The 56,810-nt window shown below is 41.1% G+C and carries 63 protein-coding genes, 3 tRNA genes and 1 other RNA gene (1 of these 67 running past the window's edge); 33 read left to right on the top strand and 34 right to left on the bottom strand.

The features are described from left to right. Positions 1-592: the 3' end of a two-component sensor histidine kinase BarA gene (gene barA, locus C9I86_RS14515; RefSeq protein WP_107276740.1), read on the top strand. Its footprint begins 2,195 nt before the window's first position; 592 of the gene's 2,787 nt are visible here — the last part of the coding sequence; its start codon lies off the left edge, out of view; it ends in the stop codon at positions 590-592. A 105-nt stretch (positions 593-697) separates the two neighbouring features. Here barA and acpS read toward each other — a convergent pair whose 3' ends face one another. From acpS to rpoE, 11 genes are all read right to left on the bottom strand, one after another. Next, positions 698-1,078, bottom strand: a complete 381-nt coding sequence (gene acpS / locus C9I86_RS14510) for a holo-ACP synthase (protein WP_080158215.1) — start codon at positions 1,076-1,078, stop codon at positions 698-700. Next, complete coding sequence (gene pdxJ, locus C9I86_RS14505; RefSeq protein ID WP_080158216.1) at positions 1,078-1,809, bottom strand: pyridoxine 5'-phosphate synthase; 732 nt, start codon at positions 1,807-1,809, stop codon at positions 1,078-1,080. The genes acpS and pdxJ overlap by 1 nt, the downstream gene beginning before the upstream one ends. Then, entirely contained in the window at positions 1,806-2,516 is a 711-nt protein-coding gene (recO, locus tag C9I86_RS14500; protein ID WP_080158217.1) for a DNA repair protein RecO, read from the bottom strand. Before recO ends, pdxJ begins: the two co-directional genes overlap by 4 nt. An 8-nt stretch (positions 2,517-2,524) precedes the next feature. After that, positions 2,525-3,430, bottom strand: coding sequence for a GTPase Era (gene era / locus C9I86_RS14495; protein ID WP_080158218.1), 906 nt, complete (start codon positions 3,428-3,430; stop codon positions 2,525-2,527). After that, positions 3,427-4,101: a ribonuclease III gene (gene rnc / locus C9I86_RS14490; protein ID WP_080158219.1), complete on the bottom strand. Its 675-nt coding sequence runs from the start codon at positions 4,099-4,101 to the stop codon at positions 3,427-3,429. Before rnc ends, era begins: the two co-directional genes overlap by 4 nt. Positions 4,102-4,111: 10 nt before the next feature. Then, positions 4,112-5,011: a signal peptidase I gene (gene lepB / locus C9I86_RS14485; protein WP_107276739.1), complete on the bottom strand. Its 900-nt coding sequence runs from the start codon at positions 5,009-5,011 to the stop codon at positions 4,112-4,114. A gap of 146 nt (positions 5,012-5,157) precedes the next feature. Then, the gene (gene lepA, locus C9I86_RS14480; RefSeq protein ID WP_107276738.1) at positions 5,158-6,954 is read right to left on the bottom strand and encodes a translation elongation factor 4; all 1,797 of its coding nucleotides are present in this window, start codon (positions 6,952-6,954) and stop codon (positions 5,158-5,160) included. Between the two features lie 75 nt (positions 6,955-7,029). Further along, positions 7,030-7,527, bottom strand: coding sequence for a SoxR reducing system RseC family protein (locus C9I86_RS14475; protein WP_080158222.1), 498 nt, complete (start codon positions 7,525-7,527; stop codon positions 7,030-7,032). A gap of 2 nt (positions 7,528-7,529) precedes the next feature. Continuing rightward, complete coding sequence (gene rseB / locus C9I86_RS14470; RefSeq protein ID WP_080158223.1) at positions 7,530-8,516, bottom strand: sigma-E factor regulatory protein RseB; 987 nt, start codon at positions 8,514-8,516, stop codon at positions 7,530-7,532. Next, on the bottom strand, positions 8,516-9,163 hold the full coding sequence (locus C9I86_RS14465) for an RseA family anti-sigma factor (protein WP_158258951.1): 648 nt from the start codon (positions 9,161-9,163) through the stop codon (positions 8,516-8,518). The genes rseB and C9I86_RS14465 overlap by 1 nt, the downstream gene beginning before the upstream one ends. 26 nt (positions 9,164-9,189) lie before the next feature. After that, positions 9,190-9,768 (bottom strand): RNA polymerase sigma factor RpoE, encoded by a 579-nt coding sequence (gene rpoE, locus C9I86_RS14460; protein WP_080158225.1) that lies wholly within the window; start codon positions 9,766-9,768, stop codon positions 9,190-9,192. 520 nt (positions 9,769-10,288) lie between these two features. On the opposite strand from rpoE, the gene nadB reads away from it, so the two are divergent. Further along, on the top strand, positions 10,289-11,905 hold the full coding sequence (nadB, locus tag C9I86_RS14455; RefSeq protein ID WP_080158226.1) for an L-aspartate oxidase: 1,617 nt from the start codon (positions 10,289-10,291) through the stop codon (positions 11,903-11,905). Positions 11,906-11,964: 59 nt separating this feature from the next. Here the strand turns inward: nadB and C9I86_RS14450 are convergent, their stop codons facing one another. Beyond that, entirely contained in the window at positions 11,965-12,399 is a 435-nt protein-coding gene (locus C9I86_RS14450) for a protein YgfX (RefSeq protein ID WP_158258950.1), read from the bottom strand. Then, the gene (locus C9I86_RS14445) at positions 12,368-12,628 is read right to left on the bottom strand and encodes a succinate dehydrogenase assembly factor 2 (RefSeq protein ID WP_080158228.1); all 261 of its coding nucleotides are present in this window, start codon (positions 12,626-12,628) and stop codon (positions 12,368-12,370) included. The genes C9I86_RS14450 and C9I86_RS14445 overlap by 32 nt, the downstream gene beginning before the upstream one ends. 251 nt (positions 12,629-12,879) lie before the next feature. On the opposite strand from C9I86_RS14445, the gene ygfZ reads away from it, so the two are divergent. From ygfZ to C9I86_RS14430, 3 genes are all read left to right on the top strand, one after another. Further along, positions 12,880-13,860 (top strand): tRNA-modifying protein YgfZ, encoded by a 981-nt coding sequence (ygfZ, locus tag C9I86_RS14440; protein WP_080158229.1) that lies wholly within the window; start codon positions 12,880-12,882, stop codon positions 13,858-13,860. Continuing rightward, positions 13,850-14,335, top strand: coding sequence for an aminoacyl-tRNA deacylase (locus C9I86_RS14435; protein WP_199190803.1), 486 nt, complete (start codon positions 13,850-13,852; stop codon positions 14,333-14,335). Before ygfZ ends, C9I86_RS14435 begins: the two co-directional genes overlap by 11 nt. 70 nt (positions 14,336-14,405) lie before the next feature. After that, entirely contained in the window at positions 14,406-15,368 is a 963-nt protein-coding gene (locus C9I86_RS14430; protein WP_107276736.1) for a LysR family transcriptional regulator, read from the top strand. 63 nt (positions 15,369-15,431) lie between these two features. Here the strand turns inward: C9I86_RS14430 and nqrM are convergent, their stop codons facing one another. Genes nqrM through C9I86_RS14415 form a run of 3 tightly spaced genes read right to left on the bottom strand, consistent with a single transcriptional unit; the run spans position 15,432 to position 16,405 of the window. Further along, complete coding sequence (gene nqrM, locus C9I86_RS14425) at positions 15,432-15,635, bottom strand: (Na+)-NQR maturation NqrM (protein ID WP_107276748.1); 204 nt, start codon at positions 15,633-15,635, stop codon at positions 15,432-15,434. Next, the gene (locus C9I86_RS14420) at positions 15,635-16,102 is read right to left on the bottom strand and encodes a NifB/NifX family molybdenum-iron cluster-binding protein (RefSeq protein WP_107276735.1); all 468 of its coding nucleotides are present in this window, start codon (positions 16,100-16,102) and stop codon (positions 15,635-15,637) included. The genes nqrM and C9I86_RS14420 overlap by 1 nt, the downstream gene beginning before the upstream one ends. A 3-nt stretch (positions 16,103-16,105) precedes the next feature. Beyond that, positions 16,106-16,405, bottom strand: coding sequence for a DUF134 domain-containing protein (locus C9I86_RS14415; RefSeq protein WP_080158232.1), 300 nt, complete (start codon positions 16,403-16,405; stop codon positions 16,106-16,108). Positions 16,406-16,901: 496 nt separating this feature from the next. Here C9I86_RS14415 and C9I86_RS14410 point away from each other — a divergent pair, with 496 nt between their 5' ends. Further along, positions 16,902-17,105, top strand: a complete 204-nt coding sequence (locus C9I86_RS14410; protein ID WP_080158233.1) for a DUF1107 domain-containing protein — start codon at positions 16,902-16,904, stop codon at positions 17,103-17,105. A gap of 69 nt (positions 17,106-17,174) precedes the next feature. On the opposite strand, the gene gcvH is transcribed toward C9I86_RS14410, so the two are convergent. From gcvH to C9I86_RS14390, 4 genes are all read right to left on the bottom strand, one after another. Next, positions 17,175-17,567 carry a glycine cleavage system protein GcvH gene (gene gcvH / locus C9I86_RS14405; protein ID WP_107276734.1) on the bottom strand — a complete coding sequence of 131 codons (393 nt, stop codon included), beginning with the start codon at positions 17,565-17,567 and terminating at the stop codon, positions 17,175-17,177. A gap of 159 nt (positions 17,568-17,726) precedes the next feature. Next, positions 17,727-18,938: an FAD-dependent 2-octaprenylphenol hydroxylase gene (locus C9I86_RS14400; RefSeq protein ID WP_162841606.1), complete on the bottom strand. Its 1,212-nt coding sequence runs from the start codon at positions 18,936-18,938 to the stop codon at positions 17,727-17,729. A gap of 2 nt (positions 18,939-18,940) precedes the next feature. Further along, positions 18,941-20,128: a 2-octaprenyl-6-methoxyphenyl hydroxylase gene (gene ubiH, locus C9I86_RS14395; RefSeq protein ID WP_107276733.1), complete on the bottom strand. Its 1,188-nt coding sequence runs from the start codon at positions 20,126-20,128 to the stop codon at positions 18,941-18,943. A 27-nt stretch (positions 20,129-20,155) separates the two neighbouring features. Then, entirely contained in the window at positions 20,156-20,737 is a 582-nt protein-coding gene (locus tag C9I86_RS14390; RefSeq protein ID WP_080158236.1) for a YecA family protein, read from the bottom strand. A gap of 393 nt (positions 20,738-21,130) precedes the next feature. On the opposite strand from C9I86_RS14390, the gene zapA reads away from it, so the two are divergent. The 5 genes from zapA to serA all read left to right on the top strand — a co-directional run bounded on the left by zapA (position 21,131) and on the right by serA (position 24,628). Then, positions 21,131-21,430 (top strand): cell division protein ZapA, encoded by a 300-nt coding sequence (zapA, locus tag C9I86_RS14385; RefSeq protein WP_080158237.1) that lies wholly within the window; start codon positions 21,131-21,133, stop codon positions 21,428-21,430. 7 nt (positions 21,431-21,437) lie between these two features. Next, positions 21,438-21,621, top strand: a non-coding RNA gene (ssrS, locus tag C9I86_RS14380) — 6S RNA. An 85-nt stretch (positions 21,622-21,706) separates the two neighbouring features. Then, entirely contained in the window at positions 21,707-22,312 is a 606-nt protein-coding gene (locus tag C9I86_RS14375; RefSeq protein ID WP_369925879.1) for a 5-formyltetrahydrofolate cyclo-ligase, read from the top strand. A gap of 185 nt (positions 22,313-22,497) precedes the next feature. Continuing rightward, on the top strand, positions 22,498-23,157 hold the full coding sequence (gene rpiA, locus C9I86_RS14370; protein ID WP_107276732.1) for a ribose-5-phosphate isomerase RpiA: 660 nt from the start codon (positions 22,498-22,500) through the stop codon (positions 23,155-23,157). Between the two features lie 238 nt (positions 23,158-23,395). Next, on the top strand, positions 23,396-24,628 hold the full coding sequence (gene serA, locus C9I86_RS14365) for a phosphoglycerate dehydrogenase (RefSeq protein ID WP_080158239.1): 1,233 nt from the start codon (positions 23,396-23,398) through the stop codon (positions 24,626-24,628). Positions 24,629-24,709: 81 nt separating this feature from the next. Here the strand turns inward: serA and C9I86_RS14360 are convergent, their stop codons facing one another. The 5 genes from C9I86_RS14360 to epd all read right to left on the bottom strand — a co-directional run bounded on the left by C9I86_RS14360 (position 24,710) and on the right by epd (position 30,463). Then, entirely contained in the window at positions 24,710-25,429 is a 720-nt protein-coding gene (locus C9I86_RS14360; protein ID WP_080158240.1) for an oxidative stress defense protein, read from the bottom strand. 266 nt (positions 25,430-25,695) lie between these two features. Next, a complete protein-coding gene (mscS, locus tag C9I86_RS14355; RefSeq protein WP_107276731.1) occupies positions 25,696-26,580 on the bottom strand; it encodes a small-conductance mechanosensitive channel MscS in 885 nt (294 codons plus the stop codon). A gap of 343 nt (positions 26,581-26,923) precedes the next feature. Beyond that, positions 26,924-28,000, bottom strand: a complete 1,077-nt coding sequence (gene fbaA / locus C9I86_RS14350; protein WP_107276730.1) for a class II fructose-bisphosphate aldolase — start codon at positions 27,998-28,000, stop codon at positions 26,924-26,926. Between the two features lie 161 nt (positions 28,001-28,161). Continuing rightward, positions 28,162-29,325, bottom strand: coding sequence for a phosphoglycerate kinase (locus C9I86_RS14345; protein ID WP_080158243.1), 1,164 nt, complete (start codon positions 29,323-29,325; stop codon positions 28,162-28,164). Positions 29,326-29,410: 85 nt separating this feature from the next. Further along, entirely contained in the window at positions 29,411-30,463 is a 1,053-nt protein-coding gene (gene epd, locus C9I86_RS14340; protein ID WP_080158244.1) for an erythrose-4-phosphate dehydrogenase, read from the bottom strand. 732 nt (positions 30,464-31,195) lie between these two features. Here epd and C9I86_RS14335 point away from each other — a divergent pair. From C9I86_RS14335 to C9I86_RS14320, 4 genes are all read left to right on the top strand, one after another. Beyond that, positions 31,196-31,408 (top strand): cold-shock protein, encoded by a 213-nt coding sequence (locus tag C9I86_RS14335; protein ID WP_107276729.1) that lies wholly within the window; start codon positions 31,196-31,198, stop codon positions 31,406-31,408. Between the two features lie 230 nt (positions 31,409-31,638). After that, positions 31,639-32,052 carry a NirD/YgiW/YdeI family stress tolerance protein gene (locus C9I86_RS14330; RefSeq protein WP_241956903.1) on the top strand — a complete coding sequence of 138 codons (414 nt, stop codon included), beginning with the start codon at positions 31,639-31,641 and terminating at the stop codon, positions 32,050-32,052. Positions 32,053-32,339: 287 nt separating this feature from the next. Beyond that, positions 32,340-33,035 carry a response regulator transcription factor gene (locus C9I86_RS14325; protein WP_107276728.1) on the top strand — a complete coding sequence of 232 codons (696 nt, stop codon included), beginning with the start codon at positions 32,340-32,342 and terminating at the stop codon, positions 33,033-33,035. Beyond that, complete coding sequence (locus C9I86_RS14320) at positions 33,035-34,207, top strand: cell wall metabolism sensor histidine kinase WalK (RefSeq protein ID WP_107276727.1); 1,173 nt, start codon at positions 33,035-33,037, stop codon at positions 34,205-34,207. Before C9I86_RS14325 ends, C9I86_RS14320 begins: the two co-directional genes overlap by 1 nt. Positions 34,208-34,711: 504 nt before the next feature. Here the strand turns inward: C9I86_RS14320 and C9I86_RS14315 are convergent. From C9I86_RS14315 to tkt, 4 genes are all read right to left on the bottom strand, one after another. Further along, a complete protein-coding gene (locus C9I86_RS14315; protein WP_107276726.1) occupies positions 34,712-35,365 on the bottom strand; it encodes a hypothetical protein in 654 nt (217 codons plus the stop codon). 190 nt (positions 35,366-35,555) lie between these two features. Further along, complete coding sequence (locus C9I86_RS14310) at positions 35,556-35,816, bottom strand: hypothetical protein (RefSeq protein WP_107276725.1); 261 nt, start codon at positions 35,814-35,816, stop codon at positions 35,556-35,558. Between the two features lie 426 nt (positions 35,817-36,242). Continuing rightward, entirely contained in the window at positions 36,243-36,587 is a 345-nt protein-coding gene (locus C9I86_RS14305; protein ID WP_107276724.1) for a hypothetical protein, read from the bottom strand. Positions 36,588-37,221: 634 nt separating this feature from the next. Next, the gene (gene tkt, locus C9I86_RS14300; protein ID WP_107276723.1) at positions 37,222-39,234 is read right to left on the bottom strand and encodes a transketolase; all 2,013 of its coding nucleotides are present in this window, start codon (positions 39,232-39,234) and stop codon (positions 37,222-37,224) included. Between the two features lie 392 nt (positions 39,235-39,626). Here tkt and metK point away from each other — a divergent pair, with 392 nt between their 5' ends. From metK to ruvX, 6 genes are all read left to right on the top strand, one after another. Next, entirely contained in the window at positions 39,627-40,781 is a 1,155-nt protein-coding gene (gene metK, locus C9I86_RS14295) for a methionine adenosyltransferase (RefSeq protein WP_107276722.1), read from the top strand. Positions 40,782-40,934: 153 nt separating this feature from the next. After that, positions 40,935-41,420, top strand: coding sequence for a SprT family zinc-dependent metalloprotease (locus C9I86_RS14290; RefSeq protein ID WP_107276721.1), 486 nt, complete (start codon positions 40,935-40,937; stop codon positions 41,418-41,420). A 132-nt stretch (positions 41,421-41,552) separates the two neighbouring features. After that, positions 41,553-42,284, top strand: coding sequence for a 16S rRNA (uracil(1498)-N(3))-methyltransferase (gene rsmE / locus C9I86_RS14285; RefSeq protein WP_080158255.1), 732 nt, complete (start codon positions 41,553-41,555; stop codon positions 42,282-42,284). Between the two features lie 17 nt (positions 42,285-42,301). Next, on the top strand, positions 42,302-43,252 hold the full coding sequence (gene gshB / locus C9I86_RS14280) for a glutathione synthase (protein ID WP_080158256.1): 951 nt from the start codon (positions 42,302-42,304) through the stop codon (positions 43,250-43,252). A 120-nt stretch (positions 43,253-43,372) separates the two neighbouring features. Beyond that, positions 43,373-43,936 carry a YqgE/AlgH family protein gene (locus C9I86_RS14275; protein ID WP_080158257.1) on the top strand — a complete coding sequence of 188 codons (564 nt, stop codon included), beginning with the start codon at positions 43,373-43,375 and terminating at the stop codon, positions 43,934-43,936. Further along, a complete protein-coding gene (ruvX, locus tag C9I86_RS14270) occupies positions 43,933-44,364 on the top strand; it encodes a Holliday junction resolvase RuvX (RefSeq protein ID WP_036793273.1) in 432 nt (143 codons plus the stop codon). Before C9I86_RS14275 ends, ruvX begins: the two co-directional genes overlap by 4 nt. 358 nt (positions 44,365-44,722) lie before the next feature. On the opposite strand, the gene C9I86_RS14265 is transcribed toward ruvX, so the two are convergent. Both C9I86_RS14265 and C9I86_RS14260 read right to left on the bottom strand, forming a co-directional pair. After that, positions 44,723-45,826, bottom strand: coding sequence for a PilT/PilU family type 4a pilus ATPase (locus tag C9I86_RS14265; RefSeq protein ID WP_080158258.1), 1,104 nt, complete (start codon positions 45,824-45,826; stop codon positions 44,723-44,725). A 21-nt stretch (positions 45,827-45,847) separates the two neighbouring features. Next, entirely contained in the window at positions 45,848-46,885 is a 1,038-nt protein-coding gene (locus C9I86_RS14260; protein WP_080158259.1) for a type IV pilus twitching motility protein PilT, read from the bottom strand. A gap of 25 nt (positions 46,886-46,910) precedes the next feature. On the opposite strand from C9I86_RS14260, the gene C9I86_RS14255 reads away from it, so the two are divergent. The 6 genes from C9I86_RS14255 (at position 46,911) to hemW (ending at position 51,319) form a co-directional block, all read left to right on the top strand. Further along, positions 46,911-47,621 carry a YggS family pyridoxal phosphate-dependent enzyme gene (locus C9I86_RS14255; protein WP_080158260.1) on the top strand — a complete coding sequence of 237 codons (711 nt, stop codon included), beginning with the start codon at positions 46,911-46,913 and terminating at the stop codon, positions 47,619-47,621. Positions 47,622-47,713: 92 nt separating this feature from the next. Then, positions 47,714-48,532: a pyrroline-5-carboxylate reductase gene (gene proC, locus C9I86_RS14250; protein ID WP_107276720.1), complete on the top strand. Its 819-nt coding sequence runs from the start codon at positions 47,714-47,716 to the stop codon at positions 48,530-48,532. Between the two features lie 9 nt (positions 48,533-48,541). Further along, on the top strand, positions 48,542-49,099 hold the full coding sequence (locus C9I86_RS14245) for a YggT family protein (RefSeq protein ID WP_080158262.1): 558 nt from the start codon (positions 48,542-48,544) through the stop codon (positions 49,097-49,099). Continuing rightward, entirely contained in the window at positions 49,096-49,392 is a 297-nt protein-coding gene (gene yggU, locus C9I86_RS14240) for a DUF167 family protein YggU (RefSeq protein ID WP_107276719.1), read from the top strand. Before C9I86_RS14245 ends, yggU begins: the two co-directional genes overlap by 4 nt. A gap of 172 nt (positions 49,393-49,564) precedes the next feature. Beyond that, the gene (locus tag C9I86_RS14235) at positions 49,565-50,155 is read left to right on the top strand and encodes an XTP/dITP diphosphatase (RefSeq protein ID WP_107276718.1); all 591 of its coding nucleotides are present in this window, start codon (positions 49,565-49,567) and stop codon (positions 50,153-50,155) included. Between the two features lie 3 nt (positions 50,156-50,158). Continuing rightward, on the top strand, positions 50,159-51,319 hold the full coding sequence (hemW, locus tag C9I86_RS14230; RefSeq protein ID WP_107276717.1) for a radical SAM family heme chaperone HemW: 1,161 nt from the start codon (positions 50,159-50,161) through the stop codon (positions 51,317-51,319). Between the two features lie 116 nt (positions 51,320-51,435). Here hemW and C9I86_RS14225 read toward each other — a convergent pair whose 3' ends face one another. The 3 genes from C9I86_RS14225 to trmB form a co-directional block, all read right to left on the bottom strand. Then, positions 51,436-51,834 (bottom strand): DUF2884 family protein, encoded by a 399-nt coding sequence (locus C9I86_RS14225; RefSeq protein WP_158258949.1) that lies wholly within the window; start codon positions 51,832-51,834, stop codon positions 51,436-51,438. A 59-nt stretch (positions 51,835-51,893) separates the two neighbouring features. Continuing rightward, positions 51,894-52,814 carry a glutaminase B gene (gene glsB, locus C9I86_RS14220; RefSeq protein ID WP_080158266.1) on the bottom strand — a complete coding sequence of 307 codons (921 nt, stop codon included), beginning with the start codon at positions 52,812-52,814 and terminating at the stop codon, positions 51,894-51,896. Positions 52,815-52,918: 104 nt separating this feature from the next. After that, a complete protein-coding gene (gene trmB, locus C9I86_RS14215; RefSeq protein WP_080158267.1) occupies positions 52,919-53,656 on the bottom strand; it encodes a tRNA (guanosine(46)-N7)-methyltransferase TrmB in 738 nt (245 codons plus the stop codon). A 250-nt stretch (positions 53,657-53,906) separates the two neighbouring features. Here trmB and mutY point away from each other — a divergent pair, with 250 nt between their 5' ends. The 6 genes from mutY (at position 53,907) to C9I86_RS14185 (ending at position 56,770) form a co-directional block, all read left to right on the top strand. Beyond that, a complete protein-coding gene (gene mutY, locus C9I86_RS14210) occupies positions 53,907-54,956 on the top strand; it encodes an A/G-specific adenine glycosylase (protein WP_107276715.1) in 1,050 nt (349 codons plus the stop codon). 120 nt (positions 54,957-55,076) lie between these two features. After that, positions 55,077-55,838, top strand: a complete 762-nt coding sequence (locus C9I86_RS14205; protein WP_107276714.1) for a 5'-methylthioadenosine/adenosylhomocysteine nucleosidase — start codon at positions 55,077-55,079, stop codon at positions 55,836-55,838. A 170-nt stretch (positions 55,839-56,008) separates the two neighbouring features. Beyond that, complete coding sequence (locus tag C9I86_RS14200; RefSeq protein ID WP_080158270.1) at positions 56,009-56,281, top strand: oxidative damage protection protein; 273 nt, start codon at positions 56,009-56,011, stop codon at positions 56,279-56,281. Between the two features lie 168 nt (positions 56,282-56,449). Next, positions 56,450-56,525 (top strand) — tRNA-Phe (locus C9I86_RS14195). Positions 56,526-56,570: 45 nt separating this feature from the next. Then, positions 56,571-56,646 (top strand) — tRNA-Asn (locus C9I86_RS14190). A 48-nt stretch (positions 56,647-56,694) separates the two neighbouring features. Next, positions 56,695-56,770: transfer RNA gene (locus C9I86_RS14185), tRNA-Thr, on the top strand. Positions 56,771-56,810 lie beyond the last annotated feature (40 nt).

The raw sequence follows: 56,810 nt of genomic DNA, 5'->3' as shown, positions 1-56,810 counted from the left end.
ACATAAAACTAACCTCAACCACAATACGCCGATTATTGCCGTCACAGCCCATGCAATGGCTGGTGAACGAGAGCGATTAATCAATGCGGGAATGGATGATTATCTTACCAAGCCTATTGAAGAGCATATTTTGCAGCAAATTTTGGCGAAGTGGATCTCACCAAGTGATCATCAAGGTGTGGCATCAATATCCTCCTCCAATACCACCATTGATATTATTCAAGCGCAGCAAGATACACCATTAACCATTGATAATAGTATTAGTTTTGATTGGTCACTGGCACTTAAACAAGCGGCAGGCAAAGAAGATTTAGCCCGTGACATGCTGCAAATGCTATTGGATTATATGCCTGAGGTGGAATTATTAGTCAATGAAGCGCTGGATGGTAAACAAGTCGAGTTATGGCCTTCAATCCATAAACTTCACGGTAGCTGTGCTTACAGTGGCGTACCACGCTTAAAATACCTCTGCCATACTATTGAGACCGAGCTAAAAGCAAATGCAGCCATGGTAGATATTGAGCCAGAACTATTAGAGCTTATTGATGAAATGGACAATGTGGTTAAAGCTTCTAAGCAATATCGGCATTAATACTACGCTTATCTGATACCATTATATGATCATCAATAAGATGATAACAAAAAAGCGCTAGCTGATAAGGCTAGCGCTTTTTTATCAGCCATCATTACGATGAGATCAACTTTCAATGATCACGGTTGCTACTGCATAACGACGCTCATCGGCAATAGTCAGATGCACGTGTTGTCCTCCCATTGCGGTCAGTAATAATAATGCCTGACCTGAGAAAGTAACCAATGGCTTACCACGCTCATCGTTAGTCACGCTAAAATCTTGAAAAGATACGCCACACGCAATCCCAGTTCCTAATGCTTTAGAGGCCGCTTCTTTAACCGCAAACCGCTTTGCTACAAACCGAGCGCGTAGCTTTAATCGATAGTATTGTTCAAGTTCAGAGGCTGATAACACCCGCTCAGCAAACCCATCGCCAGTGCGAGTGAGCACTTTTTCAATCCGTTCAATTTCAACGATATCAGTCCCTAAACCTAAAATAGCCATTAACCACGCGCTTCCTGCATTAATGAACGCATATCTGTGACCGCTTTTTCAAGGCCATCAAACATTGCACGTCCCATAATAGAATGACCAATATTAAGTTCATACAGCTCAGGTAACGCGGCGATAGCTTTAACGTTATGATAAGTTAAACCGTGCCCGGCATTGACTTTAATTCCTAGACTCGCAGCATAGGTTGCTGCCACTGCAATTTTTTCAAGCTCCGCGGCTTGAATTTCTTCAGTGGTCGCATCGGCATAATGACCAGTATGTAATTCAATAAATGGCGCACCTGTCGCTAACGCAGCATCAATCTGCCGTTTATCAGCATCAATAAATAACGACACTTTAATACCAACCGCCGCAAGTTTGGCTGTTGCTGCTGTGATTTTCTCACATTGCCCCGCAACATCTAAACCGCCTTCAGTGGTAAGTTCCGCACGTTTTTCAGGTACTAAACACACGTATTCAGGTTGAGTTTCAATTGCAATCGCCACCATTTCATCAGTGACCGCCATTTCTAAGTTCATCCGTGTTTGTAATGTTTCTCGTAAAATTCGAACATCACGATCATTAATATGGCGACGATCTTCACGCAGATGCACCGTAATACCATCAGCACCAGCGCGCTCTGCCACTTCGGCAGCATGAACAGGATCAGGGTAACGTGTACCACGAGCATTACGTAACGTTGCAATATGATCGATATTAACACCCAGTAGAATGTTGTTCATTTTCCGATACTCCTTGTTCGAGGGAGAAACAATTCCCGACTTTTTAATGGCTTTGAACCAAGATACGGCTTTAGTGCTATGCGTGTAAAGCGCTTCGCCGCACGAAGTTGTTCAGGGGTTTCAAAACATCTCGCAGCAAGTGCTTTTAATTCATTACCTCGAAAAGTCAATTGGGTTATTTTCATTGAGGCAATAAAACCACGTTGTTCGCGGTAGTTGTATGTCATCAGATCATCAACGGCTAATCCACTTCCTGCACAATGTAGAAAATCGATACCGTAGCCAAGGTGATGCAATAAAGCGAGTTCAAAACGCCGCAATGCTGGTTCTGGATTATCCGCTTGTGCAAGCTCACGTAACACATTCAAATAATCAAGAAACAACACCGGATAAGGGGTGTGATTTTCTAATACTCGCGCAAGAACTTCATTAACGTACATCGCGGAATATAAAATATAGCTGCGCAGTGGCAAGCCGATACTGATAGGCTCAGCATGGGTAAGGACAGGCATACTTCCTTTACCACTCCATTTCATAAACAATGGCGTGAAAGGTTGTAATGTACCTTTAAGATTAGAACGCTTACGACGCGCGCCTTTAGCAAGTAGGGTAAGACGGCCATAATCCTCGCTAAATACATCGAGGATCAGGCTCGTCTCACTATAATGACGATAATGAAGGACAAAACAACGCTGTAAGCCCTCCATTACTATCCTTATAGATCGTCAATGTAACCTAAGCTGCGCAATGCACGTTCGTCATCTGCCCAACCTGATTTCACTTTAACCCAAAGTTCTAAATACACTTTGCGTTCAAATAGATCTTCCATATCTAAACGGGCTTCACGACCAATAACTTTGATCTTATCGCCGCCTTTACCGATCACCATTTTCTTCTGGCCTTTACGCTCAACCAAAATCAAACCATTGATATCAAAACCATTTGTTTCAGGGTTGAAATCAAAACGCTCAATTTCAACGGTGACTGAATATGGTAATTCTTCACCTGTAAAGCGCATTAGTTTTTCACGAATAATTTCTGACGCCATAAAGCGCTGTGAACGATCCGTTACATACTCTTCAGGGAAGTAGTATTCACATTCAGGTAAATGATCATGAACAATTTTTTCAATTGCCGCAATGTTGGTGCCTTTCTTTGCCGACATAGGAATAACATCAACAAACGGCATTTTTTTCGCTAATTCCTGCAAATGCGGGAATAACTCATGCTTTTCTTTAATGTTGTCGACTTTGTTGATCAACAATACTGTTGGCAGCTCACTTTTCATAAGCTTATTCAGTACCATCTCATCATCAGCCGTCCACGTCGTGCCATCAACAAGGAATAGCACTAATTCAACGTCGGTTAATGAACTGCTAGCAGCACGGTTCATTAAACGGTTAATCACACGTTTTTCTTCAATGTGCAAACCTGGAGTATCAATATAAACAGCTTGATACCCATCACGAGTGTCAACACCCATAATACGGTGACGTGTCGTTTGAGGTTTACGTGAAGTGATAGACAGTTTTTGTCCCACTAAACGGTTAAGCAAGGTTGATTTTCCGACGTTCGGTCGACCAACGATGGCAATAAAGCCACAATGTTGTTTATCTGTCATGATTCCAACTGATTAAGTGCAATTTCTGCTGCTGCCTGCTCTGCCTTGCGCCGACTGCCGCCTTTACCAATTACAGGCTCATCCAAACCTGTGACATCACACTGTACAGTGAACTCTTGGTTATGAGCTTCACCTTGTACCTTAGTTACAGTATATGCAGGTAATGGTAAACGGCGACCTTGTAAGCATTCTTGCAGGCGTGTTTTTGGATCTTTTTGGTTGATGCCTGGTTCAATTGTATCAAGACGTGATTTATACCAAGCCAATACGACTTGACGCACTGTCTCAACATCACTATCTAGATAAACCGCGCCAATGATTGCTTCAACACAGTCAGCCAAAATAGAATCACGACGGAAACCGCCACTTTTCAGTTCGCCTGGGCCCAATAGTAAGTAATCGCCTAGTTCGAACTCACGTCCTAACTCTGCCAAGGTCTTACCACGAACTAGTGTTGCGCGCATTCGGCTCATATCACCTTCATCCACATTAGGAAAACGGTGATATAAGTCATCAGCAACAACAAAACTTAAAATAGAATCGCCTAGAAACTCTAGGCGCTCGTTGTGGGTGCCATTAGCACTGCGATGTGTCAGTGCTAATGTCATCAACTCACAATTATTAAACTGGTAGCCCAGCTTGCGCTGGAGCCTATTCGCTGGAGTTGTCATTTTCTCTCGATTATTTAATGCTACCGATACGATTAAAACGTACGCCGGTAGGGATCCAAGATGGAAGTAAACTATCAGGCTTGCGATCAAAATCAAAGCTCATCCAAATAGCTACCGCCTTGCCGACTAAGTTCGCTTCTGGTACAAAACCCCAGTAACGACTATCAGCACTATTGTCACGGTTGTCACCCATAACAAAATATTCACCTTTTGGTACAATCCACTCACCGATCCCTGGGCGAGGTACGTAAGCCATACGGTTATCACGTCGCGATGGATTGATCAAAATATGATGATTTACATCACCAAGGTGTTCGTTATATTCAATCAGACGTGTCATACCTTGGGTAAATTCACTGTCTTTCATGTTCGTTAATTTCACAGGCTTACAAACAGAAGTGCCTTGTGGCTGAATGCATAGTTTTTTGTCAGCGCTGTAACGAATTAAATCACCTGGTAAACCAACAACACGTTTAATGTAATCAATCTTTGGATTAGGTGGGTAACGGAATACAATCACATCACCACGTTTAGGCTCACCAGTATTTAAAAATTTATGATCAAAAACAGGATCACGTAACCCGTAAGCAAATTTTTGAACCAGAATGAAATCACCCACATACAGGGTTGGTAACATTGACTTTGATGGAATCTGGAACGGTTCATAAATAAATGAACGGAAGATCATGATCAATGCAATAACAGGAAACATTGAGCTTGCAGACTCAACCCAACTAGGCTGAGGTGCAACACGTGCAATTACTTCAGCATCAACTTGACTACCGGCTTTTTCAGCTGCGGCTGCAATTTTTAATTGTCGCTTCGGTGCCCATAGAAATTTATCTAGCGCCCAAATAATACCGGTAAAGATCGTCGCTAAGACCAGTATTATTGAAAATGTATTTGCCATGTTATCCCTTAGGTTTAACGCAATTAACCACAACCATTTGTTTATTGTGACTAATTTAAAACTTCTAAGTAAAAGAAAGTGCTATTTAACAGGTTAAATAAGCACTTTCTAATTACATCTAGACTGTTATAAACAAAGAAAGGTTACTACTTATCTTTGCCCACATGAAGAATCGCTAAGAAAGCTTCTTGTGGTAATTCAACATTACCAATTTGCTTCATGCGCTTCTTACCGTCTTTCTGTTTCTGTAGTAGCTTCTTCTTACGGCTAATATCGCCACCATAACATTTTGCGATTACGTTTTTACGCAATTGCTTCACGGTTGAACGTGCAATGATATGAGCACCAATAGCGGCTTGAATAGCAATATCAAACATTTGACGAGGGATAAATTCTTTCATTTTCTCAACAACATCACGACCACGGGTCTGTGAGTTTTCTTTATGAGTAATGATAGCTAACGCATCAACACGCTCGCCGTTCAATAGAATATCGACTCGAACCATGTCTGATTCTTGGTAACGCTGGAAATTGTAATCTAGCGATGCATAACCACGCGAGGTTGATTTCAAACGGTCAAAGAAATCCAGTACCACTTCTGACATCGGAATATCATAAGTTAAGGCTACTTGATTGCCGTGATAAACCATATCAACTTGCGTACCACGCTTTTCAATACATAGGGTAATAACATTACCTAAGTATTCGCTTGGTACCAGAATATTACAGCGAGCAATAGGCTCACCCATAATTTCAATGTCATTGACAGCCGGTAATTTTGACGGACTATCAACATACAACATGGTGCCGTCAGTTTTCTTCACTTCATATACTACTGTTGGTGCAGTAGTAATCAAGTTCAGATCATATTCACGCTCTAGACGCTCTTGAATAATCTCCATGTGGAGCATACCCAAGAAACCACAACGGAAACCAAAACCAAGTGCTGTCGAGCTTTCTGGTTCATAAAACAATGACGCATCGTTTAGGCTTAATTTACCTAACGCATCACGGAAGTTTTCGTAATCATCAGATGATACAGGGAACAAACCTGCGTATACCTGAGGTTTTACTTTTTTAAAGCCAGGTAATGCGGTCTCACAACCGCCTTTAGCTAGCGTTAATGTATCACCAACTGGCGCACCTAGAATGTCTTTAATACCACAAACAACCCAGCCAACTTCGCCAGTATTTAGTTCAGTAGTATCAATTTGTTTTGGTGTAAAGATACCAAGACGATCAACACCCCAGATTTGACCTGTGGTCATCACTTTAATTTTGTCGTTTTTCTTTAGCTTACCGTTTTTAACACGCACCAAAGATACAACACCTAAGTAATTATCAAACCATGAGTCAATAATTAGTGCTTGTAGTGGTGCGTCAGGATCACCCTCAGGTGCAGGAATTGCTTCAACGATTTTTTCTAAAACTTCGTCAACACCAACACCTGTTTTTGCTGAACAACGCACAGCATCAAGCGCATCAATACCAACAATGTCTTCAATTTCTTCGGCTACACGCTCAGGATCGGCAGCAGGAAGGTCGATTTTATTTAAAATCGGCACTACTTCCAAGTCCATTTCCATTGCGGTATAACAGTTAGCTAAAGTCTGAGCTTCTACGCCTTGACCCGCATCAACGACCAACAATGCACCTTCACAAGCTGCAAGTGAACGCGATACTTCATACGAGAAGTCAACGTGTCCAGGGGTGTCGATAAAGTTTAATTGATAAGTTTCACCATCTTTAGCCGTGTAATCAAGCGTAACGCTCTGGGCTTTGATAGTAATACCGCGTTCGCGTTCAAGATCCATTGAATCTAAAACCTGTGCAGCCATTTCTCGATCAGAAAGGCCGCCACAGACTTGAATTAGACGGTCGGATAAGGTCGACTTACCATGGTCGATATGTGCGATAATCGAAAAGTTACGAATGTGCTTCATGAATGGCGTGACTGCTCGTGATTAAAATGAATGGGATCTTACGATCAAGTTGACGGATTCTACCGAATTTAAACGCTACTCGCTATCTTTCGATGCGGCATTTATCAGCTTATCTGCTGAAATGGGTAACCCTAGCACTCGAATAAGGCTTGGTTTGTAGGCTGCATCCCCATCGAATTTCTTGGCATAATAGCGTGCAATCATTAATCCTACTGTGGTAGCAACAGCAGCCGACACAATAACACCGAGTTGGTTACTGGCTGCTAAATCAATAAAAATGTATTGTCCAACTAAACTGCCGCCAATTAAAAATAGCAGCGGCAACATATAAACTAATAATGCTGAACTCAACATACTACGCTCAGACAAGCCGATTTCAACCACTTGTCCGAGGGTTATTTTTTCATTGGTCGCAATATTTATCTGATGAGAACGCCCAGGCATGGCTTTTGTCACAATACCTGTGCCGCAACTATCACTCGAAGCACAATGACCACAACTGGTTTGTTGCTGACAACTCACGGTTATATGGCCGGCTTCAACAGCGACAACCGTCGCTAATGTTCTCATCATGATTATTTACTCGTTTGGGTAACCTCAGCTTTAGTATTATCAAAGGTTACATTTTCTGCAATTCGTCGCGCCGTTTCTGGTGGTATATCACCGACAACTGTTATTTCTTTGTTGCCATCAACTCTAGTGGTTAAGGTACGACGTCCTTGACGAACTAATTGTCCTCGCCCAACAAAATTATCCACATCAGAAACATACACAGAGAAACTAAATAAACCATCACTGTACATTCGGCTTTCAACCGCACGTTCAGTTAATAATAATCGATGACGATTACCAGCAATTAATGTGAAACCATTTGGTAACCACTTCACGGCCCATTCAAGTTTTTTCTGTGGCTGTTGTGGCAATTGTACCACAGCTGGCAATTTAACTTGATCAAGCTTACTGAGCATTTCGGCAACTTTAGGGTTCACAACAAATGAGACCACTCTAAATTGCTCAAGTAGGTCACCTTCACGATCCAATAAATCAGCTCGCATCACTAAGTGCGTAGTTTGATCAATCCACAATAAATAAGAATAGCGATTACCATCTTTAGGGGCGACACGAACAACATCACAAGCAACACCCGCTTCACGAGCGCGTCCCATGGCAATAAAATCGTAGAAATTAGCCAGTCGATCTATATTGGCTTTCATTAGCGGCAATATTGGCGCGACCATTTTATTACTTTTAATGGTAAAAGGATCAAGCCCCGGCTCAAAGTAACTAACTTCATCACCCCGTTGAATCACCTCTTGTGGTGGACCACTAAGAAACAACAAGTGCGCGTAACTTTGACCATTCTCTAACGCATGCCGATAACGCAAGGTATCAATGCTATTTTTCTTAACCCAAATGTATGACATCTCATAACTAAGATCTCGACTGGCTTGGCCCATTTGATGCAACAAAGCCTCTGTTGAAGGTTTAACCGCTTCAGCAGAGGCTTGGAGTGGCAATAATAGGCTGACCAATGCAAGCGCACCGACCAGTATTTTTTTCATTAATCCGCCACTGATTTATTAGGATGTAGCTGTGAATGATCAATACTGCCATCTTCAGCATTGAAGCGAAGCTGCAGTTCATAATCTTGTAACATCGAATTAATTCGACGTCGTTGTTCCATTAACTGTGATTCAGATGGTGTCTGATTATTATCAACCATACTGGTATTTAAGCTCACAGGTTCAGCTTTACCTGTAAATGGAATAGTTTGTAGTACTGGTACATCATTACTGGTTGTCGTTGTAAGGTTGCTACCATTACCGTCATATTGTTGAACGCCAACAATTACCGCTAATGAAACACATGCAGCCACTGCAACCTGACCAAACTGGGATAGCCAAGCGGGTAATGTCCGCTTCGCTTTAAATGGGGTCGGTTGTTCTTCAGTAATCATCGGCTGAGTAACAGTCTCAATATGCGTGATCACAGCACCTGTGTGTGCCGGTTCAGCCTCTAACGCTAACGCGACATTTCCTGCAATATTCCATTCTTTGCATTGCGGTGCATCGCCACGCATAACATCACCAATTAAGTTGAAGTCATGCCAACTTTGCTCGCTATTTTTGTCAACGGTCAGCGCATTGATAATGCTCTGATCCAAATCTTCGCCATCAAGCAATGCCGAAATTTTTTCTTTATCAGCCATTTTTTCCACCGTTTGGTGCAACATAATTATTGTTGCATAAGGGGACGAATACGTTTTTCGACCATCTCTCGAGCACGGAATATACGTGAGCGAACTGTACCTACTGGACATCCCATTACTTCAGCGATTTCCTCATAGCTTAGACCATCCAGTTCACGCAATGAGATCGCTGTTTTAAGATCATCGGGTAATGCTTCAATCGTACTAAAAACAACCCGTCTTAATTCTTCAGACAACATTTGGTTCTCAGGGTTCGAAATTTCTTTAAGCGCATTTCCACTTTCATAATATTCCGCGTCTTCGGCATCTACATCAGATGCAGGCGGACGACGCCCCTGAGCAACTAAATAATTTTTTGCTGTATTAACCGCGATGCGATAAAGCCACGTATAAAATGCACTTTCACCACGAAATGTGGGTAAGGCGCGATATGCTTTAATGAACGCTTCTTGGGCAACATCTGGTACATCACCAGAATTGCTAACGTAACGAGAAACAAGGTTACAAACTTTATTCTGGTACTTAATAACCAGAAGGTTGAATGCTTGCTTATCTCCCCGCTGTACTCGCTCAATTAATACCTGATCAGTTTGCTGCTCGCTCATTCGAGCGTGTACTCCCATGTCTACGGTTAGTAATATTGCATTCATCTCACGATAATTTACCCAATAATGGCGCAAATTCGTTATTGATGCACAATGGTTTATTTAGATTGTCCTGCCACTATAAGCGTTAGTCTCACCGTAAATAAAACACTGACTTATGAAATATTTATGAGCATGAGCACTACTTAAGACCGATGGATAATGGCAAAGTTCCACCGTTAAAAAAATAATTTTATGTTTTGGTTACCGTTAGGTTATTCATTGTAACAAAAACACCAAAAAAACAGATCTAATCACAGCAGTCATTTTACCTGAAATAATAACACTGACGAGGATCTGTGACTGAAAAAAGTAAAAAATCACAAAGACATGAAATAATCACTGCGTTATTTGTTAACAATAATACAGCTAAAGCAGCGTATCTCAGTGATATTTATGCTACCAAAATCCAAACAAACATGCGTTTTAATAACAATTTTGGTAGCATGAAATAAGATTATCACATGGACATGTAATCACTATGAACCAACCTCATCAACACGATAGCGACATTTTAGTCATTGGTAGTGGCGCAGCAGGGTTATCGCTCGCACTCCACTTAGCGCATCTTGGTAAAGTCACAATTTTATGCAAAGGGCCACTCAGTGAAGGAGCAACCTATTATGCTCAAGGAGGTATCGCTGCCGTTTTTGATGAATCAGACAGTATTGCATCCCATGTTGAAGATACCTTAATTGCTGGTGCTCACCTTTGTGACCAAGACGTCGTACAATTTATTGCTGAAAACGCCAAGCAGTGTGTGCAATGGCTGATTGATGGTGGAGTACCCTTTGATCGTGAAGACTCAGATTCAGACGATCACCCACGTTATCACCTAACGCTTGAAGGCGGTCATAGTCATCGTCGTATTCTTCACGCTGCTGACGCCACCGGAATGGCAATGCAAACCTCACTTCAAGAACAAGCCCGCAACCACCCTAACATTACTATCCTTGAACGTCATAATGCACTTGATGTTATCACTGAGAAAAAAATAAATCCGCACTCAAAAACCAACCGAGCACTGGGTGCCTATGTATGGAATCGTGACAAAGAATGTGTTGAAACCCTCGCAGCGAAATTTGTCGTCTTAGCCACAGGTGGTGCATCTAAAGTATATCAATATACCTCAAACCCAGATGTTTCATCGGGTGATGGTATTGCTATGGCATGGCGCGCAGGCTGCCGTGTTGCTAACCTTGAGTTTAATCAATTCCACCCCACGTGTTTATTTCACCCTAAAGCACAAACCTTCTTATTAAGTGAAGCTTTACGTGGCGAAGGCGCTTATTTACGTCGCCCTGATGGCAGTCGTTTTATGCTTGATTTTGATGAACGCGCGGAACTGGCGCCACGGGATGTCGTCGCCCGTGCGATCGACTATGAAATGAAGCGTCTCGGTGCCGATTGTATGTACCTAGATATTAGCCATAAGCCTGCCGATTTTGTCAGAAACCACTTTCCAATGATCGCTGAAAAATTACAAGGCTATGGTATTGATATTACGACTGATATGATTCCAATTGTGCCCGCTGCGCACTATACCTGTGGCGGGGTCATGGTTGATAAATCAGGTAAAACCGATATTGACGGTTTATATGCCATTGGAGAAGTGAGCTATACCGGTCTGCATGGAGCTAACCGTATGGCATCAAACTCCCTACTTGAATGTGTCGTTTATGCATGGTCAGCATCACAGAATATAGAACAACAATTTAATGCCATCTTACAACCGCAACAGTTACCTTGTTGGGATGACAGCCAAGTGACCAATTCAGATGAAGAAGTGGTGATCCAACATAACTGGCATGAATTACGATTATTTATGTGGGATTACGTCGGTATTGTACGCTCAACCAAACGTTTAGAACGCGCAATGCACCGAATTGAATTACTAAAACATGAAATCGATGAGTATTACAGCCATTTCCGGGTTTCAAATAACCTGTTGGAATTACGTAATTTACTACAAGTTGCTGAACTGATTGTTCGGTGTGCGATGGCACGTAAAGAGAGTCGCGGGTTGCATTATACGCTTGATTATCCTGAACTTGATGAACAAGCAACAGCAACAATTTTAGTGCCTAACAATCATTAATCGTTAGCAATCAACTGTTTTTATTATTAATACCTGTGATGCTAATTTCAATATTAGCATCATGGTTTATTGTGGCCGGAGTCAGGTTTTAATAGCCCTAAATGGATCATCATTTTTAATTGTCGATACTGAGCTGCGTCACAACCGTCATAGCCAATAATTAACCATTGATTTCTATGGTGTGTAATCGACAACACCACCAGCCAGCGCGTAACCAGTTTAACCGCTATCACCTTTCCAGCTTGATCATACCAACGAATATTACCATCACTATAAAGCCGTAAAGGGCCTTGTTGAGCTAAATAATAGTGATAGCTTCGTTGCCATTCAAACAGCAATGCTTCAGCAAACAAGTAACTAAGTGGTAAAAATACGGGCGGGACAATCAATAAGAATAGCACTGCACTGAAGTAAGATAGACTCAGCGCAGTGTTCAGTCGCGGGGATAAGTTAAGCTTTAGATCAACGTAGCTTGCTGTTGTTATGGGCAACAATTTTATCAACCATCATCGCATGAGCTGCGTTATCACTACGCCCATGCTGCATCATCCATTTAAATAAATCAGGATCATCACATGTTAGTAGAGAAATAAAATCACGTTGCTCTTGTTCTGATAAATCATCAAAACACTCTTCAAAAAATGGCATCACCAACACGTCTAATTCAAGCATACCACGACGACATGCCCATTTTACGCGAGCTTTCTCTTCTGCACCTAACATACATAACCTCTATTGCGTGCCTAATGGCTCACTGATAATCGAATACTGTGCGTATTTCCGTTACAAATAGAGTAACAGCCATGCTCAATAACGACCATGCGCTAGCACAAATAATCCTTCAAGATGAGACCTAGCCCACCATAATCGCCCCCCACAAAAACATCCAATTAACCCATCGTGTAACCATGGTTAATTATTTTGTTCAGTTGGTATAACATAGTGTAATCATTACAGCATTTGTGGATACCATTATGAACACTTGGTCAACTCAATACACCTTTACCCCGTTCGCATTAAGCACAACTGATTCGCTACCTGATTTAGCAATGATCAACCTCAGTGATTGGGGAATGGTGACACTCGTTGGCCCTGACAGTAAGTCCTACTTACAAGGTCAGTTAACTTGTGATGTAGTGTCATTAAGCGCCGATAAATCAACCGTTGCCGGTCACTGTGATGCCAAAGGAAAATTACGCACCATTATGCGCGTTTTCCATTACCAAAATGGTTATGGTTTAGTACAACGTCAAAGTGTAATGACAAGCCAACTACCTGAATTAAAAAAATATGCGGTGTTTTCTAAAACAGAAATAACCCAAAGTTCAGCGATTATTTTAGGGCTTACAGGCACCCAAGCTCAAACCACCATTGATAGTCATTTCAATGGCGATGCCGATGTACGTCATAACGATACTGCCACGGCTATAAAAGTCGATAACGCGCGCTGGTTAATTATCACCACCGCAGAACAAGCTGACAGTGTTATCACCAACTTGGCACCAACAGCAACCTTAACAACCACTGAATTGTGGAATCTCTATGATATTAAGGCGGCACAACCTCGCATTGATAACACCACCGAACTTGAATTCATTCCTCAAGCGGTAAACTTACAAGCGGTTGATGGTATTAGCTTTAAAAAAGGCTGCTATACCGGCCAAGAAACCGTCGCCCGTGCTAAGTATCGTGGTATCAATAAACGCGCGATGTATATAGTGACAGGTGCGGCGACCCAATGCCCACAAGCGGGTGACGCATTAGAACGCAGTGTTGGTGAAAATTGGCGTAAAGGAGGTACGGTTATTTGCGGCTATCACTATGCTGATGATCAAGCAATTGCATTAGTGGTGTTACCTAACGATCTCGACGATGACAGTCAGTTCCGCTTTGCTACTACCCCTGACGCACTTTGGCATAAACTCGACTTACCGTATGATCTTAATGCCGAATAATTTGATTAATACCGCAGTAACGCAGTTACTTGATAACGAAGGGGTTGATTACCGCTTGCTGCCACACACGAAGCCGGCAAAGACCATTGCCGAAGCCGCAGCAGAACGCGGGGTTGATCCGCAGCACATGGTGAAATCGATATTACTCAAAGATATGTCAGGTTTTCATGTACTAGCATGTGTTCCAGGGCCACAATCGGTTGATCCTAAAAAGGTACGGGCGCTATTAGGTTGTCAGCGAATGACTTGTACCGATGCCACTGAAGTAGAAAAAGTCACGGGATTAGTCATCGGCACAGTGGCACCTATAGGGCTAAAGCGTCCATTAGTGATTGTTTTTGATGCCACTATAACCGCTATTGAGCATGTTAATATCAGTAGTGGTGATCGAATGGCTGGCATTGAAATCGCGACTGATGATTTATTGATATTATGTGATCCTATGGTCGCTGATATTTGTCGAGAACAGGCTTAATTAGTGACACCTAGACCAACGGTATGAATGAAAATACCGTTGGTTTACTTACTCGGTAAAGGAATAGGCTATGGCTAACCATCACCACCACGATATTAATTGGCGCGGTGTCGACCTTAATTTATTGATTGCCTTTTCGGCATTAATGGACACCCGCAGTGTAACCAAAGCCGCCAATAAATTAGCCATTGGTCAATCAGCAATGAGCCATAATTTATCGCGTTTACGCAATTTATTAAATGACCCTTTATTTGAGCGTCATGGTCATCAAATGCTGCCCACTCAAACCGCTTTAGAACATGCCACTACTGTCGATATGATTTTGTCATTAGTCACCAATGAACTACTGCGACCAAGTACATTTATTCCTGCTGATTTTTGTGGCACCTTTAAAATAGGTCTAACTGATTATGCTGAGTTGTTATTTGCCCCCGCACTGTATGATGCAATTCATCATCAAGCGCCACAATGCCAACTGAGCTTTTTTAATGTTGATCGCCACAGTTATTACACCGACTTTAATCAACATCGAATAGACGTCGTAATTGGTTCAATGACCGATATGGGTAAAGATATTGAACATCAATATTTATATACCGAAGATCATGTGTGCCTTTATGATCAACGAGCAACGGGGCTTAATGATAACGTCACGCTAGATCAATACAGTCACCATCCACATGCGCTTGTCAGTCCTGATGGTAAACTCACTACCCAAGTTGATACCCAATTACAACGACAAGGATTTGAGCGTCAAGTTGCAGTGGGATCACATAACTTTCTCACTATTCGACACTTATTAAGCGGCCGCGATTTAATTTGTGTGGTATCACGATTAATGGCACAACTGGATATTTTCAACGATCAATTAACCCAGTGTCCCCCGCCCGTTACCATTGCTGATTTTGATATTCGATTATTATGGCTACATCGCAACAGCAACCACCCTCGCAATCAATGGTTACGCCAAATCGTTGCAAAAACAGTAATAACCCAAGTAGAACAACTTCGAACGGGTCAATTAAGCCAATAAATAAAACAGAGCGCGGCAGAGCGGTTTACTCTGCCAATGGCTGTTGTTGCTATACCAATACAATTACTGCGCGCGGCTATTTGGCTCTTGAATTTGATAAAGTTTATGTTCATCGTAAGGTTCATCGCAGTTACACTCTTTATTGACGCCAACATTAGCCAAACCGCCACAACTGCCACTGATGGTTTGACGTTTAACAAACCACCCAATCGCCATTGCTAATATCACCACCAAGAAAATACCTAACGTCAGAAAAAATGTAGTCATCATTTTAATCCTCCAATTTTTCCTAACTGATTAAAACTGGTCGCGAGCATACCGACTTTAGCCACGGCAGGCGCCGATTTTTTAGTGCCACAGCCACAACCACATGCACCTTTTTCACGTTTACAAGCACGACCTTGATCGGCAGTCACTAATGCTTCTTTGCTAATACCACCCGCTAAAAAAGTCGCTAATGATGTTCTCGGCGGTACCCGACTAACACTAAATCCAGCTTGCAACAAACGTGCTAAAGATCGAGTACCAATATTACCCAGAACAATTTCATTGACGTTCAGTGCCGCAAGCTGACGCTGGAGTATTTTTTTATGTTTGCATCCCAGCTCTCGACTACCGCTATTTTCAATGCGATCCACCAGCAGACCTTGTTGATCATAAATAGCAAATATTGCCGCTTTACCGAAATGGCCTGCAATCTGATCTCTTGGCGTTAACGCTATCGCTATTAACATATATTATTCCTCTGTGTTTTTAAGGGTGTCGGTTACCAATTCTAATGCCATTCCCATTACTAACGCCTGTGCAACTTTGTGTCGGCCTCGTGCCACAATATTGCCTAATGTTTGTCGAGAAACACCTAACTGTTGAGCTGCTTCAAGTTGCTGTAAACCCAACATATCGACCAATCTTAGCGCCTCTAATTCATCACTGGCTAAAATAAGTCGAGGTAATTGCTTCATCGGAACCCCATTCGGTTTAAAGCAACTATAAGCTGGCCGGCAACGGATCTTTCTTTCAATTTTAGGTCTTGCCATGGTGATGATAACCTCGCTAATGAGGTTTATTATTGGCATATGCCAAAAACCTAGTATTGATCTAGGATCATAAATGATGATCTAAGTGATTTTTTTAATAAAAAACACTAAACAGCTATCAACTTAAAATTTTAAAAATCAGCATAAAATATCGAAACCAACACTAACTTATTATTAACATTACTGATTACAAATCACTCACAATATTTAAACGGCAATCCACTTACCTTCATTTGCCGCTAACATCGTTAAATAGGTAGCGATCATCATTCATTAACCAGCCTTATGTAACAATCAGTGGTAATAAGAAACACCAAAAAATCATTATAATCAGAACATTATTCTAGATATGTTATTTAAACTTATTCAATTCGCCAACAAATGAAATTTATCGTTAAATTTATGCTAATAATGTCACAGAAGTGTCATAAGAATTAGCGTATACTTATTCGCGTTATCGCGTTAATCGCTAGGAAGGTCGGAGTTAAACTGTATTATGCGGATGTTCAAACGCTACTTGCCGAAACTAATTGCCAAGCATGTTAGTCGTATATTTAAAGGAAGAATTTATATTGATGGCCGTGGCGGCTATCATTTTGAGAAAGGAATATTGTTGGTGCCATTAAAAGCACAACAGCATCATTACGATACAGTGAACGAGGTTAACTTAGAAATTAAGCGTCTACGTGAAATTTACTAAGCCAATCCTTTAGAATTAAAGCCTCTCGAATAAAGCCCACTACAGTATGTGGGCTTTAATGTTTTTACGCTATTCATCATCAACAATCGTCGCTAAATAGTCCTCAGCATCCAACAACTCATCCACATCCGCATCTGTATCAATTCGAATTTGAAATAACCACCCATCACCATAGGGATCATTATTGACTAATTCAGGTGCAGCCTCGAGCTCGTCATTAATAGTGATAATCGTGCCCGTACATGGTGCATAAATATCGGATGCTGCTTTTACGGATTCAATAATGGCACATTCTTCTCCACCATCAATAGCCGCCCCACTGTCAGGAAGGTCAATAAATACCATATCACCAAGTAAGGCTTGAGCATGATCACTAATACCAACGGTATAAATTCCATCACCTTCATCACGTAACCATTCATGCGTATGAGTAAATTTTAATTCTAAGGGCACATAGCTCATTCTCACATCCTTTTTAAGCTCACAATTAATAGGTCGTTATCACTCTATTTACTGTAGGTGAAAAAATATCTTTTGCTCAATTTGAGAACAAAAAAAACCGTAACAAAAAATTTATTACGGTTTAATAAATAATCACTCAGTTCAGTGGCTGATTACAGCTTATTTATAGCGCGCTAATTCAGGTAATTCGCCACTTAATCCTAATGCTCGACGCATGAATTCATCTTTAACGCCTGGGGCATTATTAGCAAATAACATTCCTAAATCACGTACCAGTTTTTTCGCTGGATGAGCGCCATCAAACAAGGATTTAAAACCTTGCATCGCGGTGATCATTTTCGCTGCTTCCGCTTTACGCCAGCGTTCGTAATGACGTAAATTAACCTGCTTACCAATGTCTTTTTCCGCTTGCCACAAACCAATGATCTCTTGCGCTAAGGCCGCTGCATCTAATAAGCCTAAGTTAACCCCTTGCCCAGCTAACGGATGAATCGTGTGGGCTGCATCGCCAACTAACGCGACCCGTTCACGTACAAAATCTTGAGCATAACGCATTTTTAGAGGAAAGGTTTGGCGCTCACCTTCCACGCGACACAAACCCAAACGGTGATCAAAAGCTGTCGTTAAATGCTGATTAAACTCTTCATCACTAACATCACACAGCTGCAATGCTTGCTCAGGTGGTAATGACCACACAATCGAACATAAATCTTTTTCAGCTAAAGGTAAAAAGGCCAACGGACCATCAGGACGAAAAATTTGACGGGCGGTTTGTAAATGAGGCTCATCACAACGGATATTAGCCACTAATGCACTATGACCATAATCCCGCTGTGTCAGAGGAATATCCACATGTTGGCGTAACCATGAATTGGCACCATCAGCACCAACCACTAATTTAGCGGTGAGGTTTTTACCAGAGGCTAAAGTCAACCATGCTTCCGTTTCCCCAAAAGCAATATTTTGGCAGCGGTCAGGGGCAATGACGGTCACGTTATGTTGTTTGTTAACCTGTTCTAACAATGCTAATTGCACTACTCGATTTTCAACAATATGACCTAAATCCGGTTGTGATAGTCGCTCAGCGTCAAAATCAATATGGGCAAAACTGTCTTGCTCCCACACTTCCATTTTGCTGTAAGGGCTCATTCGGCGACAGCAAATACCTTCCCACGCCCCCACGCTACGTAAAATGCGTTCACTAGCACGGCTCAATGCCGATACACGAATATCAGGCAAAGCGGCTAATTCAGGATTCGGTAATTGACCTTCAATCACCGCTATACGTAATTCAGTATCGGCTAACGCTGCGGCCAGTGTTAAACCAACCATTCCACCACCGATAATGGCGACATCAACATTTTGCATCATAGCTATCGTTTTACCTGTCCCATGGCACGGCGTAACAGCGGTGCTTGAAGTGTGTTAGAAAGGCTCATGGTCATCAAGCCCAGATTACGTCCAGCAACCAGTGCGGGATTATCATTTGCAAATAAGCTTACCAGCCCGGCGGTCATGGATACCGTCGCTTGACGATCAGGTAAACGGCGTTCACGGTAACGACCTAATACGGTGGGTAAACCAATATCAGCACCACGCTGAACGCCAGCTGCAATTTCTTCCGCCAGAGTCATCACATCACGTAAACCAAGATTAAACCCTTGTCCAGCAATAGGATGAAGCGTTTGAGCCGCATTACCAATCACCGCAGTACGGTGTGAGACTAGCCGCTGTGATTGACGTAAAATCAAAGGGTAGCAATGACGCTCACCAACCACTGTTAGTGCCCCTAAACGCCAGCCAAACACGGCTTGTAATTCTGCTAAAAATTGCGCATCCGATAATGCCATAATGCGCGCTTGTTGCTGCGGTTCAATGCACCACACCAATGAACTCCGTCCTTGAGCCATCGGCAACAATGCCACAGGACCATATTTAGTAAAGCGTTCAAAAGCTTGGCCTTGATGTGGCTTAGCAGTGGTAATGTTAGCAATAACCGCGACTTGCTCAAAATCATGTTCATCACGACCAATATGCAATAAATCACAACAATGTGACGTCGCACCATCAGCAGCAACCACTAATTTAGTACGTAGCCGTTTTCCAGTATTTAAACGCACCAATGCCTCAGCCTGAGTACGCTCAATATGTTCAACTTTAGCAGGACAAAACAGATCAATCTGAGGACGAGTCGCTAACTGGTGGTGAAAAATTTTACCCGCATCAGCTAGCTCAATCACATAACCTAGCGCATCAACCGCCAATTGTTGTGCTGACAACTCAACCATTCCCGCATGACCACGATCCGACACATGAATATGTTCAATTGCCGTCGCAACCTTTGCTAAGGCAGGCCAAAGCTGAATCGCATCTAATAATCGACTTGAACCATGAGACAACGCAATACTGCGTGCATCATAGCCAGGATGCCCATGCTGATCAGCCGCTACCGCTTCAACAACCGCGATATGTAATTGATGCTGCGTTAATTCATCCAGTGCAATTGCTAGACATGCACCCACCATTGCGCCACCCGCAATAACCACATCATATTGCTTCACATTTTGTCCCTTTCGCCATCGAAATAATTAGTGAAGAGTTGGCATTTCGTCAGCATTATCATCATTGACAAGGCGTTGACCTAATTCAGAATGACAACTCAAGACACACATACGTACATGTTCAAGCACTTGTTCAAATAAAGCCGCTTGATCTTCAAGATCTTCGTCTTCATCAATGCCAAGTTGTGAGATCTCTTGTAAATCAGCCAGTGCTTCAGTTATTTCCTCAGATAATTGATTTTTTTGCAAATCCATTAGTCCTAAACCAGAAATAAAACTGTTTACCCACTCAGTTAATGCTTCAGCGCGAGTGGCTAACGGCTCGTCATCATCAGGCATCAATAATGAAAATTCAAATCCACCACCAATCAACTCATCAGCCGTCGTTGTAAATAGCGTCCGTACCATCATTTTGGCGCCGTCTGTCATCGGCTGACCTTCATTGGCGTAATCACAAACAGGACCGACCCAACTTTCATCATCAACAGCTAAACCACCACAAATCATTCCACTGAGTAAACCATGTAATTCAGCAGGCATAGCAGCCAAGCCTTGTTGTTTTAATTCAGCTTCAACAGCTTGGTATGTTGGTAGGGTTATTTCACTCATGGTTTATCACCTTTTTAATTGGCGCGATTTAAAATTAATAGTTTTGTGACCATTACTGAATGAATAGAGATGTCAGTAATTAACGTTACACTTTTGAAATTGTACCAAACAATAATCACACACATGGCTTAGTTAGTATAATAAATAGCGATGAGCGAATGCTGGCACTGTGTTATGCTAACACTTAAGCCTAGTTCGGCAAATGATAACACTGGCGAGAACGTTCAATCCTTAATCAACTCTATGATGAGTGTGATTAATATCTGTTTAGTCAGATGCTATTGAACTGAAACCGAGACATAGCCGCTTGCATCTTAGGTAGGGTTTTTCTATATTGACTCTAGTCGCAAGCGGAATGAATACCCATTCTGGCACGGAGCAAATCGAAGGTTTATGAGTACTCAGGCTGTAGAAATTCAAGTATTGGGCAGAAAGTTAAAAGTGAATTGCCCAATAGGTCAAGAAGATGCATTACGTGCCGCGGCGGCAGATTTTGACCAGCGCTTGAAAGATATGTCTGCGCGTAGTAGTGTATCCGTAGAACAATTATTGATCTTTACTGGTCTCAACATCAGTAACGAGTTGCATTTAGAGCGACAAGAACATAATCGCAATGCTGAATTAATATCCAATAAAATCAATTCACTAGAAGAAAATCTGGATAAAGTATTGCAATATCAGCCAAAGCGTTGATAATGAATTGACCCTGGGGTGTACGTCAGTGAATGAACGTCCCCGAGCCGATAAGCAAATACCCAGGATTGGCTTTTTTATTAACTATTGAGCATGCTCAGCCCGACTGAGAAGCCTACGGTTAATGTTGCTAATCCACCTTGAACATCTGGTTCAAGGGCCTTATTTCGCAACGGCACCTTGGGGACATCCCTTTCGTGTATTTCACTTTATTTGTTAGTATTCTCACTCTACAATCTTTAGACACTCACCGTTCATGGATTGGATACTCAAGTGATAACGCCCCCCATTTCCAACTCACAACCATTACGCCAACAACTACGACAACACATTCGTCACGCTAGGCGTCAGTTATCTTCTCTACAACAACAACATGCTGCTCAACAATTATCCCAACGTTTACAAACCTTATCTTTAATTCAACACAGCCAACATATTGCACTTTATCTCGCGACAGATGGTGAAATAGATCCGCAGCCGTTTATTGATTGGTTATGGCAACAAGGAAAATCCGTTTACTTGCCAGTATTGCACCCTTTTAGCAAAGGGCATTTACTGTTTTTGCATTATGACGCAACCACGCCAATGACCACCAATCGTTACCATATTCGTGAGCCTAAATTAGATTTACGTCGAGTTAAACCTATTGCTGAGCTTGATATTATTTGTACCCCATTGGTCGCCTTTGATAGCACAGGTCAACGACTTGGTATGGGGGGGGGATATTATGATAGAACCCTAAGCCAGTGGCACCACTATCGCCAAGGGCCTTATCCAATTGGGATTGGTCATGATTGCCAATATATACCGCAATTACCTAACGAAGAATGGGATGTGCCATTGCCCTTAATTATTACCCCTAACCATCAATTCAGCGAGTGATCACACCCTTAACGCAAACGTTTGGCTTTTGGATAAAAAAAACTGAATGTAATTGTATGTTATTCATAAAGTTATATTTTTAGTTTTAAGTTTGCAGCCATTAACCATAGAATCCAACTGACGAAATCACTTCGGTTAGCTATAATCACCTTTCGCATAATTGAGGTCATTACGAGGAGAACGGCATGACACAAGATGAAATGAAAAAAGCAGCGGGTTGGGCAGCACTTGAGTACGTAACGAAAAACAGTATTGTTGGTGTAGGTACTGGTTCAACCGTTAATCACTTCATCGATGCCTTGGCAACTCGTAAAGAAGAGATCAAAGGGGCGGTTTCAAGCTCTGTTGCTTCAACTGAGCGCCTAGAGCAAATTGGCATTAAAGTCTTTGATGCTAACGATGTTGCTAGTCTTGATATTTATGTTGATGGCGCAGATGAAATCAATGCTGAATTTGACATGATCAAAGGTGGCGGCGCCGCATTAACTCGTGAAAAAATTGTCGCGGCTATCGCAGAAAAATTCATTTGTATTGTTGATAACACCAAACAAGTTGATGTCTTAGGTCAGTTCCCATTACCAGTAGAAGTCATTCCAATGGCACGATCTTTCATTGGTCGTGAACTGGTAAAACTTGGGGGTGACCCAGTCTACCGTGAAGGTGTGATCACTGATAACGGCAATATCATTCTTGATGTTTACAACATGGCAATTACCGATCCTAAAGCAATGGAAGACAGCATCAACGCCCTACCCGGTGTCGTGACTGTAGGCCTTTTTGCTCATCGTGGCGCTGATGTATTAATTGTTGGCTCACCGGAAGGTACTAAAATCATCCAAAAATAATGATTAGTTCGTTATTTGATTACAAAACGGCAGCTATTGATCGTTCGCGAATCATTAGCTGCCGTTTTTTATTGGCTTTTTTGTAAAATTCTTACCCATAGTGGTTAATTTTTGATACTTTATTAAACAGACACCATCAAACATTTAACTATTTAGCTACTGAAAGGCAATATTTACCACAGTCAAACTAAGGCAAGATTGTCATTCTCAGTCGCCACGTTTTTAAGGATAAGAACTTATGGCAACCGTATCACTCAATAAAGAAAAGATAAAAATTCTACTCCTTGAAGGTCTCCATCCTTCAACAGTAGAAGTATTGCAGCAAGCAGGTTATAGCAATATTGATTACCACAAAGGCTCTCTTGAAGGTGAACAACTATTAGAAGCAATCAAAGATGTCCACTTCATCGGTATTCGCTCTCGTACCCAATTAACACCGGAAGTCTTTGCTGCAGCGAAAAAGCTAACCGCTGTCGGTTGTTTCTGTATTGGTACCAATCAAGTTGATCTCAATGAAGCAATGATACGCGGTATCCCTGTTTTTAATGCCCCTTTTTCAAATACTCGCAGTGTTGCTGAACTGGTTCTTGGTGAAATTTTATTACTATTACGTGGTATTCCTGAAAAAAATGCCAAAGCTCATCGTGGTGAATGGTTTAAATCAGCTGATAATGCATTTGAAGCACGAGGCAAAACCCTTGGCATCATTGGCTATGGTCACATTGGAACTCAATTAGGTATTCTTGCGGAAAACTTAGGCATGAGAGTCTGCTTCTACGACATTGAAACCAAACTTTCACTCGGCAATGCGACTCAAGTTAGTTCATTATCTGAATTACTCAATAAATCAGATGTAGTGAGCTTACATGTTCCAGAAACAAAAGGAACAGCAAACCTCATGGGTGTTGAAGAATTCGCACGTATGAAACCCGGTTCTATTTTTATCAATGCCGCTCGTGGCACCGTGGTCGATATAGATGCTCTCTGTAGCGCTTTAGAAAGCAAACACATTGCAGGTGCAGCCATTGATGTATTCCCTGTTGAGCCGCAAACCAATAACAATCCATTTGAATCCCCTCTGATGCAATTTGATAACGTGCTTTTAACTCCACATATTGGTGGTTCTACTCATGAAGCTCAAGAGAATATCGGTATTGAAGTTGCAGGGAAACTGGTGAAATACTCCGATAATGGCTCAACATTATCAGCGGTTGGCTTTCCTGAAGTATCATTGCCAGAACATCACAGTGGTTGTTCTCGCCTTCTTCATATTCACCACAACCGCCCAGGAGTATTAAATCAAATCACCACTATTTTTGCGTCAGAAGGCATAAACATCGCCGCCCAGTTCTTACAAACAGGTGCAGAAGTTGGCTATGTCGTGATTGATGTTGAAACGGAGCGTTCAAAAGAAGCATTACAGCAACTAAAATCAATTGAAGGCACGATTCGTGCCCGTATTTTGCACTAGAATCATAATCATTTAAAAATGACAAAGGAGAGCATGGCGCTCTCCTTTTTTATTTATAGCTAGTTTATTTTTATGACCCGCTTATTTTTCAGCTAACTTAAAGATCACATTAACACTGTCTTTAATTACGATACTGTTATCAGTATAGCTTTGATCAACAGATCCTTTACTCATGCTGCTATACATCACCGCATCATTACTGCGGCGGTACGGCATTGATTGATTATTCGTATTATAATCAATCTGCCAGACGCCATCGATTTTATTACCAAAACCTTGTGCTAATGAAGCCGCTACTTGCTTAGCGTTCTCAATTGCTTTTTGACGTGCTTGTTGTTGGTATTTTTCAGTATTTGATATTTTCAAATCAATATTGTTTATTTGATTAATCCCATCACCTAACGCGTCATCTAAATACGTATTTAGCTTCGTTAGTTGATGCACCGTCACCTCAATATTACGACTCGCTTTAAAGCCGGCTAGTTCCGGTTTTTGATCTTTTGGATAAGCGTATCGCGCTGACAATGATATGTTGGCGCTATTAATGTCTTTTTTATTCACACCTGCTGCTTGTAAACGCTCAATAAACTTAGTGACAGCTTGATCGACGGCTAACTTAGCATCAACCGCTGTTTTCTTAGTTTCAACCACATTGACAGAAAAAACCGCCATATCCGGTTTAACCGTCACTTCGCCACGGCCCGTTGTTTCTAAATGAGGAAATGGAATATCTGCCGCCATTGCAGCAGTTGAAACAAACGCACTAGCGCCAAGTACTATCGCTAACAATTGTTTTTTCATTATTCATCCTTTTATTGATCGCACAACAGGGGTATTTATTGATACCAACATTAATAAATATATTGCTGTTTATCTGTAAAATAAGAAGGCTATGCTAACAAAGCCTCTTTATAATGAACACTGTTTTTTAGTTGCGATTCAGAAATCATTCAGTAATGGTACCGTTTTAACATCATCATTAATGCGACGATTAGCGTTAATTAGAATAAAAAAAAGAAGCCCGCAGGCTTCTTTTTTTAGTGTCATATAATTAAAGTTTGAGCGAATTAAGCGCCAACTTTATTTACATGCACATCCATTTGTGGGAATGGGATTTCGATACCTTCTTTATCAAGCTCTTCTTTAATCGCTTGGTTTAGATCGAAATATACAGCCCAGTAATCAGGCGTATTAACCCATGGACGTACCACAAAGTTAACAGAAGAATCAGCAAGTGCAACCACACCAATAGTTGGTTCAGGATCTTTAAGCACGCGGGTATCAGACGTTACAACACGACGTAATACTTCTTTTGTTTTTTGTAAATCAGCATTGTAAGAAACACCAATAACTAAATCGATACGACGGGTATCATTACGAGAATAGTTAGTAATTGGATTACCAATAATATGAGCGTTTGGCACGATAACTGTTTTGTTATCAGGCGTACGTAATTCAGTAGAGAAGATCTGAATCGATTCAACAGCACCAGCAACACCTGCAACTTCAACGTAGTCGCCAGATTTGAATGGGCGGAAACCAACAATCAACACACCTGCTGCAAAGTTTGATAATGACCCTTGAAGTGCAAGACCAATAGCAAGACCTGCGGCACCAATAACCGCAACCACTGATGCAGTTTGAACACCAATACGACTTAATGCTGCAATTAAAACAATAACGAATAGCACATAACGTACTAAGCCATGGATAAACTCAACAACTGCATTGTCCATGTCTTTTTTGCGTAAAATTTTCGCAATTGAACCCGCAATGAGTTTAACAATGATATTACCAATAAATAAAATCAGTAATGCTGAAACAATGTTCACCGCATATTGAACTAATAGATCTTGGTTTTTAGAAATCCAATTGCTTGCATGCATAACACCATTAGTCAGTGAATTATCGGATATATTTTCAACAACCTTGTCAGTAACGCTCTCTGTCATGAAGGTATCTCTCTCAAAGTATAACAATAGTAAAATGTTGCTAATGCGTAAATCATACCGTAACTAGTAAAAAAATAACACCTTTGCAACAAATGTGATATTAGACAATAATCGCTAACAACAATGCTGTGATTAGTATAATTATCAGCATTGAGTATTCTAACATCAAAGAAACGGTGCATTATTAATCCTTTATTAGCCAAATGGCTAGTAAAAAAAATCGAACAATCATAAAAAAATATAAATTATCAACGTATAACGAATAATGCTAACCACTTATTAGATACAAAAAAAGCCCACCGAAGTGGGCTTTTTCACATTTTATCTTGTAACGAAATCGATATTATAGAACGTCGATTGCGTTTAGGTCAGAGAATGCTTTCTCTAGACGCTCAACCATTGATACTTGACCTGCACGTAACCATACGCGTGGATCGTAGTATTTTTTGTTTGGCGCTGACTCACCCGTTGGGTTGCCGATTTGACCTTGTAGGTAATCGTGGTTAGCAGCTTCGTAACGACGGATACCATCCCATGCAGCCCACTGTGTATCAGTATCGATGTTCATTTTAACAACACCGTAACCGATTGACTCTTGGATTTCAGCTTCAGAAGAACCTGAACCACCGTGGAATACGAAGTTTAGAGTGTTAGTCGGTAGACCAAACTTCTCTGAAACGTATGTTTGAGAATCACGTAGGATAGTTGGAGTAAGTACAACATTACCAGCTTGGTAAACACCGTGTACGTTACCGAAAGATGCAGCGATAGTGAAACGTGGGCTAACTACGTTTAGTTTCTCGTATGCGTATGCAACGTCTTCTGGAGAAGTGTATAGGTCTGATGCGTCCATGTGAGAGTTATCAACGCCGTCTTCTTCGCCACCAGTACAACCTAATTCGATTTCTAGTGTCATGTTCATCTTAGCCATACGCGCAAGGTATTTAGCTGAGATTTCGATGTTCTCTTCTAGAGACTCTTCAGAAAGGTCTAGCATGTGAGAAGAGAATAGAGGCTTACCAGTTTGTGCGAAGAACTCTTCACCCGCGTCTAGTAGACCGTCGATCCAAGGAAGAAGTTTCTTAGCTGCGTGGTCAGTGTGAAGAATTACAGGAACGCCGTAAGACTCAGCAACTGCGTGAACGTATTTAGCACCAGCGATAGCACCAAGAATTTGAGGGCCTTGACCTTCAAGTTTAAGGCCTTTACCGCCGAAGAATGCAGCACCGCCGTTAGAGAACTGAACGATAACTGGCGCTTTAACTTTAGCAGCAGCTTCAAGAACAGCGTTTACTGAATCAGTACCGATACAGTTAACAGCAGGTAGAGCAAAATTGTTTTCTTTTGCTACAGCAAATACTTTCTGTACGTCGTCGCCAGAAATAACACCAGGTTTTACAAAATCGAAGATCTTAGACATAACAATAGTCCTATATTTTACTTTGTTGTCTGTGGAAAAATTCTTGTGCAAACGTTTGCGATAAGCTTCTATTTTACTGAAACATAACGTCTATCACAAACATTTAAACGCGGAAACTGACACTATTATTACAAATATACCCAGTTTCCACGCCAAATAAATTATGCTTTAGCGCGTGCTTCTAGCATTTCAACAGCAGGCAATTTTTTGCCTTCAACGAACTCAAGGAACGCACCGCCACCAGTAGAGATGTAAGATACTTTATCTTTGATGCCGTACTTGTCGATAGCCGCTAGAGTATCACCACCGCCAGCTACAGAGAAACCTGCAGATTGTGCGATTGCGTTAGCAACAACTTCAGTACCTTTACCGAATTGCTCAATTTCAAATACGCCAACTGGACCATTCCAAAGAATAGTTTTTGCGTTCATGATGATGTCAGCAAGTGCTTGAGCTGAATCAGGACCAAGGTCAAGAACCATATCGTCAGCAGCGATTTCAGTTGATGGTTTGATAGTTGCAACAGCTGAGTCAGAGAACTCTTTCGCACATACAACATCAGTTGCTACTGGAATGTCAGTGTGTGCCATTAGCTCTTTAGCAGTAGGGATAAGGTCTGCTTCGTAAAGTGACTTACCTACATCGTTGCCTTCAGCTGCGATGAATGTGTTAGCAATACCACCACCAACAACGATTTGGTCAGCAATCTTAGATAGTGACTCAAGAACAGTTAGTTTAGTAGATACTTTAGAACCACCAACGATAGCAACCATTGGACGTGCTGGGTTATCCATTGCTTTACCTAGCGCTTCTAGTTCGCCAGCAAGTAATGGACCTGCACATGCTACAGGTGCAAACATACCTACGCCGTAAGTAGATGCTTGTGCACGGTGAGCCGTACCAAATGCATCCATTACGAATACGTCACAAAGTGCAGCGTATTTTTTAGATAGTTCGTCTTCGTTCTTCTTCTCGCCCTTGTTGAAACGTACGTTCTCAAGAACAACAAGCTCGCCTGCGTTTAGCTCAAGACCATCAAGGTAATCTTTTGCTAATTTAACGTCACAATCTAGTGCATCGTTTAAGTAGTTAACTACAGGCTGTAGAGAGAATTCTTCTGCGTATTCGCCTTCCGTTGGACGACCTAGGTGAGAAGTAACCATTACTTTAGCGCCCGCTTCTAGGCAACGCTGAATAGTAGGTAGAGATGCAAGGATACGTGCATCTGAAGTTACTTTACCGTCTTTTACTGGCACGTTTAGGTCAGCACGAATAAATACACGCTTACCAGCTAGATCCAGATCAGTCATCTTGATTACAGACATGTTTTGCCCTCTCAACATTATTTAAAATAAAAGTTCATAAATTTCATGGCCCGGCGTCACTGCCAAACCCAATAATTCTTACTACTTATTTTGTCGGCGTAGCAACAGAATGATCTGTTGCAGCCATTGCTAACGCAGTATCTAACATACGATTTGCAAACCCCCATTCATTATCACACCACACCAACATTTTGATTAAATGCTGCCCACTCACGCGGGTTTGGGTGCCATCAACAATCGCGCTATGGGGATCGTGATTGAAGTCAATCGACACCAAGGGTGCTTCGGTATAAGTCACTATACCCTTTAATGTACAACGAGACGCATTCAATAATGCTTGATTTACGTCATTAACTTTCACGTTTGTTGTAACAGTAACCGTTAAATCCATGGCGGTGACATTTATTGTGGGCACCCTCACAGAAATAGCTTCAAATTTGTCAGAAAACTTCGGAAAAATACGACCGATACCTAAATGTAATTTGGTATCTACTGGAATAATGGATTGGCTAGCAGCACGCGTTCGGCGTAAATCAGGATGATAAGCATCAATAACTTGCTGATCATTCATTGCAGAGTGAATTGAGGTTATAGCACCCGTTTCAATACCGAAACAATCATCCAACACTTGAATGATGGGCACGATGCAATTCGTCGTACAAGAGCCATTAGAAACAATCGTGTGTTGCTGGGTTAACTGTTGATGGTTAACGCCATATATCACAGTAAAGTCAATATCGTTGGCAGCAGGATGGGAAAATAACACTTTGTTAGCACCAGCATCAATGTGGGCTAAACCATCAGCACGAGAACCAAACTTACCGGTACAATCAAGAACAATATCGACGTCCAAATCGTGCCAAGGTAACAATTTAAGTTCCGGTTGATGAAGCAGGCGAATTTGATCGCGGTGACCATTTTCATGGGCAATAAAAAGATGCTCCTGATCATGACTGACAGGCTTACCGAATCGTCCATGGCTTGAATCATACTGAAGCAGGTGAGCCATTGCTTCCGGCTCTGCTAATTCATTGATTGCCACGACGTTAATCTGGTGATGTTTACCACTCTCGTACAGTGCACGTAATACACTGCGACCGATGCGGCCGAATCCATTTATTGCGACTTTTAGTGTCATATCCGTGCTACAAAAAAACCAAGCGGCGTTAGTGTATACCAACCAAGTTTGAGAATCACCATAATTGTGACAACTCTCACTGCGTTTAATTAAATATGTTCATAATCAAACATATAATCACATAAATAACCTTAATAAAAAGATAAAATATGAATAATTAACCACCAAAATCTATTATTCATGTAAAAGATTTATCATCAAAATTGGCTTATTTAGGGTGTTTTCTACCAATAACCGCCACCAAACAAAATAAAAATAGCGACAGATTTATCAGATAAATAATGACAAGTGCTATAGGATAAAACGATATATAAATATCGCTATATCTTTGCAGTATCCCCTCTATCAATGTACAGCCATGTATACGGCTTATTTATTTTAAAATAACATTAGGCATATCTATTTATAGCGGCTATTTTCGTAACACGATAAAGCAAAACCTCGTTCTATTGATTACGACTAACAAAGCAATCAATACAGTTAAGATTGCAAAAATCCACTGAGCCATTCAATGGGATCACACATACTCCTTTACAACCCTGCATTTTAAATAAATAATCGTCACGCGCTGTTGCTCTGCGTTATTAATGAAACATCAAGTAAAAGTAAAACCCTTAGAATATCTTCGTCAATGTTGTCATCCTCTGTGTTTCCCTTAGCTTCATCGTCGCATTTAATAGTTACGCTTATCAGCACTCACATTTTTTATCTTTTGAATATTAAGGGTTACACATGTCGCATAAAGCAACAGGTTTAGTGAAGTGGTTTAGCGAAGAAAAAGGCTTTGGCTTTCTAACTCAAGACACAGGCAATGCTGACGTGTTTGTTCACAGCAGCGGCATTGCTGATAAAACATTAACCAAACTACCAGAAGGCAAAAAAGTGTCTTTTGATGTCGAGCAAGGTCAAAAAGGCCTACAAGCAATCAATGTTATCGTTTTATAACGGCGAAGAAACATAACTAATGACGATCAATAAGACCACGGTTATGTCCTGTGGTCTTTTTTTTATCTTTTACTATCGATAACACAAATTAGACATTATCTTCAAAGCCCTCTCAGTCTTGTTCAAAACATCAATCAGAGAAAGCTTACAAAAATGTAAACTACAGGCAAGGTCGGTGTATAGATCGTTAGTTATTATTCTCACATCAAAACACAACAGAGAATTTTACAATGTCTAATAAACGCTTTGCTATGCTACTTGTTCCTGCGGTACTGTTATCAACATCAGTATTTGCGACAACACCACCAACATCAGCAACAGTGCAACCAATCAATGCCGTAGCAACTCAACAACAAGGCTTTAGTGGCCCAAGTGTTGGTCTAAAAACAGTAAAAGCTGTTCTTGATGCCGGCATGTTCAGTGATGATACCCCTGTCACATTAACCGGACACATTACAAATTCATTAGGTGATGAACATTATCAATTTACCGATGGTACGGGTTCAATTACGATCGATATTGATCATGATAAATGGTTTGGTGCGCAAGTAACCCCACAAACAAAGATCACTATTCAAGGTGAAATTGATCAAGAATTTAATCATACCGCGATTGATGTGAACCATGTCCGTGTTGTGGGATAATTCCTTTATCACCATCATTAGGCTGCGAGTGCATCAATCACTCGCCGTCTTATCATCTATAGCGTATTAATCTTGCCGACATAACGATAAACTTTATTGTCACACTGTTTACCAACGTCTAATTAAATGCAGGTCATATCACCTCGCATAAAAAATACGCGTTTACACTCTAATAACGTAATAAGTTGTTAGATGCTAAAAAACACCAATATTTACGCCTTTTTAGCACATCAACGAGTTATTCAAATTTTCATCAATAGATTTTATCTGATTGTAAGGCTGCCATTATGCAAATACTGCTTGTCGAAGACGATATTAGTTTAAGCCATTATATTGAAAAAGGGCTCACAGAAGCGGGACATCATGTGCAGTGTATTGATAATGGTCGGTTTGCCCTTTCTATATGTATGTCAGAACAGTTTGATATCGCCATTGTTGATCGGATGTTGCCAGGATTAGATGGGTTATCATTTGTAAAAGCACTTCGCGCATCCAAAATTTCAATGCCGGTTATCTTTCTTACCTCATTAGGTGGTATTGATGATCGCGTTGATGGCTTAGAAGCAGGCGGAGATGACTACTTAACCAAGCCCTTTGCTTTTTCAGAATTACTAGCGCGTATATCAGCCTTATCTCGTCGCTCATCAACACTCTCTGAAGCCAAACCCAGTGAATTAGTTTATGGCGATCTCACCCTTAATTTATTTGATCATACCGCAATCCGCCAAGGACAAGTCTTAACTCTGCAACCAAAAGAGTTTCGTATTCTTGAACTCTTTCTGCGTCATCCAGGACGCGTCATTACTCGAACCATGTTATTAGAGCACGTTTGGGATATCTATTTTGATCCCCAAACCAGTGTGGTGGAAACTCACATTAGCCGTTTACGTAATAAGCTTGAAAAACCGTTTGGTGATCAGCTTATTCATACCGTTCGAGGGGCTGGCTACAAGTTAGAACACAAACTTGGGAAAAACGCCTAATGCATCCTTTTATCACGCAACTTCAACAACGATTGCCGACCCCTGTATGGTTACGCAGTTCTGCTATGCAGCAAGGGCTAATGTTTATCATGGTGTCAGTGGTGAGTTTAATTTTGATGTCGAGCCTCACTATTGCGTATGTTGACTATCATCTTGATGAAGTAAATAACAACATTGAACATAACGTTGAAGCCTTTATGCTTGGCACCACCACCGAGATCAACAAAGAGCCCATTGATGAAGATGATGTTATCGACGTTTTGGCAACGGGTTTTATCCTATCCGGTATTCTAGTTGTACTTTGCAGCTCAGCTATCGTGATTTATATGACGCGACGCAACCAAGCAAAAATTGATCGCATTGAAACGGTATTACGCGCCGCCGCTGATGGTGAGTTATCAGCCAGAACCATGATGTCGAGCCAAACAAATGATCTCACTCGTATCGGCTCAACCGTTGACGAAATGTTGTCACGCTTGCAAAGTGTAGTAGCTGCAATGAGCGATATATCCTCCAATATTGCTCATGAATTAAAAACCCCGATTACGCGCTTACAATATAATTTACAAACCCTAAGTGAGATGGCTGACGCACACGGTGATAAGCTTGATGATGATTTTTCAGAACAACTACAACTGTCACTCAAAGAATCAAACCGGTTAGCAAATATCTTTGATGCTTTACTGCGTATATCTCAAATTGAATCAGGTAATAGACGGCAACGTTTTGAAACCATAAATGTGGTTGACCTCGTCCACACCATTGCTGAAATTTATACCGATGTTGCTGAAGATGCGAGCATGACCTTGACCCTTAATACTCAAAAAGAGCCTATTTTCATTCAAGGCGATAAAGAGTTACTGATTCAACAATTTGCTAATTTGGTCGAAAATTCACTGCGCTATTGCCCACAAGCAAGTCAGTTAACACTCTCGTGCCACACAGAGCAAGATAATGTGGTGATCACCATGGCAGACAATGGCCCAGGGATTGATGACCAAGAAAAACAGCGCGTATTTGAGCGTCTTTATCGAATAAACAAATCCCGCAATGATGGCGGCTTAGGTATCGGATTAACCTTAGTTAAAGCGGTGACAGATTTACACCAAGGCGAAATCAAACTTTATGATTGTCATCCCGGACTTGGGGTCGAGATTCGTTATCACTGTTAGTCACTTTTGCTATCGCATAGAAATATGAGATGACAGCACCAAATGAATAAAAATACCGCCTTGAGGCGGTATTTAACAGTATGTCTATTTATGCGTACTAACAAAAATACTTAGATTATATTAAATTCACTTTTCCATTGCGTTCCATCTAAAGCTTCTAATAGCTCTAAGCAAATGTTATTTACTCGCTTTTCTCCAAGTTCATACCCATGTAGTCTATCGAGTCCATTCTCTGTACAATATCGTTGAATTATCGCGCTACCATAGATTCAATGTTACCAACGGATATTACAGCACCTTGATAATAAAGAGGTGAATCTTCATTAAATATATGTTTTCCTGTGTTCCCTGACTCGTCAGCATATATAAAGGTGTCCTCATTAACTTTACTCATAACAATCCTTATATGACCAAACATCGTATCCTTATAAACAGCTAATCTTCTCTTTCCTTATTGGAGCTTGTTTAGGAGGAGGGGGCGGCGGTGCTGTTTTTACTTTCTTTTCATTTGACATTAACTACATCCTTTGAGGTGATATTTTTGGCGGAGGCGGCGGCGGCGGCAATTGAATCCTCCGGTTGGGAGTCTTTGGTTTTGATGGTGATGGATTGGGGTTCGGCACAGGTTTCTTTGCCATTACTTAATTCTCCTATATTTAAATTAAAAAACGATCCTACGCATAGGATTCCAAGTACGAGAAAAAAAGGACCAATAAAGTGTAGCGCTTGATTTAAGCATCTTAATTTTGAGTCAGTAAATCCGACCTTTTCTGGACAATTATGAGAATCAGAACGCAAAGATTCAATAATTTGAACTCTGTTACTCATTACAGAATCACACATTTTTCGGTTCGATAAATATATAAATCCTGACATTAACAAACTAGCTAATACCAAAGTAACCGATAGTCCAAAAAACAACCAACTAGCCTTTAGCCATTCAATACCCGATATTACTCCTGACTTTAACACTGATTGACTAAATGCAAATGTAAGCCCTAAAGCGGCACTAGATATAGTTAGCACCGCTTTATCTAGTCCTTCAGATACTTTCATTTCACCATCAATTAAAAAATCTCTGTATTCTTTGTAATGTTCATAATCTTCAAAACAGCCACATTCACAATCACATTCACCACACCGACTACAAGTAACCATATGTTCTCCCGTCCCATAAAAAAACCATCCAAAGCCAGCATATAGAATGCCGCATCGTATAATGAGTCAAACAAGCAATACTCTATCTATTTAACATATACAATCTTATGTGATCCGATATGCGGTAGCGTCCAGAAAAAAAACGCCTTAATAGGTTTTTTTACAAATTAATAACGACGATAAACGACCTTTATCCAACAATAAAACGATCTCGTGATACCATACAAACCTTCATTTTTTCTAACTCTTCAATCAAAATATTGAGTTGTTCAATTGAAGTTGCAATCGGCTGGCCACTTGCCTCAACTCGTAACACTTCATGATGATCAACCCTAAACATTTCACCATCTATAATATTTCTATATTCATCATCTGATAAAGCTGACATTGATGGTATATCCATAGTTCTTATTTTTGCATCTAATTCAATATAAAATGGTTTCTTTGACATTACCAAATACTCCTAATTATCTCGTTATATTAAATTTTAAAGTAGCAAAAATTAACATCTAAAACTGATAATAGAACCACAATTAATTCATGAAAAACGGCTGTATTTAACAGTATCCATCTAACATGCACTACGGGATCACCGTTCATACAAAAACACTCCCAAAGTCAGCATTTTAAACGGTTTTGTTAAGCTAAATGAGGCTAAAACTAACGTTATTATATTGTTATTAGTGTTACTTAATTCCAAAATTTTCATTTGAACGCTATTGGGTAGTCACTTATACAAAAATCAGCTTTTCTACTCAGCTAACATTATCACCACGGGCCGCATTTGAATATCTACCTAACCAGCAACTCAATAATATTCAGATGTAAAAAAGGCCGCCTGAGCGACCTTTCTACAATTCATATCATCAAAGATGACTTACCATGCTAAACCACATGCGCTCGCTTTTGCTTTAGCAAGGCTGTAATACTTACGTTTAACAAGGTAGTTACCGTCGTTTTTAAGCCCTTCAACACGTAGCCACTTATTTTTGCCAAAACGTGCTTTTACCGGAACACCAACGGCGAAACGCTTACCCGATTGATATTTTGCAACATAAAAACTATCTCTAACTTTAAAGATATAACCATTCTTACCACAAATTCGAGCACTCTCGACACGGCCTTTTTTAGTCTCGCCCCAAGAACCCCAATTATTTGCTTGCGCAGGAATCGAAGCAAATGCCATTGCACCTAACAATAATCCTAAAATAGCTTTTTTCATCACAACACTCAAAAAAGTAAACTTATGAGTTTATTTTAGGCATTGTAAAAATAAAGAAAAGATAAATAATGTAACAAAACTAAAAATTGACAAACGTCAGCGAAATACATCGCTAATGGAATGCGACAATATCAACATATAACTACAAGGAATGACTTGGGCGTTATTTATTTTTTTGCTGAAAATGTACTTTGGGTCTAAACGTAAAAAAGGCTTTGAACAATAAGTTCAAAGCCTTCTTAGAAATATGTCAAGGGTTAAGGAAAAACCTTAACGCTAACTTTACTTAGTCATGTTGCCACTTTTGTACATAGGAGCGAATACAGGCGTGTAAAGTGCAATAATTTTATTAACGATACCAGTCATTTCTTTTTCCTCAATAAACTAAGCTTTTTTAATAGAACAACCATAGCCTAACCATTGACTCTATAAGGCTTGCGGTCGTGTTTCAATGAAGCTAATTATAGGTATTTCGTTAGACTTTAAAAGTGATAAAAACAGCCATTTCGAATTAGTTTTACTAATGCAAAATACTATTATCTTTCCACTCAATTTGTAATGTTTAACAGGAATTATCGGCATAAAAAAAGACCGCAATTAACGGTCTTTAAAAATGGTGGTTAATAGGGAAAACTTACCCTAGTAACGCATTGGCATTATTAACAATGTTTTCAACAGTAAAGCCGAACATGTTAAATAACTCATCAGCTGGTGCTGACTCACCAAAGGTTGTCATGCCAATGATGCGACCGTTCAAGCCAACATATTTGTACCAGTAATCCGCAATACCCGCTTCAATCGCAATACGTGCGGTGACGTTTGCAGGTAATACAGTTTCACGGTAAGCCGCACTCTGTTTATCAAACAAATCTGTCGCAGGCATTGAAACTAACCGTACTTGGCGACCCGCAGCGGTTAGCTCTGCATATGCTTGCGCTGCAATACCCACTTCAGAACCTGTTGCAATTAAAATAAGCTCAGGTGTAGCAGCACAATCTTTAAGAATGTAACCACCTTTAGTGATATTCGCGACTTGCTCAACGTTACGATCCTGCTGATCAAGGTTTTGACGAGAGAAAATCAACGCTGTTGGACCATCTTTACGTTCAATCGCATATTTCCAAGCCACCGCTGATTCAACCTGATCACAAGGACGCCATGTACTCATGTTCGGGGTTAAACGCAGTGATGCGACTTGCTCTACTGGCTGGTGCGTTGGACCATCTTCACCCAAACCAATCGAATCGTGAGTGTATACCTGAATATTTTGCACCTTCATCAGTGCCGCCATACGCAATGCATTACGTGCGTATTCCATAAACATTAAGAAGGTTGCCCCATAAGGAACAAAACCACCGTGTAATGCAATACCGTTAATAATGGCTGTCATACCAAATTCACGCACACCGTAATGAATGTAGTTACCCGATGCATCTGTCGGTGTCAGTGATTTAGAGCCAGACCACATAGTTAAGTTAGATGGCGCTAAATCGGCAGAACCACCCATAAATTCAGGTAATAACTGACCGTACGCTTCTAGCGCATTTTGTGATGCTTTACGTGATGCGATATTGGCAGGGTTAGCTTGCAGATCCGCAATAATACGTGATGTTTCCGCTTCCCAATTCGTTGGTAAGTCACCGTTCATACGACGGCTAAATTCAGCGGCTAGCTCAGGGTAAGCTGCGCTATAAGCGGCAAACTTTTGATCCCATGCGATTTCTTTAGCGTTACCGGCTTCAATGGCATTCCAATTAGCAGTAATATCGGCAGGAATTTCAAATGGGCCGTGGTTCCAACCTAGGAATTCACGCGCTGCTGCAATTTCTTCAGCACCTAATGGCGCACCATGACAATCATGAGAACCGGCTTTATTTGGCGAGCCAAAACCAATGATGGTTTGACAACAAATAAGGGTTGGTTTAGTGGTTTCTGCTTGTGCTGCAGCAATCGCGGCATTAATCGCATCAGCATCATGGCCATCAACGGTTGAAATAACATGCCAGCCGTAAGCTTCAAAGCGCTTGGCGGTGTCATCGGTAAACCAACCTTCGACTTCACCATCGATTGAAATACCATTGTCATCCCAAAAAGCAATTAACTTACCAAGACCTAGAGTGCCTGCTAATGAACATGCTTCGTGAGAGATACCTTCCATCATGCAGCCATCGCCCATAAAGGTGTAGGTGTAGTGATCAACGATCTCATGCCCTTGCTGGTTAAATTGCTCAGCCATGGCTTTTTCTGCCAATGCCATACCAACCGCATTGGTAATACCTTGACCTAAAGGACCTGTCGTGGTCTCAACACCCGGCGCATAACCATATTCTGGATGGCCAGGTGTTTTTGAATGTAATTGACGGAAATTTTTAAGATCATCAATCGATAAATCATAACCTGTTAAATGAAGCAGAGAATAAATCAGCATAGAACCATGACCGTTTGATAATACAAAGCGATCACGATCAGCCCAGTTTGGATTTTGTGGATTATGATTCAAATGATCACGCCACAATACTTCAGCAATATCTGCCATTCCCATCGGCGCACCCGGATGACCTGAGTTCGCTTGTTGCACACCATCCATACTAAGTGCACGAATTGCATTGGCTAGTTCTTTACGAGACACCGCATTGCTAGAAGACATATCTGCTCCAAATAGTCATAAAATAATAAATTACGAACAAATAGTTACCATTTTTATTAATGATCACTTAATTTCGTTTCAATATTGTCTCAAATAGATGCCATTGACTGCAAACGTTTTCGTTTTTAAAAAAACCAATTTATTCAACAATATGCAATCAGTCTAAATTTAAGTTTTTGTATTTAAAATGGTAACAATAAAAAGCTTCTTCTTTCACCAATGCCGGTTTTCGCTAAATCCTTACAGATTACATTGTTGATTTTATAACTGGCCGGGGTATTATAGACGTCTAGACGGAGGTAGCTCCATACATATAAACGTATGGAATGCAGTGCAGTATCAGTATTACCGCTACCGTTCTACCAAATTTATGAATATAAGTGAGACCATCAATGGCTAAACATCTGTTTACTTCTGAGTCGGTATCAGAAGGTCATCCAGATAAAATTGCAGACCAAATTTCAGACGCAGTCTTGGATGCAATTTTAGAGCAAGATCCAAAAGCACGTGTTGCTTGTGAAACTTACGTAAAAACTGGCATGGTAATGGTCGGTGGCGAAGTAACAACATCAGCTTGGGTTGATATCGAAGAAATCACTCGTGAAACAGTGCGTGAAATCGGTTATGTTCACTCAGACATGGGCTTTGATGCTAATTCTTGCGCTGTTTTAAATACCATTGGTAAGCAATCACCAGATATCAACCAAGGCGTTGATAAAACTGACCCTAAAGAACAGGGCGCTGGCGACCAAGGTATTATGTTTGGTTATGCAACCAACGAAACCAAAGAGTTCATGCCTGCACCAATCACTTATGCACACCGTCTTGTTCAACGTCAAGCGCACGTACGTAAGAATGGCAGCCTACCTTGGTTACGTCCTGATGCTAAATCTCAAGTAACATTTGAATACGATCAAGGTAAGATTGTTGGTATTGATGCCGTTGTATTATCAACCCAACACAGTGATTCAATTTCAACAGCCGATCTTCGTGAAGCGGTAATGGAAGAGATCATCAAGCCAGTATTACCACAAGAGTGGTTACGTAAAGATACTAAATTCTTTATTAACCCAACCGGTCGTTTTGTTATCGGTGGCCCAATGGGTGACTGTGGTTTAACGGGGCGTAAAATTATCGTTGATACCTACGGCGGTGCAGCACGTCACGGTGGCGGTGCATTCTCAGGTAAAGATCCATCAAAAGTTGACCGTTCAGCAGCATACGCAGCACGTTATGTAGCGAAAAATATCGTTGCCGCTGGTATGGCTGAGCGTTGTGAAATTCAACTTTCATACGCTATCGGTGTTGCTGATCCAACATCTATCATGATTGAAACGTTCGGTACTGAAAAAGTACACCAAGATATTATTATTGAAGCGGTTCGCCAGCACTTCGACCTACGCCCATACGGCCTACAAGAAATGCTAAACCTACTTCAGCCTATCTACAAAAAGACGGCTGCATATGGTCACTTTGGTCGCGAAGAATTCCCTTGGGAAAAAACCGACAAAGTAGAAGCGCTACGCGACTTCGCTAAACTTAAATAATAATAAATTTAAGTTTATCAATGATTAAGGGGCGATTATTCGTCCCTTTTTTTATACATAAAATAAAATAATCGTTACCGTTTATATTGCGGTGTATAGTCACCCATGATTATTGAGTGCCAATATAGAAAGTAACAGGGGATATTTTTGGTGATGACTCCGCTACAAAAGCAAGTACTTACTCACGTAGAGTATTGCATTGTTCATGCTAACCAGCGTTTGAATAAACGCCTAACTATGCCTAAGGTTAATTTTAATCAACGCGGTAAAATAGCAGGCACAGCCCACCTACAAAAATGGGAATTACGCTTTAACCCAATATTATTGGCTGAAAACCCTGACGCTTTTATTAATGAAGTTGTTGCTCATGAAGTCGCGCATTTAGTGGTGTTTAAATTATTTGGCCGCGTTCGTCCTCATGGTCGTGAATGGCAAATAATAATGACTGAAGTTTTCAATGTCGCCCCCAAAACCACTCACAACTTTAATGTCAGTTCAGTGGCTGGAACAACCTTTATTTACTACTGCCCATGTAGTGAATACCCACTAACTATTCGCCGCCATAATAAGGTGCTACGAGGCCAAGCCAGCTACCATTGCCGTAAATGTCGCCAACCGCTACAGCTCAAAGCATCGTAATTTGAGTCGTATTTAAACGACCTCGATAATTTTTATTATTCGTTCCTCGCCACACTGATTTTTGCCCTCTCTTCTGTCGTCAACCATGGTAATATCTTTTATTACCCAACAATTACTACAGATGACCGCATCATGAGAATTCCACGAATTTACCACCCACAACCTTTACCTAGCCAAGGTACGGTTATGCTTAGCGACGATGCAGCTAACCATGTTGGCCGTGTAATGCGGATGCAAGTTGGGCAACAAGTATTACTGTTTGATGGCAGTAATGCAGAGTTCCCTGCTGTTATTAGTAGCGCCAGCAAAAAAAGTGTTGAAGTTGAGATTCAAGCGCGTGTGGAACATAGCATTGAATCACCATTAGATATTCACTTAGGCCAAGTGATTTCACGTGGTGATAAAATGGAATTCACCATTCAAAAATCAGTTGAACTGGGTGTGAATACTATTACACCGCTTATTTCAGAACGTTGTGGCGTTAAACTTAATGCTGAACGCTTTGAAAAGAAACTGGAACAGTGGCAGAAAATCGCAATTGCAGCTTGTGAACAATGTGGTCGTAATGTGGTACCCACCATTCGCCCTGTAATGAAGCTAGAGCAATGGTGCGCTGAAGAATATGATGGTTTAAAACTAAATTTACACCCTCGTGCGCATTATTCAATTAACACCCTCCCTACCCCAGTAACCAAAGTACGGTTATTGATCGGTCCTGAAGGTGGCTTGTCAGCTGAAGAGATCAGCATGACAGAGCAATATAAATTCGACGAAATTTTATTAGGCCCACGTGTGTTACGCACTGAGACTACCGCAATGACAGCCATTACCGCACTGCAAGTTCGCTTTGGTGATCTTGGCTGAGTAATCAGGAGAAAACAATGATCAAGCTAGGTATTGTGATGGACCCTATCGAGTCTATCAATATCAAAAAAGATTCGACCTTTGCCATGATGATGGAAGCTCAACGTCGTGGTTGGGAATTACACTACATGGAAATGAGTGATCTTTCTTTAGAGCAAGGTGTCGCAATTGCACGTACTCGCACTGTAACTGTAAAAAAAGATCCAAACGATTGGTTTGAATTTCATAATGAGCAAGAGATTCCACTCGCGGATCTTGATGCGGTATTAATGCGAAAAGATCCTCCGTTTGATACTGAATACATTTATGCGACTTACATTCTTGAGCGCGCAGAAGATAACGGTGCATTAATCGTTAACAAACCGCAAAGCCTACGTGATTGTAATGAAAAATTATTTACCGCATGGTTCCCAGAACTAACGCCAACCACGATTGTGACCCGTCGTGCCGACAAACTAAAAGCATTCCATAAAGAACACGGTGATGTGATCCTAAAACCGCTTGATGGCATGGGTGGTTCGTCTATCTTCCGCGTAATGAAAAATGATCCTAACGTATCGGTGATCATCGAAACACTAACCGCAATGGGTCAAAACTACTGTATGGCACAAACATTCGTGCCTGATATCAGTAACGGTGATAAGCGTATTTTAGTGGTTGATGGCGAACCAATGCCATACTGCCTTGCGCGTATTCCAGCTAAAGGTGAAACTCGCGGTAACTTGGCCGCTGGCGGTCGTGGTGAAGCGCGTCCAATTAGCGACACTGATCGTAAAATTGCAGAAACTGTTGCGCCAATTTTAAAACAGAAAGGCTTGATCTTTGTTGGTCTTGATGTGATTGGCGATAAACTCACTGAAATTAACGTAACCAGTCCAACCTGTATTTGTGAAATTGAAGCTGCATTTGATATTTCTATCACAGGTAAATTAATGGATGCGATTGAACGCCGTATTAACGCTAACTAAGATCACCTAAGCGCTAAACATCAGCCATAATCAAACCAAGAACGCAGCGATTATTTTTTATCGCTGCTTTTTATTATCAACACCATCATCGGTGCTGACGTGTATTTAATGGTGTTGTAAATGAACCTGACCAATTATTTTCTAGTGGCAATGCCCACTATGGAAGATCCAAATTTTAAGCATAGTGTCATTTATGTTTGTGAACATAATGATGAAGGTGCAATGGGTATCATCATTAATCAGCCGATTGAAATTTCAATTGTCGACATGCTTGATCAAATTAATATTGAACGTACACAACCATTAATTGACCCGATAAGTATTGAAGCGCCTGTACTTAATGGCGGGCCTGTCGCAGAAGATCGCGGCTTTGTATTACACTCGATTTCAGCTGATTATAACTCCAGTATTACTATCACGCCTCAACTTGCCGTTACCACCTCATTAGATATTTTGGCTCAACTGGGCACCCAGCAAGCACCACAACAGTTTATTGTGGCCCTTGGTTATGCGGGTTGGGATGTCGGTCAACTTGAGCAAGAATTAGCGAATAATAATTGGCTAACCATTGAAGCAGATAGCGATATTATTTTTTCCACTCCGATAGATCAGCGCTGGCAGCAAGCCCTTGCAAAATTGGGCATTAGCCCAGCGAATCTGTCATCAGATATAGGCCATGCATGAGTCAATCTCGCAGCGTATTAAGCTTTGATTACGGCACCAAAAGTATTGGTGTTGCTATCGGTCAAGAACTTACTGGTACTGCCAGTCCCCTCGCCGCTTTAAAAGCCAAAGATGGTATTCCTAATTGGGATGACATTGAAAAGATCCTTAAAGAATGGCAACCCGATTTAATCGTGGTGGGATTACCATTAGATCTTGAAGGTAAAGAACTAGAAACTATCGCCCCACGGGCCAAGAAATTTGCTAATCGTATTCATGGTCGATTTGGCTACGCGGTTGAATTGCACGATGAACGTTTAAGTACTGTAGAAGCAAAAGCAGATTTATTTGAACGCGGTGGTTATCGTTCATTAAGTAAAGGTAACATCGATTCACAATCAGCCGTGGTCATTTTGGAAAGCTGGTTTGAGCGTCAATATGGCGCTTAATTTCATCTGATTTAACCTTTAAAAAATCAGCTATAAACCAATAAAAAAGACAAACGAGAATTCTCGTTTGTCTTTTTTTTATGCAGTACAGCTTTTGCAAATAAGATCATCACAAAGCTGATCTCTATTTTTGAGCACCACTACTGTCTTACTCAAAGCCCTATGATTACTTGCTTGATCAGCTTGTACAGCTTTTGGATCATTTAAACCCAAAAGCTATTTTAGTAAACGTCATTTATTAGAATAAAAAACAAATAACATTAAAATCAATAAATTAAACAAAACATACATTACTATCCATTGTGGCGATTAATTTCACTATGATGATCCTTTTGCAAAAGGATCATCATAGGCTTTATTAATTTTCTAATGCCACACCCGATAAGCTATTCAATGAATTAGCATCAGGATCACCAATTTTAATCATTAACCGTAAATCATTAGCAGAGTCGGCGTGATGAAGTGCATCTTGCTCGCTGATCTTTCCTTCATTAAATAATGCATACAATGATTGATCAAACGTTCTCATTCCAGCTTCAGTCGATTTGGCCATTACACCTTTAATTTCATACAACTCGCCGCGTCGAATTAAATCTGCCACTCGTGGTGTATTAAGTAATAACTCATACACACCATGACGCCCCTCTCCATTAGCATCTGCGATTAATTGCTGCGCCAAAATACATTTTAAATTAAGTGATAAATCAAATAAAAATTGATCACGTCGCTCTTTAGGCACTAAATGTAAAATACGTTCTAATGCTTGGTTAGCATTATTGGCATGCAAAGTTGCCATACATAAATGGCCCGTCTCAGCAAAATTCATCGCGTATTCCATGGTTTCACGAGTACGAATTTCACCGATTAAAATCATGTCTGGCGCTTGGCGTAAGGAGTTTTTTAGCGCCACTTCATAACTGGCAGTATCCAGTCCAACTTCGCGCTGAGTCACAATGCATTTGTTGTGCTTGTGAACAAATTCAATCGGATCTTCAACCGTTAAAATATGACCACTTCGATGCTGATTTCGATAACCTGTCATTGCCGCCATCGAGGTTGATTTTCCCGATCCCGTAGCACCAACAATAAGAACTAAACCTCGCTTTGAAAGTGCCAGTCGTTCCATATCTATGGGTAATTTCAAATCACTCATTTGTGGTATTTGGGTTTCAATACGACGAATCACCATTCCAGGTAATTCTTGTTGCCAAAAAGCACTAACACGAAATCGAAGGTCATTACGAACTAAAGCAAAATTAGCTTCTTTGGTGCTAAAAAATTCTTGTCTAAGGTTCGTATCCATAGCTTGATCAAATAGGCTATCAACACCACTTCGATTTAACACTTCACCGACACTATGTAAATTACCATCAATTTTTAATAAGCAAGCTGAAGCAACAGTGATGTATAAATCAGAAGCTTTTTTAGCCACCATTTGCTCAAGAATGTCATCTAACGTCATGTGGTTATTCCTTTAACTTTCTTAAAAATTGCTTTTGCTACGATCCAGAACACGACGTCCTTCTTCAGCTTCGACCATTCCTTGTGCCACCAGCATTTTTACACTTTGCTCCATAGTCTGCATGCCAAGTGAAGAACCGGTTTGAATCATTGAATACATCTGAGCAATTTTATCTTCACGGATTAAATTTCGAATAGCGGGGGTAGCCATCATCACTTCATGACAAGCAACTCGCCCACCAGAAGTACACTTCAATAAATTTTGAGCCACAACCGCGCGTAATGATTCAGATAACATTGAACGTACCATCGATTTATCATGGCCGGGAAAGACGTCAATAATACGATCGACCGTTTTAGCCGCTGAGCTAGTATGCAAGGTGCCTAAAACTAAATGTCCGGTTTCAGCCGCCGTTAATGCCAAACTAATCGTTTCTTGATCGCGCAACTCACCCACCACAATCACATCGGGATCTTCACGTAACGATGACCGCAGGGCATTTTGAAAGCTCAGCGTGTCACGATGCACTTCACGTTGGTTGATCAAACAACTTTTACTGGTATGGACAAATTCAATCGGATCTTCAATCGTCAAAATATGGCGTTGATAGTTGCTATTGATGTAATCTATTAAGGCGGCAATAGTGGTTGATTTACCCGAGCCCGTTGCGCCCGTCACTAACACGAGACCACGGTTAAGCTGGGCAATATCATAAAAAACCTCAGGCACATTCAATGATGCTAAAGTAGGAATATGAATAGGGATGGTACGCAGCACAGCAGAACAACCGCGCGATTGATGAAAAGCGTTAATCCTAAAACGGCCGATATCAGGTAATTCAAAAGAAAAATCGACTTCTAATTTTTCTTCATACTCTCGACGTTGGGCATCGTTCATAATATCAAAAATCAATCGATGCACTTCACTGTGAGTTAAAGCAGGCAAACTGAGCTTTCTTACATCGCCATCAACTCTTATCATTGGTGGAACACCCGCAGAAAGATGCAGATCTGATGCGTTATGCTTTACACTAAAATCGAGTAATTCGGTGATATCCATAAACAACTTTCCTCAAGAATCAATTATGAACAGTATCAAGCAAAATATTACACAGGTCATCAATGAGATGGCACTCGCAACTGAAAAATGCGGCAGAAACATCGATTCGGTGCAATTGTTAGCGGTAAGTAAGACCAAGCCCGTTGTAGCGATCGAACAAGCAATTGACGCAGGTCTGGTTGCTTTTGGTGAAAATTACGTTCAAGAAGGGGTTGATAAAGTCAATTACTTTGCGAGTCACCCCGCCGCGGAGAAATTAGTGTGGCATTTTATTGGTCCAATTCAGTCCAATAAGACTCGTCCCATCGCTGAGCATTTTGATTGGGTGCATTCAATTGATCGCCTTAAAACAGCGACACGCTTAAATGAACAACGACCAGCAACCATGGCACCGTTAAATGTGTTGTTACAAGTTAATACCAGTGGTGAAGCGAGTAAATCTGGTATCAATGCTGATGAAGCAATGGCACTTGCGGCAGAAATTGCCACCATGCCGCAATTAGTTTTACGCGGATTAATGTCGATTCCACAACCTGAAACCGATTATGATAGTCAGTTCGCTGCATTTAAAAAACTGGCCGATTTATTAGAACAACTGAAGCCACACCATCCACAGCTAGATACACTATCAATGGGCATGAGTGGTGACATGGAAGCGGCAATTGCAGCTGGCAGCACTATGGTTCGAATTGGCACTGCTCTGTTTGGTGCACGTGATTACGGCAGCCAAGCTTAACAATAATTTTTAGATCTTAACGATAGTCTTCAATTACGGTCAACGACTCAGCCTACTTGTTTGCGCGTCGTACCAACAGCAAAGGATATTACATGGAACAGCGTTCTATCGCCTTTATCGGTGCCGGTAACATGGCCCGTTCAATCATCGCTGGATTAATTGCCAGTGGTTATGACGCGAGTAAAATTACCGCGACAGCGCCAAGCAAAACCCGTCTCGCACCGTTAAGCGCTGATTTTGGTATTCATACCGATAGTGATAACCTACGTACAGCGCAACAAGCTGATGTCATCGTACTGGCAGTGAAACCACAATTAATGGCTGAAGTGTGTTTGCCATTGCAAGCGGTAGATTTCAGTAATAAATTAGTGATCTCTATTGCTGCAGGTATTAATAGTGCGCGGCTAGCAACCATGCTTGATAGCCAATTACACTTAGTACGCGTAATGCCAAACACACCAGCATTAATTGGTAAAGGCATGAGCGGTTTATATGCAGATGCAACATTAGCGCCGCAAGATCATCAGTTTGCCAGCCAGCTATTACAAGCCGTCGGGGAAATTTGCTGGGTTAAACAAGAAGCAGATATCAATGGTATTATTGCCGCAGCAGGCAGTGCGCCCGCTTACTTCTTCTTGTTTATGGAAGCGATTCAACAGCAAGCGATGGCACAAGGTTTTGATGAACAAACAGCACGACTGCTCGTTCAACAAACCGCATTAGGCGCAGCAGAAATGGTGCAAGCAAATCCTGACACGGATCTGGCTACACTACGTCAGCAAGTGACTTCTAAAGGTGGCACTACAGCAGAAGCGATTAATACGTTCAATCAGCATCATTTAACAGAAATCGTGGCTAAAGCAATGCAAGCTGCTGTTGCTCGTGCTCAAGAAATGGAACAATTGTTTTAAGGTTTAATTATGAATTCACTCGCTTTTTTAATTACCACAGTCTTTGATCTCTACATCATGATTGTGTTGCTACGTGTTTGGTTACAATGGTCACGAGCAGATTTTTATAACCCGTTCTCACAATTTATTGTCAAAGCAACTCAACCAGTTGTGGCACCGCTACGTCGTGTGATCCCATCAGTGGGTTCATTTGATATGGCAACCATCTTGTTTGGTTACCTATTGTGTGTGGCTAAGTTTGTTTTACTGCAATTGGCGCTAACAGGTGGAGCATCAGCATTTAGTCCAATGTTCTTATTCTTTGGTCTATTAGCATTCTTAAAAGCCGCTGGCGGTTTATTATTCTGGGTACTATTAATTCGTGCCATTTTAAGTTGGGTAAGCCAAGGTCGCAGCCCAATGGAATATGTCATGCACCAACTAACAGAACCACTAATGGCACCGATTCGTCGCGTTCTGCCAGCGATGGGTGGTCTTGATTTAAGTATTCTGGTGATCTTCTTAGGCTTGCAGTTTGCTAACTATTTAATGGGTGATTTAATTGGTCCAATTTGGTTCCAATTATGAGTGATAATGCTGTATTTCGCCAAGGTGATGATGTCGTTATTCGACTTTACATTCAACCTAAAGCCAGCCGTGATCAAATAGTTGGTCTGCATGATGGTGAAGTTAAAATTGCCATTACAGCCCCCCCGGTTGATGGTAAAGCGAATGCACATTTAGCCAAATACTTAGCCAAGCAATTTAAAGTAGCAAAAGGATTAGTGCACGTGGAAAAAGGCTTTCAAGGTCGCCATAAGCAAATCCGTATCGAAGATCCTAAGCAGATCCCTGAAACTATCGCTAATTTAATGCAATAGCTTTGCTGCCAGTTACTATTGTTAAAAAAGCGAATATCATTCTGATGTTCGCTTTTTTTATATTCAATCATCCCTCATAACATAACCTTGCTGAGTGCTCGACTTTGTTATTATTCCCACAACGGCTATCATAGCGGTCATTAACGAATGAGCGTTTTCAAAAGGCATCAATATGAGCAAACTGGTACTGGCAACAGGCAATCAAGGCAAAGTAAAAGAAATGGCTTCCCTACTTGCTGACTTTGGATTTGATGTGGTCGCTCAAAGCGATTTTAATGTTTCAGAAGTAGCAGAAACAGGCACCACGTTTATTGAAAATGCGATCATCAAAGCGCGCCATGCTGCCAAAGAAACTGGTTGTGCTGCGATTGCTGATGATTCAGGACTTGAGGTTGATTTCCTACAAGGTGCGCCGGGTATTTATTCAGCTCGTTTTGCCGGTGAAGGTGCAACGGATGCCGAAAACATTGATAAATTACTTACAGCAATGGACGGTGTTCCAGAAGCACAACGTAGTGCGCGTTTCCATTGTGTCTTAGTGATGATGCGTCACGAAAATGATCCAACGCCTCTTGTGTGTCATGGCTCGTGGGAAGGTAGTATTTTAACTGAACGTCATGGCGACAATGGCTTTGGTTATGATCCGATTTTCTGGGTACCTGAAGATCAATGTGCTTCAGCGCAACTTGACCCAAGTCGTAAAAAGCAACTATCACACCGTGGTAAAGCACTTCAACAACTTTTCAGTGCACTAAAAGGCTAACTCATGCTTGTTCCTCCACCACTCAGCTTATATGTTCACATTCCTTGGTGTGTCCAAAAGTGCCCCTATTGCGACTTTAATTCGCATGCGCTAAAAACTGAATTGCCAGAACTTGATTATATTGATGCGCTCATTGATGATCTCGAAACCGATCTGATGGCATATCAATTAGTGAATGGTCAACGACCACTGCATTCAATTTTTATTGGTGGTGGTACGCCAAGTTTAATTTCTCCCTCTGAAATTGGTCGCTTACTGGCCGCCATTGAAAGCCGTATTCCATTTAGTGACACTATTGAAATCACCATGGAAGCCAATCCGGGCACGGTTGAAGCCGGACGTTTTGACGGTTATCGTCAAGCAGGGGTAAACCGAATTTCAATTGGCATTCAAAGTTTCCAAGACGATAAATTACAACGTTTAGGCCGTATTCATGGCAGCCAAGAAGCAATTAAAGCAATTGAACTGGCAAAATCTGCCGAATTAAACAGTTTTAATACTGATCTGATGCATGGCTTACCTGATCAATCTATTGCTGATGCGATCAGCGATCTTAAACAAGCGATCGCACTCGATCCACCACATTTGTCTTGGTATCAACTTACGATTGAACCCAATACCCTGTATTACTCAAAACCACCGACATTACCTGATGACGATGATTTATGGGATATTTTTGAGCAAGGTCATTCCTTGCTAACTGCTGCGGGTTACCAGCAATATGAAATTTCTGGTTACAGTAAGCCCGGAAAGCAATGCCAACATAATCTTAATTATTGGCGCTTTGGCGATTACTTAGGTATTGGCTGTGGCGCGCATGGAAAAATCAGTTTTGATGATGGGCGTATTATTCGCACCGTAAAGGTCAAACATCCTCGTGGATATTTACAAGCGAATAAGCCTTATTTAAGCGAGCAAATTACGGTGGCTGATAGCGAACGTCCATTTGAGTTTTTCATGAACAGATTTCGATTATTAGAAGCGTGTCCAAAGCAAGACTTCATTGATCGTACTGGTTTACCGTTGACGACCATTGAAGCCAATATTGATTGGGCAATTGAGCAAAATTATTTACAAGATAATGGCGATCAATGGCAGATCACCGAGCATGGTAAATTATTCTTAAATGATTTATTAGCCGCTTTTGTTGAAGATGATGAATAATTAACCCACTCGTAAATCTTCAATATCTCTCATCAAAATAATCAAAAAAAGCGATCTCATCCTGTGAATCGCTTTTTTTAGTTACCGCTCATCAAAGATCAAAATAACTAAGCTGCTTATTCTAAACTGACACTCCGCCAGTTTTTCAACGCTGGAATCTGTTGTCGAATTTGATTTTCTTTATCAATACGCACTGCCGCAAAATTACATAGCGTCGTATCAATATGTTGACCATGAGATAAAACATATGGCAAATCAGTGGTGATCGTCTGATAGTATTGTGCCAATAATTCAGTTTGTTGCGGGCCTAAATTTACTTTATGAATATCAAAATAAAGCTGACCATTATCTTTAATCGTAAAGGTCTGTGTGTCTTGCTCTAGTATTAATTTTTCATCGGTAAAACTGACATTATTTTGCCACAATGGCTGACACTCGACAGCCATAACGGATGAACTAATGCTCAATCCAAATAACAACCCACAGCCATTTTTTATATATCGTTTAATATTCATAAATAATACTCGCTTCCCTGAAAAAGTGGGTTGCGACATATCATTTCGATATATACCCACTAAAAAATAGAACGTCCAATCCGTGCTGATAACTTTTCTAATGCTGCGGTACCCACCAGAGAATTCCCTGATTGATCCAATTCTGGCGACCACACCGCTATTGTCATTTCTCCCGGTACAATCGCTACAATACCGCCACCAACACCTGATTTACCCGGCATACCAACGCGGTAAGCAAACTCGCCCGCGCCATCATATAACCCGCATGTCGCAAGCAATGCATTTATATGCTTACTTTGAGTTTGGCTAATAATTGGCGTTTTTGCACCTAAAGGCTGACCTTTATTTGCTAAATAAGAAAATGTACGCGCTAAATCGACACAACTCATTTTTAATGCACAGTAGCTAAAGTAGTTATTTAACACTGGCATGACTTCATTATTGAAGTTACCAAATGACCGCATCAGATAAGCAATCGAAGCATTACGATCACTGTGTTGCATCTCTGAGTTCGCTACAATTTTGTCGTAAACAATCTGTGGGTTACAGGATAATTCACGTACTAATTCAAGCATGCGATATTGCGGCGCACACAAGCGGCTATACAACATGTCAGAAATCACAATCGCGCCGGGATTAATAAATGGATTTCGAGGAATACCATTTTCTAATTCCAACTGAATCATTGAATTAAATGCCTGACCTGAAGGCTCTTTCCCTACTCGCGCCCATAACTCATCGGGTTCATAAAGTGCCATCGCTAATGTCAGTGATAAAACTTTGGAGATTGATTGAATAGAAAAGCTTTCTTGGCTATCGCCAGCTTGAATAATTTCACCATCGTTATAACACACAGCGATGCCTAATTTATTCGCAGGAACTTCAGCTAAAGCTGGAATATAGTTAGCGACTTTCCCTTGACCAATCAATGGTCTAACTTCATCTAAAATGCCATTGAGTAAGGTCTCTGTCGGCTTCATTTATTTCATCTCCAATAACAAAAAAGCCAACAAAAGTTGGCTTTCTAAATAAATAACGCAATCACTGCTGTCACTCTACTCGACGGTCACAGCAATCTCTGCAATTATTCAGTACGCATGTACTTCATATCCCATACGCCATGACCTAGGCGATGACCACGTGCTTCAAACTTAGTTAAAGGACGATCTTCAGGGCGAGCAATGTAAGCACCATCAGTGGCAGTGTTTTTGTAGCCAGGTGCCGCATCCATTACTTCAACCATATGCTCTGCGTAGTTTTCCCAATCAGTTGCCATATGGAAAATACCACCAATTTTAAGCTTTTTACGTAGCATTTCAGCAAATTCAGGCTGAACAATACGGCGCTTATGGTGACGTGCTTTATGCCATGGGTCAGGGAAGAACAACTGTACCATATCAAGGCTGCCATCAGGAATCATGTGTTCAAACACTTCCACACCGTCATGACACATTACGCGTAAGTTAGTTAAATTAGCCGCTTCAGCGCCCATTAAACAGTGACCAACACCTGGACTATGAACTTCAATACCCACATAGTTTTTCTCTGGCGCAGCTTGTGCCATTTCAACTAATGATGCACCCATGCCAAAGCCAATTTCTAACACAACTGGCGCTTCACGGTTAAAGACTTGTGTCCAGTCAAGCATTTCAGTGGCGAAATCAATACCCATGGCTGGCCAGTTTTTTTCCATCGCATGTTCTTGACCCTTGGTTAAACGGCCTTCACGACGAACAAAACTACGGATCTTACGAACCATTTTGCCTTCATCGGTAAATTCAGTCAGAGTTACGTCACCTGACTTTTTTGAAACTTCGCTCATGCTAACTATCCAAACAAAAAAAGAAACGGAACGGCATTATCCAAACTTATAGGCTCAATTCAAGTCTATCAAGTGTGACAATCGCCAGTTTATGATGCAATCTTAGTCAATAACGTCATTATAGACGCCATAACATTGATGACTTGCAGTATAAGGGATCGTTCCCACGGACTCCAATTTTCCGCAAGATCATTCCATAATAAAGCGCAACCTGGCATTTTTTAAGCCCATTAAGTAAAGTGAGTTCACCGTGAGTACAGCTTTTTCCGACGCTATTCTAGCGTGGTATGATAAATTCGGTCGAAAAACCCTTCCATGGCAACATCAAAAGACCCCCTACAAAGTATGGCTATCTGAAATCATGCTGCAACAAACCCAAGTTGCAACAGTGATCCCTTATTTTGAACGTTTTATGGCACGCTTTCCAACGGTGGCAGATCTTGCCGCAGCCGAGCAAGATGAAGTGTTACATTTATGGACGGGCTTGGGCTATTACGCTCGTGCACGCAATCTTCACAAAGCAGCCCAATTAATTGTCGCTGAGCATAATGGCGAATTTCCGACAACGATTGCAGAAGTTGAAGCCCTGCCGGGTATTGGACGCTCAACTGCCGGTGCAGTGTTATCGCTATCATTAAAACAGCACCATTCGATTTTAGATGGCAACGTTAAGCGTACTTTAGCGCGCTGTTATGCGATTGAAGGTTGGCCGGGGAAAAAACCCGTTGAAAATGCGTTGTGGGACATAGCCATTGAAAATACGCCAGCGATGGGTGTCGAACGCTATAATCAAGCGATGATGGATATGGGCGCGATGATTTGTACTCGCAGCAAACCTAAATGCGATTTGTGCCCCATTGAGGCCCAATGTATTGCAAAAGCCCAACAGCGTCAGACAGAATTTCCGGGAAAGAAACCTAAAAAAGTAATGCCTGAAAAGCAAACTTGGTTCGCGATTTTACGTTATGGCGACAAAGTATGGCTGGAACAACGACCACAAGTGGGTATTTGGGGCGGCTTATGGTGTTTTCCGCAACATGATAGTGACGATCTCGATGATCTGTTATTGCAGCAATTAGGTCAGCCGCAAACATTGATCGCCAGCCAACAACAGCTAATAGCATTCAGACACACCTTTAGTCATTATCACCTCGATATTGTACCCGTTTTATTTACCTTAAACACACTCCCCGATGTGATCCATGAGCGCCAAGGACAATGGTATGATCTGCATGATCCCGCTAAAATAGGCCTTGCTGCGCCAGTGCAAAAGATCCTTGATGGGCTGTTATACCTTTAGTTATAAATAAATTTATCACTAGTTACATTTTCACCTCATAAGATCCGCTTTTATGATGTCATTTTAAAATGTAACTAGTTACTATCTTTACCCCCTAACCTATTATTAATCCATTCTATTATGAAAAAATTAAGCTACTTCTTCGCCACTATTCTAACAAGTTGTTCTTTTTTCGCATCCGCAGCGCAAACGATTGCTATCGTTGGTGCTATGGATGCTGAAATTACCAATTTACTGCCACATATTAAAAACAAGCACACCATTACTATCGGTCAACATCTGTATTATCAAGGACAAATCGGTAAACATTCGGTTGTTGTCACTCGTTCAGGTGTCGGTAAAGTGAATGCCGCCGTCACAACCACCACGTTAATACGTGAATTTAAAGTCGATAAATTGATCTTTACAGGTATTGCCGGCGCGGCGGCATCTCAACTATCACCAACCGATGTTGTGGTTTCAACCGCATTGGTACAACATGATGTCGATTTAACCGTTTTTGGTAATAAACCCGGTCACATGGATGGATTTGATGATCGCTACTTTTATGCAGATCCACAATTAACCGCTCAAGCATTTGCGGCAGCACAACGGGTTCTTGATAATAAAAAAGTATTTCAAGGAATTATTGCAACAGGTGATCAATTCATTGCTGATAAACAAAAAGTAAAGTTTATTCATAATGAATTCAATGCAATGGCTATTGAAATGGAAGGTGCAGCAGTGGCACAAGTTGCCTTTATGTTTAACAAACCATTTGTTGTTATTCGTACCATTTCAGACAAAGCTGATGGATCAGCACACTTTGACTACCCTAAATTAAAACAAATAACCGCTGATAATTCCGTAGCGATCACCTTAGCTATGCTAGACACTCATTAAGCCATACCAACCCAGCAAACCGTGTAATCCACACTGATTACACGGTTGTTATTCCTGTCTCGACCCTAGCCGCTACTGGCCGAGTCTGGTATAACTATTGCTATAAATACAGCAATTATAGATACAGCCATCTCGCTGTAATTTAATAATGAATGCATAAGGAATATTCCATGAGCCGTACTGTTTTTTGTGTCCGTCTACAGCAAGAAGCTGAAGGTCTAGATTTTCAATTGTACCCAGGTGAACTTGGCCAACGCATTTTTGATACGGTATCAAAGCAAGCATGGGCACAATGGCAAGCCAAGCAAACCATGCTAATCAATGAAAAAAAACTCAATATGATGAATCCTGAACATCGTCAATTACTTGAGACAGAAATGGTGAATTTTTTGTTTGAAGGTAAAGATGTAGTGATTGATGGTTATACACCACCAGAAAAATAACATTTAAATCAAATAGATATTCCGCCGTAATCTCAACGGCGGAAAGTACTAAAAATGTAAAAAATCACGCCACAACGAACAAAAAGCCAACACTCAAACATAATAATCGTTTTTTATTAAAAAAAGAGTTGACGAAAAGGCTCAAAACCCTTTTAATAGCGCCCCGTTGCCTTGATAGCTCAGTCGGTAGAGCAGAGGATTGAAAATCCTCGTGTCGGTGGTTCGATTCCGCCTCGAGGCACCATTTCTTCTCTTTTGAAGTTTGGTGTTAAGCAACGATAAAATCTGTTCCCTCTTAGTTCAGTTGGTAGAACGCCGGACTGTTAATCCGTATGTCACTGGTTCAAGTCCAGTAGAGGGAGCCACTATTTATTTCTTGGCTCAATAGAGCGGAGAGATTACAGAATTAATGTGCCGACTTAGCTCAGTAGGTAGAGCAACTGACTTGTAATCAGTAGGTCACCAGTTCGACTCCGGTAGTCGGCACCATTTATTCTCTTACTTCGGTAAGAAATGCAACAATAGCAAT

This window comes from Photobacterium sp. NCIMB 13483 (assembly GCF_003025475.1).
Taxonomy (GTDB): Bacteria; Pseudomonadota; Gammaproteobacteria; order Enterobacterales; family Vibrionaceae; genus Photobacterium; species Photobacterium piscicola.
This window is presented reverse-complemented; position numbering and strand designations above follow the sequence as displayed.

What these genes read in the sequence shown, in the direction of transcription:
- acpS (WP_080158215.1), bottom strand. Translation starts at nt 1,078, where the DNA reads ATGGCTATTTTAGGTTTAGGGACTGATATCGTTGAAATTGAACGGATT.
- pdxJ (WP_080158216.1), bottom strand. Translation starts at nt 1,809, where the DNA reads ATGAACAACATTCTACTGGGTGTTAATATCGATCATATTGCAACGTTA.
- recO (WP_080158217.1), bottom strand. Translation starts at nt 2,516, where the DNA reads ATGGAGGGCTTACAGCGTTGTTTTGTCCTTCATTATCGTCATTATAGT.
- era (WP_080158218.1), bottom strand. Translation starts at nt 3,430, where the DNA reads ATGACAGATAAACAACATTGTGGCTTTATTGCCATCGTTGGTCGACCG.
- rnc (WP_080158219.1), bottom strand. Translation starts at nt 4,101, where the DNA reads ATGACAACTCCAGCGAATAGGCTCCAGCGCAAGCTGGGCTACCAGTTT.
- lepB (WP_107276739.1), bottom strand. Translation starts at nt 5,011, where the DNA reads ATGGCAAATACATTTTCAATAATACTGGTCTTAGCGACGATCTTTACC.
- lepA (WP_107276738.1), bottom strand. Translation starts at nt 6,954, where the DNA reads ATGAAGCACATTCGTAACTTTTCGATTATCGCACATATCGACCATGGT.
- C9I86_RS14475 (WP_080158222.1), bottom strand. Translation starts at nt 7,527, where the DNA reads ATGATGAGAACATTAGCGACGGTTGTCGCTGTTGAAGCCGGCCATATA.
- rseB (WP_080158223.1), bottom strand. Translation starts at nt 8,516, where the DNA reads ATGAAAAAAATACTGGTCGGTGCGCTTGCATTGGTCAGCCTATTATTG.
- C9I86_RS14465 (WP_158258951.1), bottom strand. Translation starts at nt 9,163, where the DNA reads ATGGCTGATAAAGAAAAAATTTCGGCATTGCTTGATGGCGAAGATTTG.
- rpoE (WP_080158225.1), bottom strand. Translation starts at nt 9,768, where the DNA reads ATGAGCGAGCAGCAAACTGATCAGGTATTAATTGAGCGAGTACAGCGG.
- nadB (WP_080158226.1), top strand. Translation starts at nt 10,289, where the DNA reads ATGAACCAACCTCATCAACACGATAGCGACATTTTAGTCATTGGTAGT.
- C9I86_RS14445 (WP_080158228.1), bottom strand. Translation starts at nt 12,628, where the DNA reads ATGTTAGGTGCAGAAGAGAAAGCTCGCGTAAAATGGGCATGTCGTCGT.
- ygfZ (WP_080158229.1), top strand. Translation starts at nt 12,880, where the DNA reads ATGAACACTTGGTCAACTCAATACACCTTTACCCCGTTCGCATTAAGC.
- C9I86_RS14435 (WP_199190803.1), top strand. Translation starts at nt 13,850, where the DNA reads ATGCCGAATAATTTGATTAATACCGCAGTAACGCAGTTACTTGATAAC.
- C9I86_RS14430 (WP_107276736.1), top strand. Translation starts at nt 14,406, where the DNA reads ATGGCTAACCATCACCACCACGATATTAATTGGCGCGGTGTCGACCTT.
- nqrM (WP_107276748.1), bottom strand. Translation starts at nt 15,635, where the DNA reads ATGACTACATTTTTTCTGACGTTAGGTATTTTCTTGGTGGTGATATTA.
- C9I86_RS14420 (WP_107276735.1), bottom strand. Translation starts at nt 16,102, where the DNA reads ATGTTAATAGCGATAGCGTTAACGCCAAGAGATCAGATTGCAGGCCAT.
- C9I86_RS14415 (WP_080158232.1), bottom strand. Translation starts at nt 16,405, where the DNA reads ATGGCAAGACCTAAAATTGAAAGAAAGATCCGTTGCCGGCCAGCTTAT.
- C9I86_RS14410 (WP_080158233.1), top strand. Translation starts at nt 16,902, where the DNA reads ATGCGGATGTTCAAACGCTACTTGCCGAAACTAATTGCCAAGCATGTT.
- gcvH (WP_107276734.1), bottom strand. Translation starts at nt 17,567, where the DNA reads ATGAGCTATGTGCCCTTAGAATTAAAATTTACTCATACGCATGAATGG.
- C9I86_RS14400 (WP_162841606.1), bottom strand. Translation starts at nt 18,938, where the DNA reads ATGATGCAAAATGTTGATGTCGCCATTATCGGTGGTGGAATGGTTGGT.
- C9I86_RS14390 (WP_080158236.1), bottom strand. Translation starts at nt 20,737, where the DNA reads ATGAGTGAAATAACCCTACCAACATACCAAGCTGTTGAAGCTGAATTA.
- zapA (WP_080158237.1), top strand. Translation starts at nt 21,131, where the DNA reads ATGAGTACTCAGGCTGTAGAAATTCAAGTATTGGGCAGAAAGTTAAAA.
- rpiA (WP_107276732.1), top strand. Translation starts at nt 22,498, where the DNA reads ATGACACAAGATGAAATGAAAAAAGCAGCGGGTTGGGCAGCACTTGAG.
- serA (WP_080158239.1), top strand. Translation starts at nt 23,396, where the DNA reads ATGGCAACCGTATCACTCAATAAAGAAAAGATAAAAATTCTACTCCTT.
- C9I86_RS14360 (WP_080158240.1), bottom strand. Translation starts at nt 25,429, where the DNA reads ATGAAAAAACAATTGTTAGCGATAGTACTTGGCGCTAGTGCGTTTGTT.
- mscS (WP_107276731.1), bottom strand. Translation starts at nt 26,580, where the DNA reads ATGACAGAGAGCGTTACTGACAAGGTTGTTGAAAATATATCCGATAAT.
- fbaA (WP_107276730.1), bottom strand. Translation starts at nt 28,000, where the DNA reads ATGTCTAAGATCTTCGATTTTGTAAAACCTGGTGTTATTTCTGGCGAC.
- C9I86_RS14345 (WP_080158243.1), bottom strand. Translation starts at nt 29,325, where the DNA reads ATGTCTGTAATCAAGATGACTGATCTGGATCTAGCTGGTAAGCGTGTA.
- epd (WP_080158244.1), bottom strand. Translation starts at nt 30,463, where the DNA reads ATGACACTAAAAGTCGCAATAAATGGATTCGGCCGCATCGGTCGCAGT.
- C9I86_RS14335 (WP_107276729.1), top strand. Translation starts at nt 31,196, where the DNA reads ATGTCGCATAAAGCAACAGGTTTAGTGAAGTGGTTTAGCGAAGAAAAA.
- C9I86_RS14330 (WP_241956903.1), top strand. Translation starts at nt 31,639, where the DNA reads ATGTCTAATAAACGCTTTGCTATGCTACTTGTTCCTGCGGTACTGTTA.
- C9I86_RS14325 (WP_107276728.1), top strand. Translation starts at nt 32,340, where the DNA reads ATGCAAATACTGCTTGTCGAAGACGATATTAGTTTAAGCCATTATATT.
- C9I86_RS14320 (WP_107276727.1), top strand. Translation starts at nt 33,035, where the DNA reads ATGCATCCTTTTATCACGCAACTTCAACAACGATTGCCGACCCCTGTA.
- C9I86_RS14315 (WP_107276726.1), bottom strand. Translation starts at nt 35,365, where the DNA reads ATGGTTACTTGTAGTCGGTGTGGTGAATGTGATTGTGAATGTGGCTGT.
- C9I86_RS14310 (WP_107276725.1), bottom strand. Translation starts at nt 35,816, where the DNA reads ATGTCAAAGAAACCATTTTATATTGAATTAGATGCAAAAATAAGAACT.
- C9I86_RS14305 (WP_107276724.1), bottom strand. Translation starts at nt 36,587, where the DNA reads ATGAAAAAAGCTATTTTAGGATTATTGTTAGGTGCAATGGCATTTGCT.
- tkt (WP_107276723.1), bottom strand. Translation starts at nt 39,234, where the DNA reads ATGTCTTCTAGCAATGCGGTGTCTCGTAAAGAACTAGCCAATGCAATT.
- metK (WP_107276722.1), top strand. Translation starts at nt 39,627, where the DNA reads ATGGCTAAACATCTGTTTACTTCTGAGTCGGTATCAGAAGGTCATCCA.
- C9I86_RS14290 (WP_107276721.1), top strand. Translation starts at nt 40,935, where the DNA reads ATGACTCCGCTACAAAAGCAAGTACTTACTCACGTAGAGTATTGCATT.
- rsmE (WP_080158255.1), top strand. Translation starts at nt 41,553, where the DNA reads ATGAGAATTCCACGAATTTACCACCCACAACCTTTACCTAGCCAAGGT.
- gshB (WP_080158256.1), top strand. Translation starts at nt 42,302, where the DNA reads ATGATCAAGCTAGGTATTGTGATGGACCCTATCGAGTCTATCAATATC.
- C9I86_RS14275 (WP_080158257.1), top strand. Translation starts at nt 43,373, where the DNA reads ATGAACCTGACCAATTATTTTCTAGTGGCAATGCCCACTATGGAAGAT.
- ruvX (WP_036793273.1), top strand. Translation starts at nt 43,933, where the DNA reads ATGAGTCAATCTCGCAGCGTATTAAGCTTTGATTACGGCACCAAAAGT.
- C9I86_RS14265 (WP_080158258.1), bottom strand. Translation starts at nt 45,826, where the DNA reads ATGACGTTAGATGACATTCTTGAGCAAATGGTGGCTAAAAAAGCTTCT.
- C9I86_RS14260 (WP_080158259.1), bottom strand. Translation starts at nt 46,885, where the DNA reads ATGGATATCACCGAATTACTCGATTTTAGTGTAAAGCATAACGCATCA.
- C9I86_RS14255 (WP_080158260.1), top strand. Translation starts at nt 46,911, where the DNA reads ATGAACAGTATCAAGCAAAATATTACACAGGTCATCAATGAGATGGCA.
- proC (WP_107276720.1), top strand. Translation starts at nt 47,714, where the DNA reads ATGGAACAGCGTTCTATCGCCTTTATCGGTGCCGGTAACATGGCCCGT.
- C9I86_RS14245 (WP_080158262.1), top strand. Translation starts at nt 48,542, where the DNA reads ATGAATTCACTCGCTTTTTTAATTACCACAGTCTTTGATCTCTACATC.
- yggU (WP_107276719.1), top strand. Translation starts at nt 49,096, where the DNA reads ATGAGTGATAATGCTGTATTTCGCCAAGGTGATGATGTCGTTATTCGA.
- C9I86_RS14235 (WP_107276718.1), top strand. Translation starts at nt 49,565, where the DNA reads ATGAGCAAACTGGTACTGGCAACAGGCAATCAAGGCAAAGTAAAAGAA.
- hemW (WP_107276717.1), top strand. Translation starts at nt 50,159, where the DNA reads ATGCTTGTTCCTCCACCACTCAGCTTATATGTTCACATTCCTTGGTGT.
- C9I86_RS14225 (WP_158258949.1), bottom strand. Translation starts at nt 51,834, where the DNA reads ATGAATATTAAACGATATATAAAAAATGGCTGTGGGTTGTTATTTGGA.
- glsB (WP_080158266.1), bottom strand. Translation starts at nt 52,814, where the DNA reads ATGAAGCCGACAGAGACCTTACTCAATGGCATTTTAGATGAAGTTAGA.
- trmB (WP_080158267.1), bottom strand. Translation starts at nt 53,656, where the DNA reads ATGAGCGAAGTTTCAAAAAAGTCAGGTGACGTAACTCTGACTGAATTT.
- C9I86_RS14205 (WP_107276714.1), top strand. Translation starts at nt 55,077, where the DNA reads ATGAAAAAATTAAGCTACTTCTTCGCCACTATTCTAACAAGTTGTTCT.
- C9I86_RS14200 (WP_080158270.1), top strand. Translation starts at nt 56,009, where the DNA reads ATGAGCCGTACTGTTTTTTGTGTCCGTCTACAGCAAGAAGCTGAAGGT.